Origin of the sequence: Lacrimispora sphenoides JCM 1415 (assembly GCF_900105615.1) — a bacterium.
In the GTDB taxonomy this organism is placed as follows: Bacteria; Bacillota; Clostridia; order Lachnospirales; family Lachnospiraceae; genus Lacrimispora; species Lacrimispora sphenoides.
On sequence record NZ_LT630003.1, the window covers coordinates 3422501 to 3480171 of the forward strand.

Here is a 57671-nt window from a genome sequence, read left to right on the forward strand (position 1 = left end):
GGCAATCTGCATGACAGATTAATTTTAACAATGGATAATTCAAGGAATGTAGCTTCACAAAGACCGGGCAGAATTAAATCCAATATCCAAAGAAATAGATTCACTTGGCTCGATCCAGGTAATCTGATCAGCAAAAGCTCTAGAATCATTTCATCCGACTGTATCTACATAGGAATGGAATAACCAGAAACCAGAGCCGGCATCTTTGATTGTAAAGTTTAATAGCGTTGATGTCTATAGACCCCAGCCAAAGAAGCGATTCGAAATCAGCCAATTACTTGCATACAGGGTTATAGTAGCAGGTATTTTTTTAATGTTAGGGGAAGAAAATGAAAGAAAAAAATAAAAAAGGATTCTTTAGCCTTTTCCAGAATGTAAGGCGCTCTGCGGAAACATCAGAAAAAATCAGTGCAGCTTCTGTCGTTTCATCCGAAGAATCCCATAATGAAGATCTTAATGAGACAGTATCAGATCCAACCGCACAAAAAAGTTCTGCCGCAACAACCGTATATCCCGAAATCGAATATGAAGCTCCCTCCACTTCTTTAATATGGGAGCCTTCCTATGATCCGCTTATTGTACGGATAGATGAAGAAGCATTATACAGTGAGTGCGCTCAGTTTTCCAGTAAAATGCAATCATTATCCAATGTTTTCAGACGGACATCCGAATCTACACAGGAGCAGGTTCCCCAGCCAAAAGCGGCTCAGGCCTATCTTTACGTTTCAAAGGACCGCATGGCTGCATGGTTTTATGTGATCCCTCCATTTAACGACGGTCAGGATATAAAGGAAGAAGATTTAAAATCAATCCTCAATCAGGAGCATGTATCTATCGGAATTATGGAGGAGTCCCTGAAGTCAATTGTTGAAAACCAGATCTATGGTCAGGCCGTGCTGGTTGCAAAGGGAATTCTGGCACGCAACGGAATTGATGGTTCTATTAAAGACCATTATAAACGGGATCTTAAGATTGAATTTATAGAAGATGAAAACGGATCTGTGGATTATAAAAATTTAAATAATATTCAGTCCGTTAAAGAAGGAGAAGTAATCAGCAGTATTGCTCTTGCTGTACCAGGGGAAAATGGTATGACCATAACCGGACAGCCCTATCCCTGCACAATTAAAGGAACTGATGTTCACGTACCTGTTGGCCGCAATACTAAGCTTACGGAGGACCGGACTCAGCTCGTTTCCCAGAAAACAGGCCATGTAACATTTGTTAATGGTAAATTCCAGGTAGATCCTATCCTTAAAATAAATGGTAATATTGATAATAGTACAGGGAACCTGGATTATGATGGAGATATATTGATTACTGGAGATGTAAGAAATGGATTCTCGGTAAAAGCTACCGGAAGAATTGACATCCGAGGCTCCGTGGAAGGTGCTCAGATAACTGCCCTGGGATCCATTACGATTGCAAGCGGCATGTCAGGAAACGGCCGTGGTACTTTAACCTCTGACTCTGATGTTAAATGCCGTTATTTGGAACATTGCACGGTCACTGCCAAAGGAAATGTTTATGCGGAAAGCATTATCAACTCTAAAATAGAAAGCGGTCAGGATATCATTGTTACCTCCGGCATGGGCGTCATTATCGGCGGTACTCTTTTGGCTGCAAACACCATCAATGCACGTGTGATTGGTTCTAAAGTACGGCGGCTCGTTACCGAATTAATCATTGCAAATGTTCCAAGAAACGTAGAGGAATCCGCCCGGCTTGCCAGAGAGCTGGAGCAGCTTCACCATAATATGTCGGAAGTAAGAAAAAATATCACCTATCTTGAAACCACTCAAAGGCAGGATAGACAGCAGCTGCTTGATGATCTGAAACAGGCTTCCACTTATTTAAATCTCAGGGAACAGGAGATTACAAACCGCTTGGAAGAAATAACAGCAATCGATAAGGAGCAGTCCGGAATCATTCAATGCCAGCAGCTGCTGCCAGTGGTTCGCATACGGATCGGTTCTTCCAGTCTGCTGGTTCAGGAGGAATACTCAAGGAGTATTGTTTATAAAAACAGCGAAGGGGAAATTACGATCGGAAGTAATTAATTTAGAAGGAGGGAAGCTATAATGAAAAAAACAATTATGATTGTCGATGATTCAATTGTAACACGCAGCGAGATAGAGCAATTACTTAAAGGAACAGATTTTGACGTCATCTATCAGTGTAGAAGCGGAGAAGAGGCTCTGGAAGCCTATGAAAGAGAAAAGCCCGATATTGTGACCATGGATATCATAATGCCTGGAATCGATGGTATCGAAGCTTCCAAACGCCTGTTGGAGCATCATCCGGAAGCAGGAATTATGATCATCAGTTCTCTTGCTTATGATGAAACACAGCAGATGGTTCAAAAATTAGGATCCAACCTTCCTTTTGTTTTCAAGCCAATTAAAAAGTCATACTTTATTGAGGCCCTGTTAAAAGTAAGTGATGCGATTTCCCATAAGTAAGGTCTTCACAACGATAGATCTTATATAACTAAAATGACATGTTATCTATTATTACATAGAAAAAGCCTGATGGAAGGTCTTTAGAAACAGACTTTCCATCAGGCTTTTTCTTTTTATATATTAAAAACTGAACCAGACGTTGAATCTGCAGTATCAAACTGATTGGAAATACTAAAGGAAGCCATTTGCATACGAAGCTTCATCAGTTCAATTAAATAAAGATAATCAGATTTAGCAGGTACAAGACTGCTGCTTTCTCCGTCCAAAGATAGATTGGACAGATAATCATAAGTACTTGATATGTCCGATGGGTATCCTGATACGTCTGAATATCCTGATACTTCTGAATCCCCCATATAATTCTTAACTTTCTTTACGTACTCCTGCGTTTCCTTAAAAGGAGGGATTCCTCCATATTTGCTTACATTGTTGCTTCCGGCATTATAGGCCGCCAGGGTGAGATCCACATTCCCTTTATACCGTTCCAGATTTTCTTTTAAATATTTAGCTCCCCCCATGATATTGCTTCTTGCATCATAAGGATCGTCCACTCCCAGAGATCTGGCTGTGGCAGGCATTAACTGCATTACTCCGGCAGCTCCCTTCTTAGAAGTTGCAGATGGGTTAAAATTCGATTCTGCCTTAGCAACCGCCTTTAACAACTTTTCGGAAACACCGTATTTTTTAGAAGCCTCTTTGAATATGGCTTCAAGGTTTTCCGGAGCCTTTGCAACTGATTTTAAAATCTGTTTAAAATTCCCCTTGGCAGATGAAGCTGCCGTATATCCCGCCTGTCCTGCCTTTGCACTGGTAAGAGCAGACAGTTTTAACTGGTCTATTGTTGCCAAAATATAATCCTCCCGTCAATTTCCGAATTTTACGGAACCCATCTTCCTGAAGCATCCACCCAATAATTACCGACATTCGTGCTGCTTACCATGCTGCCATCCGGATTTAAATAATACCAGATCCCTGGCTGGGGCTGTATCCAGCCTGTCAGCATTTCTCCTCCGCCCGGATTTAAATAATACCATTTCCCATTGACAAACTGCCAGCCCATGAGTAATTTTCCATCCTTGGGGTTTAAATAATACCATCTTTGGCCTGACAGGAGCCAGCCTGTCTGGTAAGTTCCATTTCCGTCAAAATAATACCAGTCATTTAATATCTGCTTCCAGCAATTCCTGGCGATTCCACCATCCTCCTGCTTGTAGGTATTTCCCTTCCATGCACCTGATGTATCTCCGTCATATTCCATAATGGTATCATCGGAAGTGACATAATCCCCTTCCTTCATATATTTCCGGTCATCGGCAGTATAGCCGACTGCCCGGACTTCATAGTAATAAACAGCATCCTTATCCATGTATTCAGAAAGATCCACCGTATTGGTTTCAACAGAAATACGCTTCTTCAGTTTATCATCTGCATACAGGGCAACCTGATAACCAGTAGCAAATTCAACTTTTTCCCACACAGCCTTTGTCATTTTGCTATCGCTCCAGCCGGCCCTTGCAGTTCTTCCTAAAATAACTACAGGAACATAATCCACCTTTATTTCCAGGGTATTGTTATCCAATGCTTTGGCGGAAACAAACTTTGCCCCTGTGATCTTGCACTCTGACCGGTTGTAGGTATTTGCAAATATTGAGGTGTCTGATGTTAAAAACACACTGACCCGTTCATTCTTTGCTGCCTTCCATTTGCTGATATCCCGTTTCCAGACAACTTCCTTAACTGATACTCCTGCATTCGTTGTAGAAATTCCAGGCATCAGTATTTCTTCACTCCCATACTGGCTGTCAAACTTAAGATTTACGCTACGAATCACAACAGAATCGGCAGCAAAGGACATGACAGCCGGCAAGCATGTAAATGCTGCCACCAAAGCAGCAAGGAACATAGAATGCAGTTTTCTTTTCTTATCTCTCATCATTGTACCCATACTCCATCTTCATTTACCGGAAATCCATTGATTACCGTATTTACAGCCATCGTGCCATCCTGATTAAAATACCGCCACAGTCCATCGATCTTCTGCCAACCGGTTACCATGACTCCATCTTCCCCGGTAAAATAAGTACGCCCATTCCGGGTGATTAAGCCCTTTAGCATAGCACCCTCTAAGTTACCCTGTACAGTATTTAAATAATACCATCTTCCTGCCTGGTTGATCCAGTCCTTCTGCATGGCACCCTGGCTGTTAAAATAATAATAATAGCCATCAATGACCTGCCAGTTTGTAGCGGCTGCTCCCATGGGAGCCTCGTAGCCATTGTCCGGATAAAAATAATACCATGTATTGGCAATCTTATTCCAGCCGGTCACCATGGCTCCTTTGGAATTCATATAATAGATATCAGAATCCAGGATAAACCAGCCGGTTACCATCTTTCCATCCTGGTCAAAGCGGTACCATACATCATCAAGTACCATCCAGGAATTAGCCTGGACTGTTCCATCGGCATACCGGTAGTACCATACTCCGGACTGCTGATCCCAGCCCTCTTTTATCCCAGAGCCATTTGTTGTACCCGCAGTTGTGTCAGAGTCTTTTCCAGTTCCATCGGATACATCCCGGTCCCTGATAACCAGTTCGTCTGACTCCACCCAGCTGCTCTTCTTTCCATTCTTAAGCTCATCCTGTTTGAAGGGAACCGAACGGATTTTGTAAGAATAGGTTCCTTCCTCTGTCATATACGGATAGAAATTATAGGAGGTAGCCTTTACCTGTTCCTTTTTTAAAATTATTTTTTTACCACAGTAAAGCCATAATTCATAAGCACCCGATGTGTTATCTCCTTTGGACCAGACAGCCTGGCCAAGCCTTGTGTCCTTCCAGCCCACGTCTTCCGGTTCCGCGAACAGGCCTTTAACAGGCTTCGTCCTTAAGGTGACAACCATGTCACTGCCATTTCGCTTTGCACTGACATAGGAACCTCCCGTGATTTTCATCTTGGCAGCCTCATAAGAAGATTTAAAATAAGCATCGTACTCATCAGAAGGAGTAAGTGTAACATTCATCCTGGGTTCTTCCCCCACCGATATATCCTTTGAGGTTGAGGTTACCCACTTTGCCTCTCTGACAGTGTACTTTTTATCGCCGGAAGTTACATAGCACTCCCCGCTTGTTTGATTAATTTTTATATCTGGCAAGCGGTCACCTGCTTCAATATTAAGTACCACCTTAATGCTGATTGAATTGATTGCCTCTGTTGCCATCGCTTTTTCAGGGAAGAGACACAGGCAAAAAGCGACTAAAATTGCTATTGCCAATCCCCTCTTTTGTTGTCTCATGAAATCGCTCCTTTTTAATAAGTCCTTACACTACAGTTTATATTTTTTTCGTAAAGTTACATATAGCAATACTATGGTTTCTTTTCCTTTGCTTTCTCCATCAGCAGGTACCTTTCCAGCACGCTCTCCTGATGGGACGTCATGCCATGGAAATGCCCGCCGTACCTGTTGGAATGTTTTCATTTTCATCAGGCAGCTCTTTTTTCAAAGGACACAGTAAATTCCTATTGCACAACGCGCAATTACTGTGTTTTCCTTTTTTTCAGCTGTTCCAGAAAAGCGAACTTCCTGACCATGGACTCCTGATAAGATGTCATATCAAAGAAACGGCTGCCATACCGGTAGCGTGGCGGTTCGTTCTCGCCTGACAATTTCTTTACCCATAAAATACAGCCCTTGAGCCTGGTACAGTCGCTGTCCGTTTCAAACAGAAAGGAAAAGATCTGCTCTACACTTAATTCAACTGCTGATTCAAGCCCGACCCCTCCTGCACTTAAATCTTTAATTTTAGCATCTATGTGTGTGACTTTTCCGTCTGAATCCGCCGTCTCCAGGGTAACCGGAAACGAAACTCTGACCTTAAGGTCACGACGCCTTTGTTCTATACCGATCAATTCGTCGATCATGCATGGAACCTTATAGATCGCATTACCGATCTCCCCAATTTCCTCACCACTGATTTTTACCCTGCCTGATAAACGGCATTTGCATGTAACAAGTCCCTGAACACCGTCGTGAAATACGATCACGGATTCTGTGCTCACCTTATCCATATCTTCCTCATTAAAGATAAGCCCCATACTATCCATATGAGAATCAACTACCTTTACCTCTGCGATAAAGATACCAGTTAAAGAAAAGACACTTGCTTTTTCACACTCAGTAAACATAAACTACTCCACCGTTTCCTCTTTAATTATTTCCTCTTTCATTAAATCCTCTTTAACTAAATCTTCTTTTATTAAATCTTCTTTCATTAAATCCTCTTCCTCTATTTCCTTTATAGGCTCTGGTGCCGGTTTTTCTGCCGAACCTGGCACACAATTTAAGAAATAAAGGTAAATATCCACAATAGCCTGATATAACTCCTCCGGCACCTGGCTTCCAAGCTCAAGCTGGGTCAAAATGGTTGCAAGAGAATTATCCTCATAAACGGGGACACCGCTTTCATTGGCAGTTTCTATTATTTTTTCCGCCATATATCCCATACCGGAGGCCACGATAACAGGTGCAGAATTCTTTGCATCGTCATATTTTATCGCGACTGCTTTTTTATTTAATGTATTTTTAAATTCTGACATCAACTGAATTCTTCCTTTCATGGATTTTGGAAAATACCTCTACTGGAGAGGAGGGACCGCCCCCTGCCTGGAGATATAAGCTATCTGCCCGGAAATGATACCGCTCAAGGATATTTTTAATCTCCTTATAAATATTTCCCTCTGTTTTTTGCATCTTTTCCGGATAGAAAAGCTGTAAGGAGGCTGCATTATCCCCATAAAGAAGCAGAAGCTTAAACTGGCCCAATTCCCTGATATCAAATTTGACGAAAATTCTGGTCGTATGCTTTGCCCCCGCCTGAGTGCTGCTGCCCTCCTCATCAGGATCAATCCACATTTCGGAAAATAGTTTCCGCCCGTCAATTTCCAGGGGGAACGCCAGATGCAAAAGGGGCATATAAACACTTTCATTTAAAACCAGGGATTGAAGCATATTCTGAAACATCTGCTTATTCTCAAGGCCGGTGCCTCCGCTCACACCGGTCTTTAGGAAATCAACGAACTTATCCGCCCATTGGTTTTTCCCTGCCGCCTGCTCTAAATCGACCTGATCAAGCAGTTCACCGAACTGCTCTGTAGTCATGGCTCCAAAAAATTTACGAAAACCCTGGTAACCCGCCAGCTTGGAAAAAGACTGCAAAACCTCTTCCCTGTCCCCATTTTCATACCTGGCTATTAATACCGTTAAAAGTGATATCTTATCCCGTATCGTGCCCATATCGTGATTCATTGCGATATAACGGCCCAAAAAAGGAAGGATCTTCTCCTTTAAGAGTGCGCTGTTCTCTGAAGTTTGCCCTTCGGGAGCAGATAAGTCCAGTTCCTTTAGTAAAGCCTCTATCTGCTCTCTTGTCTGCTTAAAAACATATGCCTCCATATCCTTTACTGTATTAAATATATCATGAAGTATATGCTTACCGGAAGACATATCATTGAATTTTCTGATAAAATTCAAAATCTCTGCTTTTAAATCCACAGAAGTTGTTTCTGCCATCACATGACGCAGCTGGTCAAAAATGCCGCCGTTAAAGCGGACTGCTGATTCGGCCTGTTCCTTTAAAAAGGGCAGAATCTCTTCTCCCTGCATCTGAGCTGCTTCAAAAAAGGCTGCAATCTTCTGCGCTGCTTCTTCTCCCATGACTCCGCCCGTCAGCATTTCCTCACTCTGGAAAAAAATATCGGTCATAATTTTGGTAAGATCAGGTATGTTTTTTACCTGGTTCAGAAATGAACCGAAATTCGAACCGTACTGGAATGCCAGCTGTTGATCCCCGTTTCCCCCGGAATCAGACCGGTTATCCGCCCGCGTCGCCTTTGAGGGATCTATTGGGTTCTGTATCTGGATTCCCTGGCCAGCCTGGGGGTTGTTTTTAATCGTGGAATTATCATAACCGGAAAGGGGTGTTGTAACTTTCAAAATATCTGCCATACTATGCCTCCAATTAACTGGTATTTTATATTATTTTCGAAAGGTTATTTAATTTGCTATTATTTTTTATCCAACCATACCGATAAACAGATATATACTAAACTAAACAAGGCGGTGTAAATACTATGGATAACGGCATGGATAATATGCTTGATATGTACCTCTTTGAAACCAATTCCCTCCTGGAGCAATTAGACGAGCTCCTGATAGAAGCCGAAAAAGCAGGAGATTTTACAGTAGATGACGTAAATGAAATCTTCCGCATCATGCACACAATCAAAGGATCTTCTGCTATGATGGAATTTTCCTCCCTGATGCAGATAGCACATCGTATTGAAGATTTATTCTTTTTTATCCGTGAGAATGGTCTTGATTCCCTTGACAGTTCCCACAAAAGCACTCTTTTTGATTTAATGTTCCGCTCTACAGATATGCTTCGTGCTGAAGTATCAAAAGTAGAAAACAATGAACCACTTAGTGATAATGTCGACCATCTGACTCAAGAAATTAATAGCTTCCTGAAAAAAATCAGCGATGACAGCCCGACCGCTGCCGTGGAAAAAAATCATTCGGATAATTCCCGTCCCCAAGAAGCTCCTCAGCCAGCACCGGTCATTTCCACTCCCGTTTCTGCCACCAGCCTGGATGAGATCCGTTTGGACGTTGCAGAATGCCCGGAAGATCCGGCTGCCTTTTTCCTTCGTATCTTTTTTGATGAAGGCTGCGGAATGGAAAACCTTCGGGCTTTCATGCTTATCAGCGCATTAAAAGAATCCGGACTGGAGTTTAGCCATTATCCCACCGATGTGGAAACTAACAGCCAGAGCTGCGGATCCATAATTGAGAAAGGCTTTTTCCTGACGTTCCAATCCCGTGAGTCGGCTGATTCAGCCATATCACAGATCAATAATATGAACAACATCCGTTCCTATGAACTGATTGAAAATCCCCGCGCCAAGGCTGCTCCCAGTGAAGAAAAAAAGAAGGCTGCGGCAGTTTCCGCTCCATCTGCAGGTGAAAGCGCCCCGGCCCCAGGTTCTCCTGCCACTGGTAACGCTCATCAGATGCCGAACAAACAGAATCTGATCAGCGTAAATCTGGCAAAATTAGACAACTTAGTGGCAATCGTCGGTGAGATTGTCATTACGGAATCCATGGTGACTTCCTCGCCTGATATCCAGAATTTAAAGAACCTTGACAGCTTTTTAAAGGCCACAAGACAGCTTCGCAAGCTGACCGATGACTTACAGGATATTGTAATGTCCCTGCGCATGGTACCTGTTTCCGGCGTATTCCAGAAGATGAACCGTATCGTCCGGGATATGAAGCAAAAGCTGAAAAAAGACGTGCGCTTAACCATTATCGGTGAAAATACGGAAGTTGACAAGTCCATTGTAGACAGCATCGGAGATCCCATCATGCATATTGTCCGCAATTCTATGGACCATGGAATAGAAGAAACTGCCGAGGAACGTATTGCTGCCGGGAAAGATCCTCAGGGAGAACTGACTCTCTCAGCAAGCCATACCACCAACGAAGTTATCATTACCATCAGCGATGACGGAAAGGGTGTGAATCCGGAAGGAGTTCTTGCAAAAGCAAAGAGAAACGGCATTCTTACCAAACCGGAAAGCGAATACTCACAAAAAGAAATCTTAAACCTCCTTCTGGCTCCCGGCTTTTCTACCAATGAGGTTGTCACTGAATTTTCCGGACGTGGAGTTGGCATGGATGTGGTCAAGAAAAATGTGGAGAATATCGGTGGTACCATAAGCATTTCCAGTGAATTAGGCAAAGGAATGTGCACTACCTTAAAAATCCCTCTCACCATGGCCATTGTGGATGGTATGGAGATCTCAGTGGGAAAATCTGTCTTTACCATCCCTATTGCGAACATCCGCCAATCCTTTAAGGTGAAGAATGAAGAAGTGATCTACGACACGGAAGGCAATGAGATCGTAAGGTGCATGAACCAGTTCTACCCTATCTTCCGCATACACAGGCTTTACAACATTGAAACAGAAATTACAAGTATTGAAGACGGAATTCTGGTTTGGGTGGAATCCGGTGACAAATCTTACTGTCTCTTTGTCGATGAGCTCCTAGGGGAACAGCAGGTTGTTGTAAAGCCTCTTCCAGTATTCTTAAACAGCTTTAACGTTAAGGATTCAGGTATCAGCGGCTGTACCATACTTGGTGATGGCAGTATCAGCATCATATTAGATGTTTTAAACCTGTATGCCGCATCACAAAATCAGTATTATTAATTAGAATACCCTTTAGGTATACCTTTATGCCCAGAAAGCTTGGGCAAGCAAATTGAAATCGGAGGAATACAAATGCCAGCAGAAAATACAGCTACATCCGAAGCTTTTACTTCCGCTCGGACAGAAACCACGGAACGCTATTTAACCTTCCGCACAGAAAACCTTACTTTTGGTGTAAGCACCAATTATATCATTGAAATCATCACCAACCATACCATTACTGCCATGCCCGTGGTACCAAGATATGTAAAGGGGATCATCAATTTAAGAGGGCAGATCGTTCCCATCATGGATATCCGGTCAAGACTTGGCAAGCCGGACATAGAATATACCAACTCAAGCTGTATCATTGTTCTAAATGTGGATTCTGTATTTATTGGAATCATCGTGGATTCTGTGGAGCAGGTTCTTGATATTGATTATTCCAGAATCTCACCGGTTCCGGCCAATAACCGGGAAGAACTGGTCAGCGGTATGATATCCGTTTCAGATAACCACATTGTCCTTCTTCTGGACTGCGAGACCTTAGTCAATAACTCATAAAGGACGGCTACTCTATGTTAACAATTTCGCAGCATGATTTCATACGGCTGGTGGATTTCATGAAAAAAAATTACGGAATCGATCTGTCTAAAAAGATGCAGCTCATTATGGGAAGATTGTCAAACACCATCATTTCCATGGGATACACTTCCTTCACAGATTATGTGGATCACATTCTTTCATCAAAGAATCAGGCTGATCTGGAAATAATGCTCAACAAGCTTACAACCAACTACACTTACTTTATGCGGGAAGAGGCACATTTTAATTTTTTTCGTGATACCGTTCTTCCTAATCTAATAAGCACAAAAAAGAATAAAGTTTTAAGCATTTGGAGCGCCGGATGTTCATCCGGCGAAGAACCTTATACCATCTCCATGATTATCAAGGATACTTTGGGGTCCCAGGCCGCCCTCTGGGATACCAGGGTCCTTGCCACAGATATTTCTCAGAATGCTTTAAGGGCAGCAAAGGAAGCGGTATATGATGAGGAATCCTTAAAGAACTTATCTCCTGCATGGAGATCCAAATACTTTGTCAAATCCCCGGAGCAGGGATTATATTCCGTAGCTCCGGCAATAAAATCAAATGTTATTTTCCAGACCTTTAATCTTATGGACCCCATTCGGTTCCGGTTAAAATTTGATATTATTTTTTGCAGAAATGTCATGATTTATTTTGATCAGAATACAAAAGACGGGCTGATTCAGCGATTCTATGATGCAACAGCCCCAGGCGGATACTTATTTATCGGGCACTCCGAAACAATCAACAAAGAAAAAACGCCTTACCGGTATTTAATGCCGGCTACTTACCGAAAAGAATGATCTGCGTAATATAAAATCTATTTACTGTCTCTCCATTTCAGTAGATGGATTTTATATTACACGGATTTTGGATTGCAGTTCGACTGCAGTGTGGGCTCTGCCAATAAAGCGTGGGCAGATAAGAAGAAATAACAGGAGGAATAAATTATGGCCAAAAAAATCCGAGTTTTCATAGTAGATGATTCCCTGCTGTTTCGCAAGGTATTAATTGATAATCTCTCTCAAAATCCCAATATAGAAGTGATCGGATATGCGGTCGATGCATTTGACGCAGAACGAAAGATTCCTTTACTTAAACCAGACGTAGTGACGCTTGATGTAGAAATGCCCATGATCAATGGTATTGAATTTGTCAAAAAACTTCTTCCTAAACATCCTGTTCCAGTCATTTTAGTCTCTTCTCTTAATTTAAACGTGTTTGAAGCCCTTTCCGCAGGCGCCGTGGACTTTGTAAGAAAACCTGACATGTCCAGCAGTAATACTGCCAGCACATTCTTAAATACCTTGATCAGCAAAATTTTTATTGCTTCCCGTGCAGTCATTAAAGTCCCGGTTTCTCCCCCTGCTCTCATAGAACCAGGGAATTCTGCCATGGGAAAAACGGCCTTCTCCTTGAATGCCTCTAATACCATAATTGCCATAGGCGCTTCCACAGGCGGAACTGAAGCCACTCTCCAGGTGCTGAAAGACCTTCCTGCAGACACGCCTGGAATTGTGGTCACACAACATATGCCGGAGGGCTTTACCAAAATGTATGCAGACCGTTTAAACCGGCTTTGCGCCATGAATGTGAAAGAAGCCCAAAGCGGGGATGCCATTGAAAGGGGTCAAGTGCTGATTGCTCCCGGTGACCTGCAGATGAAGGTAGTTAAAATGGGAAGCCGTTACACGGTAAGCTGCTATCCCGGTGAAAAAGTAAGCGGACACCGTCCTTCCGTGGACGTTCTATTCCAGTCCATTGCCGACACGGCCGGAGCCTCCTCCGTGGGGATCATCATGACCGGCATGGGACGTGACGGGGCCGAAGGACTTCTTAATATGAAAAAAAAGGGGGCTTTTACCATTGGGCAGGATGCAGAAAGCTGCGTTGTTTACGGAATGCCAATGGTAGCCTACAACATAGGAGCTGTTACCAGGCAGGTGCCCTGTGCAAACATAGCAGGCGTCCTGATGAAGCACTTAAGTTCTCTTTAATTGAGAAAATCTGTTCCTGAAGTTAATATTTTCTTAAAACTGACGATATTATAGGTGTAATAAAAAAACAGCCTTTGATGAGCCACCAGGCAAATCGAACTTCCTTATAAAATTCTTAGAAAGGAGTAAATAAATGCGTATTTCACAGAACTATTACGGTACGCTGTATAATACCTCCATGATACGGCAAAGCCAGGATATTACCACTTCTGAATCCGGCAAGAACAATTACGATGAAATCACGATCCGTTCTGCTCCCAAGGAAGAAATGGATTCTAAATTCATTTCAAGCCTTAAAAATGCTCTTATGAAAGAAGTTAAGCAGACCACATCAGAAGAAAAACTGAACCTTTTAAGACAGAAGATTGAAGACGGAACTTATCAGGTGGATGCCAACAAGATCGCCGAAAGAATTCTTTTATACAAAGGAGCCGATTTCCATGAATAATTTTATGGCAGTAATTGAGGATATGATCCAGCTTTTTCAGGATCTGGTTCAGGTGGAACAGGTAAAACTGGAAGCCGCTAAGAAGAACCGGGTCACTTATGTGGAAGATTGCATGAACAAGGAACAGGCCGCCATTTTAAAATTAAGAGGCCTTGATAAAAAGCGTGAGGATTGCCAGGAGCAGCTTGGCATGAAGGGTGATACCTTTCAGCAGATTCTTTCAAAAGTCTCAAAGGACGAGGAACGTGATCAGCTAAAAGAACTCTTTGACAGGCTCTCCAATCAGGTTAGGCTGTTTCAGGAAATAAGTGACGGTGCACGTACCATGATTGAAATCAATCTTCACATGATAGACAAAGCCATTACAAGTTCTCAAGGGAAAATGGCTCCAGACAATGCAAAATGGGAGGGATTATTATGACACGCTCTACTTTCTCCGGCTTTACCATTGCCCAACTGGCCATGACTGCCAGTCAGCGGGCTATTGATGTGACCGGACAGAATATAGCAAATATTAACACAAAGGGCTATACCAGACAGAGGGTGGATCTTGCAAGTTTTAATACAAGAGGTGCCGATTATATGAGCACAGGACCTGGTGCTAAAATAGGTTACGGTGTTGAAATTACCGGCATTTCCCAGATTAGAGATCCATTTTTAGATGTTCAATTCCGAAATCAAATTGCCAAGGTGGGGACGGCAGATGCAAGACAGACTACATTGGATCAATTAGCCGATATTTTTGATGAGACTGATAAGGACGCGTTAAAAAAGGCTCTTAGTGATTTAAGTTCCAGCCTTGATCAGCTGTCCGCCAATGCAAATAACAGCGAGTTTGACAGCATTGTCCGTTCCAGGGCACAGGTCATTGTAAATTATATCCATCAAAAGGCTGCTGATCTTAAAAGCGTTCGGGAAGAAACCATCAATGGCCTGGAAAATACAGATATACCCGCCATCAACGGTCTTCTTTCTGACATCGGAGAGTTAAATGACGCTATCTGGAAGAGCCAGGTACAAGGTAACCCAGCTCTTGAGCTTTTAGATAAGAGAAATGAAAAATTGGATGAGCTTGCCGGCTACCTTCCTATCACTGTAACTTACAAGGATGTGGTTGTCGCATCAGGAGCTAAATTTGAGTATCCAGTAGTAAATTTCAGAGGCAGCGATGGAGTTACATATCCTCTTACGGCAGGAGAACATGGGGAAAAAGTCGCATCAATTTCTATGACACGAAATAAAGGATACAACGGGGAGCCTGACGGTACGGTTTCCATATCATTGATTCCTGCCAGCAATTTCGCAAGCAGTTCGGATGTAAGCTCCCTGAAAACGGATATTACCAATTATCTGAAAGATGGAACTTTAAAAGGAACTGTAGATGTATTGAATAAATCGGGAGAAATGGACAACCCTTCTTCAGATTACAGAGGAATTGGATATTACGAAAAATCCTTTGAAGCTTTTGTCCAGACTTTTGCCAATACCTTTAATGAATTGAATGGCAATATGCAACCTTATACCGGTGTAACTCAGCTGCCGACTATAGGCACAGCATCAAAGGACTCTGGTGGAAAAGCAGTATTCAGCATGGATTACTCAAAAGCGACTGGAAACTTCTTAAGAGGAGAAAGAATTACGGTCAATGGCGAGACTTATACATTTGGCGACGGTTCAGGAGAAATACCCATTGGAGCAACACTTGAAGATAGTTTAAACAATCTGGCTGGTAAGTTGAATGGCGACCCATCTCTCCTATCTATGATGGTGGATGGCAACATCGAAGCCGGCACTTGGTCCTATGCTTCCGGAAAGCTGGAATGGCGTAGTACTAATGCCGTATCAACGGACGTGGATAGCATCAAAACCTCCGATGATAAGGATATATCCATTCTCTATAAAGCAAATCCTGTCAATGTTAGAAACTTTGATTTGTTCCAGACCTCTGATGGAAGCAACCGTTTTACTGCCAGCAACATTAAAATATCCGATGACTGGATGAACAACACCATTCATATCATCTCTTCCCATAAAGAGGATGCTGGTTCCACTGCCAATGACAACATTATAAAGATGCTGAAATCCCTGACCGATGAACGGGTTTTTAAATATGAATACACCTACATGGACACCAACGGGGTCGCTCAGACCGGATCTATTACCCACTATACCGGAAACTTTTCCCAGTGTTATTCTAATCTGGAAAACACCCAGGGTATTGACAGTTCCGCTAACCAAGCAATCCTTAATAACCACATATCTGTGCTTCAGCAGACTGCAGACAGCAAAGATGCTGTATCAGGTGTCTCTTTAGACGAGGAAGGCATCAGCCTGATGCAATACCAAAGATCCTTTTCAGCTGCCGCCCGTCTTATGACAACCCTTGACGAAGCACTGAATACATTAATAAACAATACCGGCATTGTAGGAAGATAGGAGGTTTCCAATGAGAATTTCAACCAATGCGATTATTCGGAACTATAAGAGCAATCTTGCAGCTTCCATAGCCAACCTAAATGTATCAAGAAACCATGTTATGACTCAACGAAGCTTTAACAACGTCTCGGAGAATCCTGCATCTGCAGCCCGTGCATCCCAGCTTCACCGCAAATACTACAAGAATCTGGATAACTTAAACACTTTATCAGATGTTCAGTCCCGTCAGGATGGACAGGAAGATGCACTCATGCAGATATCCAATGCTATGAAAACCATTAGTGCGGAATATAACATACAGGCTATGAGCGGTGACAAGCAGACACCGGAAACGAGGCAAACCTTTGCAACTGCCATCCGTCAGTTCCAAAAATCCATGGCCTTAAGCCTTAACTCCACCTATGAGGACACATTTTTATTTGCAGGAGCAGACGGAAAGAATCCGCCTTTTGCTCTCTCTGAAGACGGAAAAACCCTTACTTACCGTGGTATTAATGTGGATGCTGCCGCCGGCAGTCAAAATTATAAAGATCTTACTAATTTGTCCAAAGAAACCCTTTATGTTGACTTAGGGCTGGGCCTTTCTCTCGATGGCGCTGACCGTGTCGTACCTTCTAGCGCATTTAACCTTTCTCTTCCCGGTATAAAGGCCATTGGATATGGACAAGATGCGGATGGGATGAGCAATAATGTCATTGTTTTAGCCGGTCAGCTGGCTGATGCCCTGGAGGCAGATACTTTTGATGCTGACAATTATGGAAAGCTTATGAACAAATTTAAAGACCTAGGAACCAACGTATTAAATGAAGTCACTAATCTGGGTGTTAAATCTGAGTTTTTAAATACCACAAAAGACCGTCTTGAAAATAACGATATTTCTCTACAGGAACAAATGTTAAAGGTGGAAGGAATAGACCCTGCTGAAGCCATTACCGATTATATGTGGAATCAGTATGCATACAATGCTGCCCTAAAGGTAGGAACCAGCATCTTATCTCCATCTTTTATTGATTTCATGAAGTAAAGTTGATTGGAGGTGTGTTATAATGGAACCATTGCTTAGAATTACGACCATACCGATTAAATACGAACTGAAAATCCAGAGAGCAAAACTGGAATATTCCAGTTCTAAGTCTGACCTGATAACCGACAGAAACAAGGGCGGCCTGACTATAAAAAACCGCCCCACTAAATTGTATCTGGATACGTACGATGCACGTAATTCAGTCTGTCCCACTACAATGGAAAGTGTGCGGCAATCCGCTGCCATGGGTAAAACAGCCGCCATGGAGGCTACTGCTGCATACGCAGAAGAAGGTGCTATGTTGTTAGACCCTAACATTTTAAATCCCCTTGACTTAATATTCAGCCAACGTGCCCAAATGCCTACAGGAGAATTCGGATTACAATTCCTTCCTTCTACAGGTCCTAATATTGAATGGTCAGATCCTGACTTTTCTATGCAATACGAAATGGATCGGATGAGTTTTGACATAAAAGTTGCAAATGGGCATTTTGAATTTATACCCGGAAATGTTGAGCTGTCAATCACACAAATGCCTGATGTGAATATTGAATATATCGGAAAGCCCCTTTATGTTCCGCCTAGCGCTGCTGATTTATTCGAGCATTCTTCGGTAGATCTTATCGCTTAACCCTGCACTCTGGAGGTATTTATGGAAATTAGTACACAATATTTTGGAAAGATTTCCTGCTCAGAAAAAGAATTTATACATTTTTCTGATGGGCTGTTTGGTTTTGCTGACTTGAAAAATTATGTTCCTCTGGCCTTTCAGGAGAATAGCGATGCTTTAATTTGTCTGCAGTCCATAGATGATTTAAGCGTTTCGTTTATTCTTATGAATCCATTCCAGTTTTATGAAAAATACGAACCGGAATTATCTCAGGAGGATCAGAAACTTCTTAAAGCATCAGATGGCGAAGATAAGGTTTCTTATTATGTTATCAGCGTAATTCATGATCCAATGGAGAGCAGCACGGTAAACTTAAAGGCTCCCATTGCGGTAAATACAGAAACCCGGGAAGCCAGACAGGTGATTTTAGATAATCCTCTTTACCGTTTCCGTCATCCGCTTAAGGATTTTATAAAAAAGGGGGATTCGCATGCTGATTCTTCAAAGAAAAAATAATCAGTCCCTATCGATTGGTGACAACATAACTGTTTCAATCGTTGAAATCGGAAATGATTGGGTAAAGTTAGCCATTGATGCACCAAAAGAAATTTCAATTCTTCGCACAGAGCTATTGGAAGCCGCCTCAGCTAATCAAGAGGCCGCTTCCTCCTGCCTAAACGAAGATTCTATTTCCAAGATCAAGGATTTGATGAGCCAGTCAAAAAACAGCGGTAATACCTGATGTTATTTAGGTATTTCCGCTGTTTTTTCTCTTATATCTTCTTCTCCTGTATTTTCTTCCATTTCTTCTTTTTCTTCTTTTTCTTCTTTTTCTCTCACTTTTACTTTCTGATATCTTTTCCACATGAGTAGAAATACAGTCTTTTTAGAGATCCGGAACTTATCTCCTAATTTGTTGCCAATCAGCCTTACGAAATATCTCCCAAGACGGATAAGCCAAAAATAAGGGAGAAGTATGCTGGTGTTCTCCAAAGCAGGATATATGGTCTCCATATATTCACGGTCCGGAAACAGCCACGCTATCAGTCTTAGGATTTCTTCTCTTTTCCTGTCTCTGGAATAACAGTCGGCAACCGTTTTAATCAAAGGCAGGAACTGGGCACTGATTTCACGTCCTTCCGTTCCTTTACTGAAGATGTAGGATTCCATAGCATCGTATATTTCCACATTTTCGATTCCAGTTCCAGTGCCAAACCAGCGCAGGATGAGATATTCCAGACGTTCCGCAAACTCATCAATTTTAAGTTCCTTTAAACGTTCGTATATATAGGGCCATGAGAAGAATTCCCCCTGGTTTTTATAAAATACCCAGAAATCCATGATCTGGCTTAAGCTGATATCCCCTCTTGCATAAGAATCCGTCAATTTGCACATAAGGAATAAATATATCTCACTGGCATTCATCTCCTGAATATAATTGGTGCCCTTTTTATTTGGCAAGGAATGAAGCAGTTTGATATAAAACTTTTGCATTAATCTGCTGAAAAACATAGTTTGGTTGAAACACAAAACCTTATTCCCTGGAACCCGATAGTACAGCTCTCCACGAATTTCAGTATAACGTTCTTCAAAATCCGCATTCCAAAGAAGTGTTCTGACAACCTGGGCATACTTTTTTTCCGTTCCAATCTCTATAAATTCTCTGCAGCACATTTCTTCAATGGGATAGCATTTAACAAAATCAGAGTAGTTTAGAAAAAAGCAGTTTATGCCGTTCCTTTCAAGAAGAGCCTGTACCTGCCTTTCTGTTGAACGTAAACGTTCAACCCGATGAACGGATTCTAAATATTTCCCAAAAAAACGCTGACGGATAGACTGAGGTATCTCTTCATTTAATCCCATAATTCCGTAATAAACAACATGAGCCACACGATGATAATCAGCAAGCCGGAACATCTTTTCCCAATTTAAGTTCCTCAGCGGTGCCGGCGATTCCTTCTGATTCATCACTGCAGACAGCAATGTCATTAAATACCGTTCTTCGTATCCTTTACTCATTCACGATTCCACCTTTAATCAATATACGGTTTCCTGCAGACAGCATATCATTTATCGCTGAAAAACAACATCACCTCTTATATTATATATCGGTTTTTTTACGGCAATCTTAACTTTATCAGACAGCAGTTCGATAAATAAAATAGAAATGAATAATACTACTATAGAAAAGGTGAATGTGTTGAATACCATCCAATATATCCTGTTTCAAACTCTGTTTCTGACTGTAATTCCTCTTATGGCCTCCTCTTCCTTCAATCAGCCGATCCTGGGAGGAAGTGGAACTGAGGTTGTTTCAGATTATTATCAAAATGAAGGCCTTGAAGAGGCCGCAGCTGATTTTCCTCAAGAGGGAAGATATGACCTCATGCTGGACAGCGTTTGCGGCCCTCTTACCCACTATAACCAGAATGATGCAAGGTGGGGCGGCTTTCTATATGGAGGAAAGGATTCTCTTGCCACCTATGGCTGTGGCCCTACTGTTATGGCTATGATTGTCACAAGCCTTACCGGTAATCAGGTTCTTCCACCTGATATGGCTGCCTGGGCTGCAGCAAATAAATCCTGGGCGCCCGGTCAGGGTTCTTATCACCGTCTGATTTTAGACAGCGCCCTGGCTTATGGCCTGAATGCCGAACCAGTTAAGGATTATACGGTCCAGGGGCTGGAAAATGCATTAAATTCCGGACATGTGATTGTAGCCCTTATGAAAAAGGGGCATTTTACCCAGAATGGGCATTTTATTATCCTTACCCACTTTACGGAAGAGGGTCTGATAAAAATTGCTGATGCCAATCAATACGATAATTGTCAATTAGACTGGGATCCCTCTCTTATATTGAAGGAATTAAACTATCATGCTTCAAATGGAGGGCCTCTTTGGATGATCGGCCCTCCAAATTAAGTAAATCAGGGTTCCTTTTTCTTTATTGATAGTAAGAGTCCTTTCCTGATAGCCGTATGCTTATATACCGGTCCGCTTCAATGGTCCGCTTCAGTGCAAGCTGAATGTTCTTTCCCTTCTCCGCTAGCACCCCAGCTATAGGACTGTCAGGATTCCCGCTTCCCTTACCGTTAAGCCACTCTCTTACCTGGCCACCGTTTTCCGGTGGCAGAGCGGATATCAGACATTCTACATTCCTGGTACATACATCTGCTTTATTCATTTCCTCCTGGCGCATTCCCAAAAGCAGTTGAACCGATTCCCTGTCATTTCGAGACAGGGCGTCTCCCATCTCTCGTGTAATGTGCTCAATTTCAACAATTGACATATATTTCTTTTGCATCTCTTTAAGAATTTCAACCAGCATGGAATCTTCCATATTCATCCTCCCTCATTCATAAAACTGAATAGTAAATAGCCGGAGAGAAAATCTTCCCTCCGGCATCACTTTTTAACTGCTTAACTTCTGCGCTTCTTTAAAGGCATCTCTCAATTCAACAATCAAGGGTCTGACTTCTGCAATCACCTTTGGATTTCTTCCTGCACTAATCCGGCTGAACTCATAAAGAAAGAAATCATACAGCCGTTTTAACTCGGAGCTTATTTCATATTTATGATTCAGCGTATTTTTTAAATAATTGACAATTTCAACGGATCGCTGCATGGACTGGTCAAATAGAGTGTAATCTTCTTTCTCCAGGGCAAGCTCCGCTTTAGTCAGACGTTTTAACAATTCATCATACAGGAGTCCAAGCATCTCACCAGGAGTCATGGTATTCACCGCCTGAGCTTTGTAATTCTGATAACCATAGGCATTCATATTCTGCACCGCCATTCTTTATTAACCACCGAATGCGCCTTGCAGCCAGCTACTCTGAGAGTTCATTTGGGAAATCAATGTCTCCAAAGAAGTAAACTGCTTGATATACCGATCTGTCTCCGTCTTAAGCTGGGACTGGAGGCGCACAATAGTACTATCGATTGAATCCATTGATTTCTTAAGAGAATTGGAAAGAATACTGGTTGGTGCATAAATAGAACCTGCTTTTTCAACCAGGATTCCTTTTGTCGCACCTGTTGTGGCAGCATATTTTTCCGTAATCCCGGTTAAACGAGTCATAAGGCCGCCCTTATCTCCTGTAAGAGTATCTTCGCCCTGAGTGAATAGCTTCTGCAAGTCATCTCCAGATTTCTCAAGGGCTGCACGGAATTTTACCTCATCAAATACAAGCGATCCGTTATCCTCATAATTGCTGCTTGTTGAAATTCCATAGGACTCTAAAAGGGCTTTCTTCTCAGAACCGCCTTCAAAGATAAAGCGCATACTGTCAGTCAGACCTCTTAAGTCAGAATCATTGAACAACAATCCTTCCTTAGCCTTTGCTTCCCACTGTTCTATCTGCTTTTCCGTCATTCCCGCTTTTTGTTCATCTGTCAAAGGCTCATATTGACGGTTCGGTTTTGTGGAAACCTGTTCATTGACCATTTTGATGATATCATTGTAGTCTTTGATCATATCGGAAACGGCTTTTGCTATTTTATCGGAATCTGTTTTTGCATTAAAGGTAACAGCCTCGTCACGGTTGTCTGCGCCTGTTGTATTAAAGGTCCCGTTTACTGTGACATTTAACCCATCCAGATCAAATGTGTTGCTTCCTCTGGTCAGTTTGACTGGAGCCGATGAATCATCATATTTAACGTACACGATGGCATCCTGACCATAAACAGGACCCTGATTTGCCATAGCTCCAAAAAGCTTCGCATTATCCGTACCTTCAATATTAAACTCGATTGTTCCGGATGCCCCTTCTCCCTTCGATACAATGGAAAATTTGTCGGCATTTCTCATATAACTCATCGTCACACCGGCATCGGAATCATTAATTTTTTTCATGATTTCATTTAAGGTACTTTTGTTAGTAAGCCCTTCAATCTTGTGTCCATTGATTACAATATTTAAAGGAGTATCATCAGCTGGCACAGCACTTGAAGAAATTAATCCAGATTCTCCAATCGCTACATTTAAATTCAGACGATTTGATTCTCCATTTACTACTTTTAAGGCTCCATCCTTTCCTGTTACTCCAGCATCAGCATAGGCAATTGCCAAGTCAGATGATGAATCCAGATAATTATTAAGATAATCGGGATCATCGGGATCTCCGCCAGGCTTTACGGTATAAAATTCCAGCTTTCCATTGTTGGCCGCAGTCGCTTCCACATGAATTCTTCCTGTTCCAAATTCTTTTTCCAACTTTTCCTGGATATCTTTGGCCATATCATTTAAATTGCCTTTGGACTCTAGCGTTATGGATTTTGTTACCCCATTATATGTAAAGCTCATACTTTTCCCATTGATCCTGTCTTCAAATGACAGATCCTTAAAAATAGTCTGATTATCTTTTAAATCCGTCGACATTCCTGAAGCATCTATGACTGTCTTACCCTGTTTTCCCAACTCAACAAGCTCTTCACCGCTATTTATGCCAATAGCTTCCAATGCTCCCTTGCTTCCACCTGCAAGGCGAACTTCATTACCTGCTGGATCATCGGATTTAAAATTAAGCGTAAAGGAACCATCTGCAGGGTCTACTTCACCGCTTGCATTCAGAACATCTGCCAAAGTCCTGCCCTCTCCTATGGAAACCTCTGCCAAGGCTCTGTTGATGGATTCTACTGTATTGTCTCCATTGGAATAATCGTACGGCTTGCCAGCCTTATCTGTACCGCTTTTAAATGAAACACTATAAGTTTTATTACCAACCTGAAAGGTTAAGTACTGACCTTCCAAAGTATTGACTGTTTTCATCTCATCCAAATCAATCTTTCCTGTCTCTAACACTCCATCAGAAACAGCTCCACCGGAAACTGTAGAGGCCTTTTTAGCTAGCTGCTCCACTCCTAAAATGGATACGGAATTTGCAGTAGACGAACTTCCTGTTACCTGGACGTACTTGCTGTTTGTCCCTACTGCCGTAACATTGCTCTGTGCCCAAAAGCTAGGGCTTGAAAGATTAGTGGCGGGATTTGTATATGAAGTATATTTTTTTGAAAACTCAACCAGCTTGGAACTGATGGAGCGGTAAGCGTCCTGTTTCCACAGCAGGGTCTGTTTGCTCTTTTGCTGCTTCGCAATCTTCGCTCTTGTGGCGGCGGTCATACCTTCAATCAGACTATCCCGGTCTAAGCCGCTGGCAAGGCCGCCATAACCACGGACAGAAGAAGATAAACTATTACTAGTCACATTATTGTATACTGATGCCATATTGAAGCTCCTTTCTAACGATACACATCTTCATGATTCTCTAAAATCCAGCTTTTTTCTTGTTTTTACTATACTTATTTATCGACATATTGTATACTAAAGATAATAGTTTTATTTCAATTTACGATTGGAGGAATAGAAGTTGTCAACAGTCATTGCAATTACAAATCAAAAAGGCGGCGTAGGCAAAACAACCACTTCCTGTGCTCTTGCCTGCGGTCTTGCCATGAATAATAAAAGAGTTTTGGCGGTGGATCTTGACCCTCAGGGCAACTTAGGCTTCAGCCTTGGACTACAGATCGAATCCGGCGCAACCATTTACGAAGTTTTAAAAGGGACCGCTTCCCTGCAGGAGGCCATCCAGTCTACAAAGCGCTGCGATGTAATCGCCTCCAATATCCTGTTAAGCGGAGCTGAACTGGAGTTTACTGGAAAACAGCGGGAATGTATTCTTAAAAATATTCTCTCTACTGTAGCCGGATATTACGATTACATCATTATCGATACTCCTCCTGCATTAAATATTCTTACTGTTAATGCTTATGCGGCTGCTGACTATCTGATCATCCCCATGGTTCCTGAAATTCTAAGCCTTTTGGGTGTCTCCCAGATTAAAGATACCATCAACACCGTCCGTTCCTCCGTCAATCCGGATCTGGTGGTCCTTGGAATATTGCTTAACAAATATAATCCCAGAACTCTCCTTTCCAAAGAAGTAAAGGAAATGGCTCAGAAAATCGCACTACAGATCAACTCTACGGTATTTAATACCCATATTCGATCCAGTGTCTGCGTGGCGGAAGCCCCTGCCCAGGGAGAAAATCTTCTGGATTATGCTCCAAGATCCAATCCGGCCCAGGACTACAAGGAATTGATTTCCGAGGTTCTGGAATTGATTAAACAACGTAAAAAATAATTACCCGAAGGGAGTTTTAATTATGGCCAGAAAAAGCAGTAAAACAGCTCATGTAATGAATCTGTTAGCAGGAGAAGAGGCTGAATCCTCTAAAGAAGAGGCTGCCAGAGAAAATCTTGCAGCCCGGCAAACCTCCGATTCTACGGAAAAAATCAGGGAACTTACGGATTCAAATCAGCCGACTTCTCCTCCAACTCCTATTTCCATTATAGACATGTCTTCTTCAGCCCCGGACCCGGTGGCAGAATTGATCAGGGAACAGTTAGAGGAGGCAGAAGGGATGGAAGATGCTCCTGAACCGGAGACTCCTTCCCTTGAACAGGAAACAGAACCTGATGTTCCGGAAATATCGATTCCATCATTTCAATATCTGAATGTTATGGAACACATCGTAAAGAATGCGGTATCAGAATACATGAATAAATTCGATGTTTGCAACTGTGACCGGTGCACTGCAGATGTCACGGCCCTGGCACTGTCCCATCTGCCTCCCAAATACATAGTCGCAGAGAATTCCACCGCATCTCCTCTTTTAAACTTTTATTCCACCCGATTTTCTCAGCAAGTAGTTGTAGAATTGACCAAAGCCTGTTCTGCTGTAAAAGAAAACCCACACCATTAGGTGTGGGCTTCTTTTATTATGTTCTCTGTTTCCCGGTCTACGTTGCTTACAACCCCTTCCCATATCTCATTTACCGTTTCTACACAATCCATGTAGGTTTGTGCCAGAAGAGAAGAAGGGATACCTAATTCATTTGATAGAGATTTTACAGCTTTCCAGTCTGCATTTTCATAGCTAAGAATGAGTTTATAAAGCGATCCGCATATTCCTTCCTGCTTAAGCAGCGCATCCTTGATCTCCTGGGCCACAGGTACTTCTTCAAGAATTTCTTCCAATGGCGCATCAATCATGTACTGCAAGGTCGAGAACATTCCCATCATATAAACCTCTGATCGGATAATGGGCAGGTCCTTGATGTGGTCAGAAAGGACCATAGCATAATTAGCCCGAAGAAAGGACAGCTTCAGCATGGCCTCACGGGACTCATCACTTTCAAAATCATTGTTAAAGCTTAAAAGGTATACCCATTGCTTTAACTGACTGATTCCCATGGTAACCAGAGCCTGGCGGATGGAAGACACTCGTCTGCGCAGAGCAAAATAAGCAGAATTTACAATTTTAAGTAGAGCGTAACTTAATGCCGCGTCATGGCTTATAACCGTTTCGATCTGTTCAATATCCGGTTCATCTTTCGATACTTCCACAACAAGCTGGAAGAAGTTCCCTTCCAGGAATTCCATTCGTTTTACTTTCTTTGCCATAGCTTCCGCGACATAACTGCCTTCTGCATAGTCGGCGCCGACTTCCATGGCAAGCTCATAATCCTCTTTGGTATTAACACCGGTTGCGATACATTTCTTATCAAAGCCTTTCATGGTGTTGATAAGATTATTTAAGGAAACCCGTTCTCTTCCTTCGTGCTTATTGCTGATATCCACTTTTATGTAGGTAACATAATCCAGCATGGTAAAATACTTGGGAGAAAACTGGAAATCATTGATTGCAAATATATAACCTTCCGTGCGGTATCTTTTGATGATAGCGGGCGATAAGGGATGGATCATCACATGATCTTCAATTTGAATAATTAATTTTTCCTTATCAAAAATTTTCGGCATATTCCGGAACAATAAAGAAGGAGTAAATGTTACAAATGTAAGTTTATCCTGGAAAATCCTTTCCGTGTTCTGCATAAGAAAACCTGCTATGGTATCTGCCGCCGCCACATCGGTACTATTATAGAGGGCGTCATAATCCTTTTGAAACAGCACCTCGTAGCCAATGATCCTGTCCTCCTTAAGTGCCTTAATAGGCTGCCGGGTGACATATCTATCCATTGTTTTACCTCCTTTGAAGCAAATGGTCAATCACTTCCACCAGATGTCCGATTTCCGGTTTGGACAACTGCTCATCTGCGCCCAGCTTCTTTCCTTTGATCATTAATTCCTGATTGATCATTGATGAAAAAATAACAATCGGAATGTGTTGTAACGCTTTATCGTCCTTCACCAGCTTTGTCAGATGGTGACCATCCATTTCCGGCATTTCGATATCTGTAATAATCAGGCTTAATTTATTAGCAAAGTCCGAATCATCCCGAATCTGATTTAAGTAGTCCCATGCTTCCTGTCCGTTGTTTTTAAAAGTCAGGTTATGGTAGCCTGCCTTCCTAAGCGAAGCTTCTATCATCCTGGTTAACAATATGGAATCTTCTGCAATCAGAATGGGGCTTCCATCTTTTTCCCTGTCTTCAAATTTGTTAATCTCATTCAACTGAATCCCTGTTTCCGGAGCAATTTCCGCTACGATTTTTTCGAAATCCAGGATTGTAACCAAATCCTTTCCGCACTGGGCAATGCCTGTCGCCACTCCTTCCTCCCCCCGGCTGATGGTATTGTCCGGCTTCTGTATATCCTTCCATGAAATGCGGCTTATTCCCACTACGCTGTGAACCCGGAACGCAATATGCAGCTTATTAAAGTTAGTAATAATGAATAAATCTTTTGGCTGCTGTTCTGTTTTGCTTCCTGTCAGATAGTGGGGAAGGTCAATTACAGTGAGAAGGATATCTCTGGGCTTGAATATTCCCTCCACAGAAGGGTGAGCATGGGGAATGGGCTTTACTTTATCTGACATCATGATTTCACGTACTTTTGCCACGTTGATGCCATACAATTCACCATAAATGGTAAATTCCATTATTTCGATCTCATTGGTACCTGACTCTAACAAAATCTCTGTTTCTGCCATACTTCTTCTCCTTTATCTCAATATAATCCGGCAAAAACATCTGCCTAATAAAATATCGGCATAATTCCTCCGGTTCATAATGTTTACAAATCAATTTCCGCTCTACCGTAAGTCCTTATTCTGACTCCTCCCGTACTGACATCAAAGGTCATGGTCCGTGCGTAGTTTTCTCCCACATCCTCAGCCACAAGACGGATCCCCTCTGAGCGAAGAATCTGTTTCACGCTGATAATATTACGGGCGCCGATATTACCAAGAGTACTGTTTCCCTGTAATTCAAACATCTTGGCTCCTCCGGCAATCTTAGCAATCAATCTGGGCTTTCTCGCTCCCATGATCTCTATCTTGCGCAGCGTTTCAGCCAGTCCGGTATCTGCGTACTTAAATATATTCCCATCACCTGAACCGAATACCTCCGGAAGCATTATATGTACCAAAGCTCCCAGCTTAATCATTGGGTCATACAAACTAATCCCAATGCAGGAACCAAGGGCATAGGTAATTAAAATTCCCTCCTGCCTGGCAAACTTCATGTCTGCGATTCCAACCGTCAGATTTTTATCCATTGATTATCCCCAGCTTTTCCATTAAAAAGTTCAATGATTGAATCTCCGGCATCATAAGTAGATCACTATGGAGCACCTTGCCCCCTATGATAAACTGACCGCTGATCATCATCATTTTATCCGTCTGATAGCCAAACTCCACCATTGGCACGCTTAATATTCCGCCCAGCATATTGATCGCTGTATCAGGAACAGACAAACTAATGGAGACGTCACTGAGGGAGGAAATGGCATTGACGTAAGAAGATATGATAATATTTCCCACCTCTTCAAGTGCTGAGGTTTCCAAAACATTTAACTGGTAATAGTCTTCAATTTCCTCCTGCATAAGACTGGATAAGACCTGGTTGATAAAATCCAGCTTCAGGACAAACAGCATTAGTCCGTTGATTTCTCCAGACATCTTAACCAATATAGCCGCCACAATTTCTTCCGGGTCTCCCAAGAATTTAATGGCATCGTTATAATCGAGAATCTGTACATCCGGAAGAGTCATGCGCACGGTCTTTCCCAGCATGGAGGAAAGTGCAGTAGCGGAATTGCCTGTGCCTATGCTGCCTATCTCCCGGATTAAGTCAAGCCCTAATCCGCTCATTTCATCGTAACGTGTTATCTTCATGATATCACCCTCCTTCCTTACCGGCTATTCTCAACTTTGCCGAAGTGTATTTATGGTTGTTTCAATCTCATCAGAAGTCTGCACCATTTTTAGAGAGTAAGAATAAGCTCTCTGGGCCTCCATCATTCTTGTCATTTCCTGGGCAAAATCCGTGCCTGACACCTCCTCGGCACCTTTTATCACTTTTGCATTTTCAAGCAGAATGGGAGCTCCGTTTTTATCTGTTACCGTGTATTCATTATTTCCTATATCGGAAATTCCGTCTCTTCTTGCAAAGGTATAAACACCTATGGCTTTTGGATCATGCTCATCTTCTTCCAGCTCTTCTTCCTCTTCCTCAATTTCCTCTTCTGATCCGGGATAAACAGCCGGCTTGACAGGATAGGTGATTTCTTGCTGGTCCATGTTTAAAACTCTCTTTCCTGAAGAATTAACCAGATAATAATTGTCTCCCATCATGGAAAGCTGAAAGTGTCCGTCCCTGGAATAGGTAATGGCCCCTGTAACCGGGTCTTTTAACATGAAAAAGCCTTCTCCCTCTATGGCGTGGTCGTTCTCAAGTCCCGTTTCCTTATAAGGCATAGCAGTCATATCGGACTTTAAAAGGTCTACCCTGGTTCCGCTGCCTGTCTGCGCCGCACTGCCGCCCTGAGAACTCCTTGTCTGGGCATATATCAGATCTGAAAACACACTGTATTGAGGTTTAAAGCCTGTTGTATTTACATTAGCAATATTATTGGATACCACATTAAGCTTTGTCTGCTGATTTAAAGCTCCCAAAGCTCCAATATAAAAAGACTGGTTCATCTACTCTTCCCCCTTATACTCTGCCTATCTCAGTGGATACCTTGCCCATGAGCTGGTCATATATCCGAAGTACCTGGGCAGCACTTTGAGTTGCCCTTTGGCTGGTGATCATCTGAGTCATCTCATCAATAGGGTCAATATTGGACCGTTCCAGTGACTTCCACTGGATTCCTCCATCCACTCCATTCCCGGCTGCTGTCGTGGTAAAGATACCGTTATCTCCCTTTACAAGCTGGGAGTAATCATCAAAGTCCACAACACGGATTTTTCCTAAGAGGACTGGTTCCTGTTCCTCTGTATTCCCGTCGTCCTCTCCGTTTTTCAGTCCTTTTATTGGCATTTCATAAATATTACCTAACGGATCCACTGTAATATGGTCTGAAGGAAGCTCAATGGGGGTTCCATCTTCCCCAAGCACCCTGCCCCGGGAAGGTGAGGTAAGGTATCCTTCTTCATCAATCGTAAAAGAACCGTTTCTGGTATAAACCTGATTTCCTGTGGCATCCTGTATGGCAAAGAATCCTGGTTTTGTCAAAGCAAAATCCAGGTTTCCTCCAGTTTCCTCCACAGCTCCCTGATTATGGCTGGTCACTGTGCTCCTGGAAGCACGTATCATTGATACGGACCCAATCTGAACAGGATTGCTTTTGTCACGATTTCCGCTCCGGTAAAGCATTTCATCCCGAAACGTGGTGCTGACCATGCGGTCAGGCTTAAACCCCGGTGTTGCACTATTGACCATATTATTTCCGATTACATTTAAGTTCCTGGTCTGATACAGCATTCCTGATGCCAGATTGTAGAATCCTTGAAACATTTCTTTTCTCCCTTCCTACTACTCATTTATGAAATTAGTCAGATTCAATCTGAGCTTTTGAAGCGCATTGGAATGAATCTGGGAGATCCTTGGCTCACTGACTTTCATGATCTGTGCAATCTCCCTCATATTTAATTCGTCCATATAGTACAATGAAATAACCTTTTGTTCATTTTCTTTTAAATCATTTATGGCAGAAACCAAAATTTCCTTAAATTCCTTCTGGAGATAATGATTCTCAGGCTGGTCATGTTCGTTCATTGACGGAAGCTGCATTGACTTTTTCTCTTCACTTCCCGCCTCCAGGACCATGTCCAGGGAAATGATGCTGTAAACATTAGTCTTGCCTAAAGTTTCCTGGTATTTTTCCATGGTGATGTCCATGTAATCCGCCGTTTCCTGTGAAGTAGGAAAACGCCCCAGACGGTTACACAATTCTACGACCGCATTGTCCATGATCTTAGCATTTTTTCTTACGCTTCTGGGAATCCAGTCCTGCTTTCTCGCCATATCAATAACCATTCCGCGAATCCGCTTGGAGATATAAGTTTCAAACTTAACATTTAATTCCGGATCAAACTTTTCGATTCCATTCATAATCGTTAATACGCCTTCATTGACAATATCCTCCACCTGTGCAAAGCTTAAATATACGTCTCGCATCTGGAGTGATATGTTCCTGACCATATTTATATACCGCATCACAAGTTCATGCTTGACCCTGATGTCTTTTGTTCGCTTGTATTTAATTAATAAATCTTCATTGGTATATTGGCTTAAATCCTGTTCCATTCCGACTAACACTGCCTTTCTGTAACAAAATCCGGTCAAAGGGTAATATTCCCGATTGCCTGAATCTGAATATTATTTGCAATCTCATTAAAGGAAAGGACATATGCATTGGGATAAAACTGCTCGATCAATCGGTAGAAATAAAGCCTTACAACCTGGCTTGTAAGAATCACCGGCTTCTGCTCTAAATCCGCAAATTTCTTCATTTGTTCTCCCACCTGTCCGATCACAGACTGCATCACATCCGGGCTGAGGGCAAGATAGATGCCCTGTTCTCCTTTTGCCATACTGCCTATAATATTTTTCTCCAGCTCTGCATCCAGGGTGAGTACCTTCATCTGTCCTCCTTCGCAGAACATTCTGGTTATGGTCCTCTTTAAAGCAATTCTGATGTTTTCTGTAATCACATCCATATCCCTGGTGGTTGGAAGAGAATCTGCTATGGTTGCCAGAATCGTTTCCATGTCTTTGACTGGAACCCCTTCCTTCAAAAGGTTAATGAGAATTTTCTGAATGCTGCCATATGTAAACTGGTTCGGGAATAGTTCGTCCACCAGCTCCGGAGAGTGTTTCTTCACGTTTTCCAGCAACTGCATAACTTCCTGCCGTCCTAACAGCTCATAAGCGTGCTGCCTGATGGTCTCTGATAAATGAGTCAGCATAACAGAAAGTGGATCAATAACGGTATAGCCGTAAATTTCCGCCATTTCCTTGTTTTCAGGCCTGATCCATTTACTGGGAATGCCATAAGCCGGCTCCACCGTTTCAATTCCGTCTACTTCACCTGAAATAGAGGGGGGTTCCAATGCCAGATAATAATCTACCAGTATTTCTCCCCTGGATACCTCTTCACCCCTGATCTTTATGACATACTGATTTGTATTTAAACTGGAACTGTCCCTAAGCCTGACAGAGGGAATGACAAGTCCCATGTCCTGAGCATACTGTCTTCTGAAAATAACGATCCGGTTAATCATCTTTCCACCGCTGCTCTCATCGATCAGCGGAATCAGACTATAGCCAAATTCCATCTCAATAGGTTCTACGTTAATAAGAGCGTAAACATTGTTCACATCCCGGTAGTAGGACTCTTCGTCGGAACCCCCCTGTGCTGCTTCTTCAGGCGCGGCCATGGCTAACGCCGTTTCCGGAAGGCCGGAGGCTGACTGACGAACCTTATTCCCTAACTGATAACCGGCTATAATAAGCACAGCTGCCATAACAGCCAACTGAATCTTAGGCATTCCAGGTACCAGCATTAATACGATCATTACAAAACCAGTAAGCATAATAGCCCTGGGCTGGGCCATAAACTGACCCGATATGTCGTCATTTAATGTGCCTTCCGATACGGCTCTGGTTACCACCATTCCGGTGGCCGTAGCGATCAGAAGAGCCGGAACCTGGGAAACAAGTCCATCTCCTACCGTGGCGATAGAATAAATGGACATCACCTGTCCAAACTCCAGATTTGATTGCACCATGCCGATAATGGCACCGCCAATAAAGTTAATGGCAGTGGTGATCAGGGACATGATAGCATCTCCCTTTACAAACTTCGTGGCACCATCCATGGCTCCATAAAAATCTGCTTCTTTCTGAACCTTATACCGTCTCAGCTTTGCTTCCTGCTCATTGATCAGACCGGAGCTTAAATCAGCGTCAATGGCCATCTGTTTACCGGGCATGGCGTCTAAGGTAAACCTGGCCGCAACTTCTGATACACGTTCCGTTCCCTTTGTAATAACCAGGAAGTTTACCAGAACGATAATGAGGAATATGATGAAACCAACAACAACATTTCCCTGTAAAACGAAATCACCGAAGGCTTTGATCACCTGTCCCGAGGATCCCTGATTAGACAAAATATTTCTCGTGGAAGACACATTCAATCCCAGACGAAGCAGGGTAGTCACCAAAAGCAGGGCTGGAAAGATTGAAAATTCTAAAGGTTCTTTTATGTTCATGGTTATCAGTAAGATAATCATGGAAAGGGAAATATTTATAATAATCATTACGTCCACAAAAAACGGAGGCAATGGAATAATCAATAGAAGTACGATCAAAATGACAAATACTACTACAGAATTTTTCAGTAATGTCTTCATTCTTTTACACCATTTCTTTCAGTTTCTCTGCTGTTTTTTATTCTATGATCTTGTTATTCATGCGGTATACATATACCAGGATTTCAGCGACCATACCATAGTATTCCGAAGGAATTTCGCTCCCTACCTGGGTGGCGGCAAAAATGCCTCTTGCCAAAGGTTTATTTTCAATCACATATACCCCATGTTCCTCGCCTATAGCCACAATTCTCAAGGCCAGTTCATCCTGACCCTTGGCCACAAGAACGGGAGCATTATCCTTCTCTATGTCATAGCGCAGAGCCACCGCAAAATGGGTGGGGTTACGTATGATCACGTCCGCTTCAGGGACCGACTGCATCATCCTGGAACGGGCCCTCTCTCTTTGGAGGCTTCGGATACGCCCCTTAATTTCAGGATTTCCTTCGGTCTGCTTGAATTCCTCTTTTAGTTCCTGCTTTGACATTCTGATCTGGCGTTCATAATCCCACCGCTGATAAAAAAAATCAAAACCAGCAACGGCCAGGAAGATAAGAGAAACCCTGAAGACCATATCCATAATGGCACTCAGCACATACACAGAAGAATCTTTTAAGTCCATATCAATGGTTCTTGCTATTGGCGTTAAATCACCTTTAATGATTTGATACAGAATGATTCCAAGTATGGTAATCTTCAGCAAATTTTTCAATAGTTCTATCAGACTTTTTAGAGATATAATATTTTTTATCCCCTGTATAGGATTTAACCGGCTAAACTTAGGGGCTAAATTACTTTTTGTAATCAAAAATCTTGTTTGTACCCCGGTTCCCAGTACAGCCAGTACAATACCTGCCAAAAGAATAGGGAGAGCTGCTTTTAAAACCGCCCACGCTGTATCTGCAAAAATACCGGCGGAATAATCAGACAAATTCTCCACCCCGGGAGCCAGGCTTAAATATTTAATCATATAATCCCGTATGGTCCGATACATAAAAGGAAATAACATTTTCAGCAGCACGAAGGTTCCAAGTAAGGAAGCTATCATAATTACATCCTTACTGATGGCAACATGACCCTTTTTTCGTTCATCCCGCCGTTTTTTCGGTGAGGCCTTTTCGGTTTTTGAAGGATCTTGCATTGCCGTTCATCACATCCTTTGCATTTATAAAAGTCTGATTATATCCTGAACTGTTAAAAGCATCTGGCTTATCACACCGCCTACATAATCCGTCATAGGAGAAAACAGAAAAATCAGCATAATGAGACCAATTGCGATCTTAGCCTGTATGTTCACAACAAACACATTAATTTGAGGTATTATTTTCATTAAGACCCCGACTGCAATCTCAGTTAAAAATTCAATGGCAATTAAAGGAAATGCGAACTTTACAGCCATAGTAATACACTGAATGAAAATTTCCAGTATTGCCCTCGCCGCACGGCTTCCCAACACGGCCTGCCCGTAAGGAACTATTTCTGCTGACTTTATAAGAAGCCGAAACAGTGCCAGATGGCCATCCACAGCGAAGAACAACAGAATAAAATACGCCTGATAAAGCGTTCCCGTAAGAGCAATCTGAGCGTTGGTCTGAGGATCATAGATCATTGCCATGGATAATCCCATCTGAAAATCCATAATTGTCCCCGCAAAAGTTATGACCATAAGAAATAATTCCATGACAAAGCCAATGGCAAACCCTACAGCAAATTCTTTTAAAAGAAGCACTGCAAATTCAATGGAATTCACAGGCTCGGGCACCTGGGCCGAGGAAAAAGAATAAATAAGCAGCGTAAATACCATGATCATGCCGCCCTTGACCTGTGCCGGAACATTTCTTCTGCCCCAAATAGGGTTCAAAAGAATAAAACCTGACATTCTCATAAAAATAAGGGAAAACAGCATCATCTGTCCTATTTCCGGCATCTAAATCTTCCTTTCCTCTTCTCTGACCATGTCTTTTGGACATCACGGAACACCCGGAAGGTGTGTCCTGCTCCTCTCATCTGAGCATGGTATTAAAAATATTGATGGTAAAATCACTGAGTGTAGTCATCATATGATCACCCATCATCAAAAGCATCAGGCCAATTACAATCAGCTTCGGAACAAAGGTAATGGTTTGTTCATGGATCTGGGTTGCTGCCTGTATTATGGAAATAATGATACCGATGACCATGCTGACGATCAGCACGGGACCAGCCATTTTAACCACCAATCCGAACAACTCATACATTAGGCTGTTCACTGCTACATCCGTCATATTTTACCTCCTGATGAATCAAGCGGATATGCTTGCATATCCAGTTGATGCCCGATCAAGCGGGGCACGCTGTTTGCTAATTCTAGGTTGAAAGTCCTGTCAGTAATGGAAGCTGTTAACCAAATTAGAAAACAGCAACTCCCAGCCATTAACTGTTACAAACAACAATAATTTAAATGGAAGGGAAATCATCGCCGGCGGCAGCATGACCATACCCATGGACATCAAAGTGCTGGACACAATGATATCAACCAGTAAAAACGGCAGATAAATCATAAATCCCGCCGTAAAGGCCCGCTCCAGCTCTGAGGTCATAAAAGATGGAATCACTACTGTCATAGGAAGTTCCTCAATGTTTTCCGGCTTATCGGTCTTGGACAAATCTATAAACACATTCAAAGTGTCCGTCTTCGTCTGTTTGAGCATAAACCGTTTCATGGGAACCGTCGCCCGGTTAAGTGCCTCCTGCTGGTTTATCTCTTCCCTGACGTAAGGTTGGTAAGCATTGGTGTTCACATCCTTTAACACCGGGTCCATAATAAACAGTGTCAGAAATAATGCAATTCCGACCAGCACCATATTGGGAGGACTCTGCTGAACTCCCAAGGCATTTCTGGTAAAAGATAAGACAATGATAATCCTTGTAAAGGAAGTCATCATCACCAGGATCGATGGCAGCAGGGAAATGATGGTCAAAATGAGGAAAAGCTCCAGAGTCGGCACCCGGCCGCCATTAATATTAATCAAGGCATCTGTATTCATGGTTCCTCCTTACACATCATCCCTGTGTCTGTCTGTATATTTTTTTAATAACTTTTTAAAGCTTTCATACCCTTCTGCACCTGTAAATTGGGTCTGGGCAGACCCACCCTCCGGTATGTCTTCCTCCGAAAGTTCAGAAAGAAGGGTTATCTGAGAAGAAGCTATGCCGATAAGATAATAGTGATTCCCTACACGTACGATCGCTACTGCTTTATCCTGCCCCAGGGGAAGCCTGTCCAACATCTGCATACAGGTTCCTCCCCGCTTTAGCCCGACTCCTTTTCCAAGGCTTCTGGTAAATACATAACTCAAATACAGAATTACAACGGTAAGGAGCAGCGCAGAAAACAGACTAATCACGCTATTCAAATGCAGCCACTTCCTCTCTATTCTCCATTCTTTTTAGTAATCTCTGTAATACGGATGCCAAAGTTATCATCTACAACCACAACATCGCCTTTCGCAATGCAGCGGCCATTTACATATAAATCAACTTGTTCACCTGCCAGCTTGTCAAGGATAACAAGGGACCCTTTGGTAAATTCAAGAATCTCCTTTACCAGCTTTCTGGTTCTGCCAATTTCAACAGACACCTCAAGGGGCACTCCCATAATCAGTTCCCGGTTTTCCTCCTGCTCCTCAAACCGAACGTCTCCGTCTTTTAAACTATTTTGAGGAATAGGTTTCACATTTATGGTCTTAGGTTCCGGAGACCCTGTTTTTCTCATATTTTGCTGTTCGCTTTGCAGTTGTGATATCATCTGCTGCATTTGACTCATCATCTGCTGCTGCGTCTGTATTTGATCCATCATCTGCTGTACTGCCATCTGGTTATCTCCTGTCATCTGCGGTATTTCCTGACTTCCCCCAGCCGTCTCTCTGTCAGCAGGCTGTTCAGCATTTATTGGCTCTTCGCCTCCAAAGCTGCCTGACAACAACTTTTCAATCTCTTCCTGAGATAAGATTCCGCCTGAAGCCGGTTCCCTTAATTCCGTTTTCGTCTCTATGACTGGTTCCGGAATTTGTACTGGCTCCGGAATTTGCTCTGGTTTCGTAATTTGTACTGGTTCCGGAATAGGTTCCAGCATTTCCTGAGGTAAAAATCCTCTAACCAGTTCTTTTGCAAGATCAGGAGACATTACGTTAATAAATTCACTTTCCAACTGGTCCGCAATTTTTAAAGTAAAACCGACAACCACCATGTATTCATCATTGTCATAATACTTTTCCTTGAAATCATCCACATCTCCGATCTCAAAAGAACTGGGTGTCGATATATTAACTACCTTGCCTAAAAACTCGGAAAGTGCCGTTGCAGAAGCCCCCATCATCTGATTCATAACTTCACAGATGGCGCTGATGTTCAGTTCATTTAATTCAAACTCTTCCTCTGGTGTTTCCATGCCCATGAGCATATCTACAATCACTTTTACATCATGCCTCTTCAAAAGCATAATGTTGCTTCCGCTAAGTCCTGCAATATATGTAATCTCCACCCCTACTGCCGGCTCCAGGTTAGAAATTTCAAATTCTTCCTTTGACAAAACCTTTACCACCGGTGTGGTAATGTCAACTCTGGCATTGAGCATGGTAGATACTGCAGTGGCCGAGGCACCAAGGCTTATATTCAGTATTTCACCTATGGCATCAATTTCAAATGCGCTAAAATTCTTTGAATCCATACAACTTTTCTCCCTTTATACTCATTAGCCCTCTATGCCAAGTCACGCGTTACTTTCCAATTTCCAATGCCTTGGAGGCCATCATCTTTATGGCATTAAATGCTGTTATGTTGGCCTCATAGGACCGGTATGCAGACATACTGTCTACTGTTTCTTTTAGCAAATCCACATTTGGCATCTGCACATAGCCGTTTTCATCCGCATCCGGATGATCCGGATTGTAAACGGACTTATAGGGACTGGTGTCTTGCACGATCTGTGAAACCCTGACGCCGCCTGTGCTCTGCTGCCTGCTTATGCCGGCTGCATTCATCATAATTCTTCGGAAGTTATTTTCATTCCTGGATTCAAGTACTACCATTTTTCTCTGGTATGGCCCGCCTGCTTCCGTCCTCGTTGTATCAATATTAGCAATGTTCTCCGATGCAATATCCAGTCGAAGCCGCTGGGCGGTCATTGCCGACGCACTAATATTCATGGAACTTAAAAATGACATTTGACCCCTCCTCTACGGTAAAACTAACCGATAATGCCTGTAACAGTTTTAAGAATTCTGTCCGGTTTAAAGGGCTTTACAATAAAATCCTTGGCTCCTGATTTGATCGCTTCGATTACCATGCTCTCCTGTCCCATGGCAGAGCACATAACAACCGCTGCATCCGGGGATTTCGCTTTTATTAATTTTAATGCTTCCAGACCATCCATGTTAGGCATTGTAATGTCCATAATTACAAGATCCGGAGTGATTTCAGAAAACATCTGTACAGCCTGAGCTCCGTCAGACGCCTCGTATAAATCGGTGTATCCGTTTTTAGACAACGTATCCTTAATCATCATTCTCATAAATGCCGCATCATCTACTAATAATATTTTCGCCATTCTTTTGCATCTCCTTTATTATCTTTAATTCTTTATATAATCCCTGACTCAGTTTTCACCAGCCTGGTAATTTCCTTCTTCTACAAGACTATCAATCCGAACTGCAGTATTCCTTTTGTGAACACCCAGCTGTCCCTTAAACCACGGCTGGTCTTCCACATACAGCTTGATGTCGGATTCCTTAGGCGTACCTAAATTGATGACGTCTCCCACATGAAGATTATAAACATCGTCCAGAGTAATGACAGACTCTCCTACTTTAGCACGAACCATTAAGTCAGTGGCCCTGATGTTGTTTAGGATTTCAAGTTTAGTATCCTGACTGTTTTCTTCATCTCCCATAGCACTGGCTCTTCGCTTATCTATAATACTGAATGTATTCATCAGGAGATTTCCTGGGATACAGAGACTTAGTCTCCCAGAGCAACCTTCCATTTCCACATCTATAACGATGATTACTATGGTTTCATCCACACCGATTTCCTGAAACATGCTTGGGTTTTCTTCCAACCTCTCCAGCTCAAAGTTAAGATTAATGTAACTTGACCAGGAATCCTTTAATGGCGCTATCACATATTGGATTACTCTGCGGTATAAAGCCATCTCTATTTCCGTATAGGCATAGGACAGCCCAACATTGGTTTCCTTCCCCAAGCCCCCCAGCATGCGGTCGATTAAGCTAAGCATTAATGGCATGCTTGCATTGATTAATAGAGGCGGGTTCTTGGAATGATCCGGCAAAGTCACATTGACAAGGGTAAGGACATCATTATCACTGAGGGCGTTACTGAATTCATAATACCGCTGTTCCTCTACCGTAACGACTGACAGTTCACTGGAAGTTCGAAACAGACTATTTATCTGGGAACCTGCGATCCTGGAATAATTGTCGAATATACTGCCTAAAACTTTAAGCTTGTCCTTAGTAAATTTTTTCGGACTGTAAAAATCATATTTCCTATATTTTAATTCATCTTCTTTTCTTTCAATCTCCTGGCTCAGCTCATTTGTTCCCTGAAGGGAATTGAGCAGTGCATCAATTTGATTTTGGGATAATACTTCAGCCATTTGTTTCACTCCCGCTTCATTTTTTAATTGCCCGGCACGTTCTGATAATCCTGATATATCTGGTTGTAATATTCTTCCAGGGATTTTTCTACCGTATCATTCTTGGTTATCAATATTTCCACGCGGCGGTTCTGCGCCCTCCCATCTTCCGTATCAAAAGGCGCAACGGGACGGAACTGACCATAGCTGGTACCCACCAGTTTTTCCGGTGAAACAGCATGTCTGCTTTGGAGAAAAATAACAACCTCTGCGGAACGCTGTGCAGAAAGCATCCTGTCATTGCGGATATTGTTTGGCCTGTCTGGATCTCCCTGAGAGGTGTGACCCAATACCTGTACTTCTTTTATGGAAGAGTCCACCTGCGTCATAGCAGAGGCAAACTGCTCAAGGACGTCCTTTCCCTCCTGACGGAGCACAGAACTGTCCCCATCAAAAAACACTTTGTCGCGGAATGAAATAAACGTAAAACCGTCTCCGCGGGTAATTTCTACGGAATCCTGCATTCCTCTCTCTTGAACCACATGTTTCAGAGCCGTATACAATGCGTCAAAATCCGTGACCTCTTCTTTTGCCGGGTCCCCACGGAATTCCCCCTCGCTATCGTTGATATTGGACTCAATGCTTTCAAGAGCACTGGGATTAAAGCTCTGAACTAATTTCTTCCATTTGCTCTGATCCATGGACGACATGGAATACAGAAGAACGAAAAAACACAGCAGCAAAGTAACCATGTCCCCATATGTATCCATCCAGCTTCCAGATTCCTCCGGCTGCTTATTTCTCTTAATCATACAACCACCTGTTTTTCACTTTCCTACCCATGTTCTTTTGGCATCAAGGCATGCCCCCCGGGCGTTCCTCTTTCGCAATCTAATTAGTCGGTATTTACGCTTCCTTCACTAACGGGCTTTTTCATTGTGATTTTTCCCTGCTGCTTCTGAGACAGGTAAGATAACAGCTTTTCCTCCAGGTACTTAGGATTATCTCCTGCCTGAATGGACAAAACACCTTCAATAATAATCTGCTTATATAAGACTTCTTCCTCATTCCGGATACGAAGCTTCTTGCCCATAGGATTGAACAGTAAATGAGCCAGAATACAGCCGTAAAATGTGGTAATCAAAGCCACAGACATATCAGCACCAAGGCTGTTTGATCCGTTTCCAGACATATCCATACTTTTTAACATGTTAACCAATCCTACCAGCGTACCAATCATACCGAAGGCCGGAGCCACTCCTGATCCCCTGTCATAGATGCTGACATCCTGCTCATGACGGTCTATCATAGCTGCCACTTCGCTTTCCAGCATCTCCCTGATTTTCTCCGCATCCATGGCATCTACAATTAGCATCACGCTTTGTTTCAGAAAAGGATCCTTGATGGTAGCAGCCTGCTCTTCCAGAACTAAAAGTCCCTTTTTTCTAGCCGTTTTCGCCATATCCACCAGGGTATGAATAACGGCTTCCGAATTATACCGGTTGGAGCTGATCATAATTCCGATGTGTTTTGGAATCTGTGCCAGGGTCTTAAACGGAAAGCTGGCTATCAATGCTGCCACAGTGCCTCCCACAACGATGATAACACTGGGCATGTCCAAGAAATTCACCAGCTTATCTGCACCGATTCCGTAGATAATCAATACGATTCCCAGCACCCAGCCAACGATCAATGATACATCCATAAGTAACCTCCTATATTCCAGGCAGTACCTGGATTAAACGTTCTTTTTCTGCGCACGCGCATATATTTGAGCGTGGAATTCAATCACCCGGTCAATGATCTCATCAACACTTTCTTTTACCACATAATGTTTTCCATTAACCATTATTACATTTGACTCCGGTATGGTTTCAATCCGCTCAATCTGATTGCAATTGATTACAAATTCCTCATCATTCAGCCTTGTAAGACAAATCATGGCTCAACTCCTCTCATATAGGGAAGCGGCAGTCACCGCCTCCCTGAATCTACGTAAGTTTATTACCGCTTAATATTAACCAGTTCTTCAAGCATCTGATCTGTAACTGTAATGATTTTAGAGTTGGCCTGGAATCCTCTCTGTGTAGTGATCATATCTGTCATCTCAGTCGCAAGGTCCACCTTTGCCATTTCCAGATAATTTCCCATGATTCGGCCCTGGACGCCACCGGCTTCATAAATGCTTATGTTGCCAGCGTTACTGCCTGGGACATAATAATAGCCTGTTGTTTTTTCCAGACCGTTGACATTCTGAACACCTGCTAAGGCAATCTTACCGATGATAACTGTAGCGCCATTCTCGGAACTACCGACTAAGGTACCGTCCTGCTGGACTGCATAGTTGGTCAGCCTGGCAAGCTCATCATTTGCACCAGCATTGCCCACCTCCGTACTGGTAGAATCTTTCTGAGCTGTTTCAAGAGTCTTTTCGGCATTTGTTACTCCATTTTCGGCTGTTTTCACCATTGCTTCAGCCTTCTTTACAGCCTGGTTGGCGGTGTCCCGTTTGCCCTCAAGAGAATCAGGTTCAATTTTGCTTAAAGCCGCCTGAAGTTCATCCAACGCTTTTCTTGCCGCATCCAATGCTTCCTTATCTGTTGTTGTACCGCTGGCATTATAAGTAGCAAGAGCTGCTTCATAGGCATCCCAAACGCCAGGCATCTTTGAAGCATTATCCGCCAGTGCCTTTGGTGCGCGTAGTTCCGCCTGGCCTTCAATCAGTTTATATACTGCTTTTTCATAAACCGTTCTTGCCGTGTCATAAGCATTCTTCAGATCATCAGAATGTGCCGGATCATTTTTACCATCAAGCCATTCCGCATAAGCCTTTTCCATGGCTGTCTTAGCATCATCACGATTTGTCGTTAATGTTTTAATATCCAGCGATGTACTCTTATCCCCATACGCCTTATCTGCCGCAATATATTCTTCTCTTGCTTTTCCCAAATCCAAATTCAATTTGCTTAAGTTTGCTCGTGCTTCCTCAAGAGCTTTTCTTGCCTCATTTACCTTCTCCGCTGCAGTCTTATTACCTATCGTTGCCATATCTGATTCCATGGGAATCCTCAGTGGTTTTAATGATGTGGTATCAAAACTATCGCTGCTGGATAAATCGCTGCTGCTATTTGAAAATCCATATACATAATTTCCTGAATCATCAACCAGATAACCCTGATTATCCACAGTAAATTGCCCTACTCTGGAAAGAGACAGACCTTTGGAGGAAATGACATCTGAATCCTCAAGGGAAAAACCCTCTCCGTCTCCAACCATTGGACCTACAATATAAAATCCTGTACCGTCAATATAGCAGTCAAGCCCTCTGGAAGAAGGCGACGGGCTTCCCATTGAGAAATCATATGTGATGCTTCCGGTAGTTACACCATATCCTACCTGATTGGCGTTGGTTCCTCCATAGCCGCCGGCAGCTGTACTGCCTTTTGAGCTAGATGACGTGTTCATGTACATAGTATCTTTAAAGGACATAGTGCCCGCCTTAAATCCCCATGTATTCACGTTAGCTATATTATTACCGATAACATCCATTTTGGCCTGGTGAGTCCTAAGACCTGCCACACCGGCAAACATTGATTTGACCATAGTTTTTATTCTCCTTTGTTTTTTACGCCTTCCTCCTGCTGTCAATCGGACACACAGGAAAAGCCTCCATAAATGGTCCAGCTATAATAGGACGGCGCTATCAATATTGGTGAAAATATTTTCTTTCATTTCATTTCCTGACATGGTTGTTACCACAGTATTATTGGGCACATTGACAATAAATGCTCCCCTGTCACTGATAATCACCACGTCTTTTGCACCTTTTATACGGGCTTTTTCCACTGCAGACTGCAAATCCTGTAAAAATGAATCCGACATTTCAATTCCGCGCTGATTTACCCTCTCTGCAGCATGGCGGGAAAACTGGAGTTCCTCCTTTTTGTCAATCCTGCTTTGAAGGATCTCATTAAAGCTGCCTGCCGGTTTTGATATTGCGGCCGCATTCCGCAGCTTTAACTGCCTTAATTCCTCATGCTGATTTATTTTGCCTAGCATTAATCATCACCTTCCGCATTCTAATCAGTACTGGCATCGGTTTTATTATCTTTATCCGGATCCTCGGCTCCATCGACATTATTACCCGCATCAGGCTCCTTGGCTCCATCAGTATTATTATCTGTGTCTGGATCCTTAACTCCATCTTCCTTTTCTGTCTCATCTGTTTCTTCCGGAGGTTTATGCCCTTTTTCATAAATAGACATAATACTGGAAACCGGATAGCCTGTCTTATTATCGTCATCGATGTAAAGAGTCGGAACTCCGCCAAAAATATCGACTCTCGTCACAGTTCCCGTGATTTTTTTAATTGATCCGTTCTTCTCCTGGACTCCAACCATAACTTCTTTTCCCATCATGGATGTTCCATAATTGATTGTATTGACCTGGGCAAAATCTCCCATTGCAGTGGAGAAGTTATTCATAGCCTGCATCATGGCGATCTGAGTCATCTGAGTCATCATCTCCGAGTTATCCATTGGGTTTGACATGTCCTGATTTTGAAGCTGTGCTGCCAAAAGCCTGAAAAATCCCTCCGTTGTCATTTCACTGTTACTGGTGGATTTTGCCCTAGCCTTAAAATCTTCCAGGGAACCATACAAATTTACTCCATTTACAGTCGACATTATTTCTCTCCTTATCTGTAACCAACGCCGCTTTCTTCGGCGCTTTCCGTCTCAAAAATTCCAAGCCTCAGCTTTTGTATAAAATCCCCGCTGTTTTCTTCCCTCTGGCTTTCCTGATGCTGTCCACGCTGTTCCTGTCTGCTGCCATGTTCCTGCTGCTGGTTTAAATAATCGGGTTCCTGCTTGTCTACCAGAACCTGGAAGGGCCGTTCTAAATTAGATTCCAGAATGGATCCTAAATCGCCTGCTGACTGGGATAAAAGCTTTAAAGTTCTGCTTTCCGTACAAAGAAGGGAAACGCTGATCTGATTATCCTCATAGGAAATTCTGATCCGGATTTTTCCAAGGTTATGAGGTTCTAATTGGATATCCAATTCCCCATTTCCTTCGCGAATCTGTTTTAAAATCTGTTCCGATAGCTTTGCTTCCAATTCTTTTGAATGATCTGCTCTTACAGACATATGGACTTCCTCAGGCTTTTCAATAGAACTATTCCAGAAACGTACAGGCTCAAAAGACTTTTCCGGAAGGTTTTTCTGGATTTTGTCCTGATCTTCTTCTCCAGGGCTTGGCTTTTCTTGTGAACCGCTCTTAAGAAGATTTACCGTCTGTTTCTCTTCTACTGAATCTGAAACGGTCTCTGCTTCCTTCATTAGCGGCTGTAACGGTAGATTATCCTTTTTCTCTTTCGATCTTACAGCTGCTTCCGGATTCTCTCCGGCAATATCCTGAATTACAGGATTCTTCTCACCTGTTTTTTGCATTATTGCTTCCGGAAAATGGGGTTCCGGCATTTCCTTTGAACCATTCGTCAAGGTTTCCAGATTATCATCTGCAAGGCCTTCTGTTCCCATGCTGTTTTCTGCCAGCTGGTGAAAACGGAACCGATCTAAAGCACGGAACGAATCCATTGTCTGAATTTTTACGGTTTCTTCCGGTACTAAAACGGTTTCTTCAGCCGCTCCTATGGTTTCCATAATTTGATCCGCCGGTTTCTGTCCTGTTATTTGGAACTTTTCCTCCGGCTCCTGGACTCTAGCCATTCCAGCTGCTGCAGCCAAAGCTGCGGCCTCTGACGACACTTCTGCCGCAGACAGCTTATCATCTGAGGACTCCCCTGATTCCTGACTTTTTCCATCCTTCTTTTGATTGCCGCTTTTTAGCATGGCCTTAAACTCGGATAGGCCGTCAGCTGCCTTTTCTCCCTTTTTCCTACTGCCAGTCAGCTGTCTGGATAACAAATCCACACTGCTGTTTTTTACTTCTGTCATCTTCTCACTCCTTTCTTTTCATGCCCTTAAGCATTTGATTTTATGGTAGCTGCCGTAAGTTTTTACGGCAGGATTACCTGCTTCCATGTACTGAGGTTGTGTTGGAAACGAACTCCTCAATGAACAGTTCTTCGCTTCGCAAAACCTCTTTGTTATACTGCAAAAGCTTCTTTTCCTTCAGCTTTTCAATGGAAACCACCTCTTTTCTGGCCTCCACCACTTCCTCCCGCTTTTGTTCCTCTTTTCTTTGCAGTTTCTGAAGAACTCCTTGTTCGGTAAGAATTTTCTTCTGCATGAAGGTAATGTAGGTTTCATATTCCCTCATCATATTAACGGCGATACCCTTACCTATCTCTGCCTTAAATCGGGTACAGGCATCATTTCTTCGGTCCGACAATTCCTCAACCTTCTGTTCCTGCCTTACCACCTTATCCACAATCTGAGCGTGTTCGTTCTTTAAATTATCCAGGACCTGGTCCTTATAATTCAATACTGTATTAAGCGGAAAATTAAACTTCTTCATGCTCCCCTTCCCCTTTCAACATCTATGATAAAATCATCTTCATTTTCTTTAAGACCTCTTCATAGCTGGCTTGTTCCTGTATCCCCTGACATAAGAACTGATTGATTTTATCTATTTTAGATATAGCCATATCAAGCTTTGGATTGGTGCCGCTCTTATAAGCACCAATCGAGATAAGATCCTCATTTTTCTCATATAGGCTTAACATATCCCGGATCTGGGAAGCTAATTTCCGGTGTTCCTCTGAAACGATGTTGGTCATCAGACGCGAAATACTTGCACTTACGTCAATTGCCGGGAAATGGTTGGCATTGGCCAGCTTTCGGCTCAGTACGATATGACCGTCCACAATACCCCTCACCGTATCGGCTATGGGCTCATTGGTATCATCACCCTCCACCAAGACCGTGTAGATTCCTGTAATGGAACCTTGTCCAAAGTTACCGCTCCGTTCCAGCAGCTTTGGAAACTCCGCATAAATAGAGGGAGTATAGCCTCTTGCCACCGGAGGCTCTCCGATTGCAAGTCCTATCTCTCTCTGTGCCATAGCAAATCGGGTCAGGGAGTCCATCATAAGCAATACATCCTTGCCCTGATTCTTAAAGTATTCAGCTATGGTAGTGGCAACCAATGGACACTTCATACGAAGCATGGCCGGTTGGTCTGAGGTGGCCACCACCAGTACGGAACGTTTCATTCCTTCCGGTCCTAAGTCTTTTTCTATAAATTCACGGACTTCTCTTCCGCGCTCCCCTACCAGAGCCACTACGTTAATATCTGCCTTTACATTCCTGGCAATCATGCCCAGTAAGGTACTTTTACCCACTCCACTGCCTGCAAATATTCCGATACGCTGGCCTTTTCCAATCGTATTTAAGCCATCAATGGCCTTGACCCCAAATTCCAGCTTGTCCGTAATGGGCGGACGGGTCATGGGGTTGATATAAGGATTTTCAACGTAATAGTACCGGGGAGATTCAAAAGGTCCTTTTCCATCCATTGGTTCTCCCTTTGCATCGATGATTCGACCTCTTAAAAAATCTCCTACCGGTACCTTCAACCTGCGTTTTGTATTCCGAACAAAGCTGCCCGCTGCAATTCCATTCATATTTTCATAGGCCATAAGCTGTATTTTGTCATCCTTAAAGCCCACCACTTCCACCGGTATCTGTTCCTGCCGGTCTTCATTGTAAATATAGGCTATGTCTCCGATACTGGCCCTTCCTCCGGAGGCTTCCATGGACATCCCCACAATGTTTTCAATCTTCCCGATATGGTCGATTGTCTCAGTCTTCGTAATGAGATCCGTCAATTCCTTAAACATGCAGGCTCCTCCTGTTACAGTCTGGCGTTATTAAGTATTCCTTTTATATTTTCCAGCTGCGTATTCACGCTGACATCAATAATCTCCTCCGGAAGCTCAATGATACAGGCTCCGTCCTCCTCATGATCCATAGCAATGATCTTGATATTCCCGGAAATGTGGGACAATTCACTTAACAGTCCCACATCTCCCTGTATCATCATTCCTGCATCCCTTTGGGATACATAAATTTTCATCCACTGGGTTTTCTTAAGCTTTCCCGCAGCAGCCACGATCATGCGTTTAATAATCTCTCCGCTGGAGCGCAGACTGGTCTGAATCACCTTTTCTGCAATCGTAAGAGTGACCTTTTTTAAATCGTCAATATATTTGTCCAGTAACTTTTCTTTTTCTTCCGTAACGCTTTCAATTGCGTTTTTCATCGCTTCCAGGAATTCTTCCTCGCGCGCATCTAAGACCTCTTTATGGGCTTCGTAGGCTTTACGGAAACCGTCCTCATATCCCGCGTCATATCCGGCCTGACGGCCTTCTTCCATTGCCTGAACGCGGAGTTTTTCCCCGTCCGTCCTGGCCTGGTTTAGGAGATCTTCTGCATCCGTCCTGGCCTGGTCCAGAATCACCTGTGTCTTCCTTATAGCATCTTCGTACAATTCAGCAGTTTGAAGATACCTGTCATATTCTTGGTCCGCAGACTCCTCCTGCCCACATTCCGTCTCCGGATTTTCGCTTTCTTTTACCCTGATATCTTCAAATTCCCTGGTAAATCCGTATTCCAGAACGCGATCCGCCATCTGCACAGACTTTATAATATTAGACAATGACATCATCCTTTCCGCCCTTATTGATGATCAGCTCGCCTTCCTCTTCCAGACGCCTAATGATACCGACAATCCGCTGCTGAGCCTCTTCCACATCTTTTAAGCGTACATTAACTGTAACTTCCATATCGGACTGGATGCTTTCCTTCATACGAGTTGACATATTGGAGAAAATAACAGTTGTAATCTGCTCGTTTGCATTCTTAAGGGCATAAACCATGTCACGCATATCGCACTCTCTGATGAAACGCTGGATAGAGCGGTTGTCCATGGTAATGATATCCTCGAATACGAACATCTTCTTGCGGATGGTATCCGCCAGTTCTGCATCCTTTCTTCCCAATTCGTCGAAGATGAGCTTTTCGTTGCTCCGGTCAATGTGGTTCATAACGTTTGCTATGTAATCAACACCGCCCACACTGGTGTAGTCGGTAGTAAGGATGCCGGAGAACCGTTTCTTGATCTCCTCTTCCACAATTTTAATTCCTTCAGGAGACGCACTCTCCATTCTGGCAATAGACTCAACGACCTGCATCCGTTTTTCAGGGGCAAGCTCTGAAATAATCTGGGCTGCCATCTCCTCATTTGTATAAGAAAGTACCAGTGCAATGATCTGGGCTCTTTCATGCTGCAGGACAGAAAGCAAGTTTTTTACATCGCTCTTCCGAATAAATCCAAATGATCTGGATTTCAGAGACTGTGTAACCTTTTGAAGCAGGCTGTTGGCAGTACTTTCACCAAATGCTTTTTCCAGAACAGTTCTTGCATACTCCAGGCCACCGTCAGTCACTACCTTTTGAGTCAGACAGGTCTTGTAGAACTCATCTAAAATGGCTTCCGTCTGCTCTGCTTCCACATGACCAAGTTTTGCCACTTCAAGAGTTAATTTCTCAATCTCGTCCTCACTTAAGTACTTGTATACTTTAGAAGCCTTATCCACTCCCAGTGAAACAACCACTGTCGCCGCTTTTTGTTCGGGGGTTAGATCAACCATTGTTACCGCCTCCATTCAACCATGTTTTCAGCAGCTGAGCTGATATCTCAGGGTTCTGCTCAGCAAAATCGCGGACGCACTGGCGCAGTTCTGCTCCCCTGTCTTCTTCAGGCTCCAGAATCTCCTGTTCTTCTTCTTCCTCCTCCGGCAGTTCCACCATATCCGGCAGCTCCGGAACATCTTCCTGGCTTATCTCCATGGCCTCCATAAGAGCGTCTTTCTTCCGTCTATGTCTTATCGCCAAAATGATAATCAGAGCGATAAGAAGTACTCCCGCCAGAGCTGCAATCAGAATCCACTGATTAACCAAAATGCCGCCGGTGCTTGCTTCCACAGGAGTTTCAGGTGCCTTAGGCACCTCTACAGTATAGAAGGGCGCCGCCACGGCGGTTATTTTTTCCGCACGATCTGCCTGAGGGATTCCAGCCGCATTTCCAGCCAGATCCCGTATGTCGTCAATCGTCATACTTCCGAATCCTGTCCCATTTACCACTACGGATACAGTCAGGTTTTCCAAAGCTCCCGGATTGACTTGACCCTGTTCTTTTATCTGGTTTAAAAGATATTTTCTGGTCAGGCTGCTGGAACCATATGCATTCTCTTCAGCCGTTCCTCCCGCATTATACTGTGGGATGTCCGCATTGGCCTCTGAACCGGCCACACCGGAAGCATTCTGCCCACTTCCTGAATACTCCTTGAATATGGATTCCTCAGAAGTAAGACCTGTCTTATCCTTTTCATCTATCTTTTCAGGCGTATTGTAAACAATGCTCTCCCGAATCAGCTTATCCATATTAACCGTGCCCTTTACGGATACCCGGACATTGCCGTTTCCGTATACAGGACCAAGGACATTTAATACCTTTGCTGAAATCTGGTCTTCGATCAGCCTTGTGATCTCTTCTCCGGCCTTGCCGGTGTTGATGTCCTCATCATCGGAACCAGTGGTAACTTCCCGTCCGTTTCCGTCAAATACAGAGACATTGTCAATGACCATTCCAGGGATACTTCTGGATATAAGAAGCTGGATGGACTTTGCCTGCTCCTCTGTCGGAGATCCTCCATCTTTCATAACCACAACAGCCTGGGCGCTGGGCTCCTGTGTCTTATCATCAGACAGTGCATATTTGGAGGGTTCTCCCAAAGCAATGGTTACATATGCCTCCTGCACGCCATCAAAGACCTTAATTGTGGAACCGATTCTGGTTTCCAGATCATAAAGTTCAAACCTGCGCCGGTCTGAATCTGTAGTCATCAAGTTTACATTATTTCTGAACACATCATATGTAAAACCGCTTTTCGGATACCCTTCCGAAACAAGCTTTGCCCTGGTAGTATCCAACTGGGGCGTAGGTACCAGAATGTCACCGTTTTGATACTGATAATCGATTCCGTCTTCCTGTAATTTTCCAATGATCTGTTTGGCTTCTTCGCTGCTGACACTTGGGAACATTACCTCGTATGGCTTCTCCCGCATGGACAGCGCGATCACTATCGCTCCCACCACAACCGCCACGCCAACTGCGCCGATGATTATGGCTTTTTTTACTTTATCATTAAGCTTTTCTAAAAGTTCCTTTATCTTCTCCATTATACCTGTCCGCCCTGTTATCTACTTAAACGCCAATTCTTATAATCTCATTGTAGGATTCCAGTGCCTTGTTCCTAAGAGATGATAAGAGTTCTACAGATAACTGGGCTTTTGCCGCCGCCGCAGGCACGGTATGTGCATCGTCAATCTGGCCTGTTGACAGCAAGTATTCTTGTACCGTCAAATCTTCATCCGTGGTTTTTACGTTCTGTATGGCTTCTTTAAATATATCCCGAAACACCGAACTTCCATCCTGTCCGGCTGTCACTTTCTTTTCGCTTCCTATATTCCCAATGGACTCCATGGGGACGATAGGCCTTATAAACATCTGTTCCATCTCATTAACCTCCCGTTTTAGCCTTTAATAACCGTGCGAAGCCTGCTTACTTCACTATTCAACGCATTCAGCTGATACTGATACTGAAGAGTTGTCCTAGCCAGTTCCACATTCTCTACATCCATGTTGACATTGTTCCCGTCCATTCTTGCTGATTCATCTTTAGTTTCATGGATAAAGTGTCTGGAATTGCCTATGATTCTGCCTATATCCTTTGATGTGCCCTCTCTGCTGGCCATTAAGCGTTTACGGAATTCATCCTCAAAAGTAACATAACGGGCCTTATAACCTGGGGTCTCGCCATTGGCGATATTATCCAGCGTTACCGACTGTTTGGACCACAGGTAATCCAAAGTCTTTTCCGCCATGGAAATGTTATTTCCAAATATCCCATTCATCCTATTGCTCCTCACTTTCATTCCCCTTGAAGAATCATGGGAATTGTATTTCACCACAAGAAAATTACCTTCTCCAGTTAAATTCAACAGGATTTTCCTTTTTTTTTAATTTTTCTGTAATTTTTCTTACTATATTCTACATTTATTTACAGAATTTGTCAAGAAAGTTGTCAGGAAATTTTCTATAAATCTTAAGATAATGATGAAAATAAATAAATCCTGATTTCGGCAATTTGAGTGCTGTCTCAAAAATGGTAGACAGGACGAGCTAAAATCAGGATATTAAATAAAATTCTTCTTATTATATACCATTGTTTTATAAGGTAACATTTGAATAAATAGCTGTTTTCTATGTTGATTTATTGTTAATCGGATCAACAATCAAATCAACTTCAACTTAAGGTTCTGCCAGATAATTGGCTGCTTCATCCTTTCAGTTCTGCCGCATCTCATATACTTCCCGTATTCCCCTGAAGGAAAGCGCACCTTCCGGTTCCCCTATGGCATCACACAACCTCTCACCTACATCACAGTAACCTTGAACCAACGCATCCGGAACTTCATCAAGTGCAAACATCCAATTTATCACATCGGTAAAGAAGTCCTGGCGCTGTCCTAACACGGAGGCTCGGCTAAACAATGTCAAATCCCAGTCATTCTTCGTTATGATTTTCTCTGTATACTTATGAGTAAAAATATCAATAACACCAGATATCTTTGTTTCAATCGAAGCCTGTGAATTTAGGAGTACAGCTACCGTGTCCTTTATCGCATTCATGTAGACTATCAATAAGAAACTTTCATTTCTTGAAGTAAGATATCCTGCTTTGTTGAGCAAAAAGTCGCACGTGAATTCAAAAAGCAAACGATCGGAATCTATGCGCAAGGGCATAAATTGGTAAGATGATGACTTAGGAGACACATAATACCTATGCAATATCTCAGGGAAAATCCCAGCGCGCTTTGCATGACGAAAGGTCTCTATTGCAAAAATAGTATCTCCACCGTAACAAACCTGCCTGGATAAATCAAAATTACATTGCTTTATAAGAGGAATATGGTACAACTTTGCCCATATCGTTCGCATAAATTGATGGTAACTTGCAAAATATCCGCCAAAGCTCTCCCCTTCTAAAATAAGGGTATTGTTAGTTTTTCGAGCACTCATAACAGTATTAGTGGAAGCTTTAATAAATTCACTTCCACATGAAGCAATTTCAAGGTCATTCATATCAATTTCAAATAACATTTTTTCCAGAAACGTGGGCATATACTCGTCATCAGAATCAAGAACTGTAAAATATCCTCCATTATAATTATCAAGTATTGAAGGGAGAGCATCAAAGAAATACCATATATTATTCCTTTCCAATCTCTCAAGCCTGATTCGGCCATCTATTTGAGCATATTTTTCAATAATACTACCTGTTTTATCTATAGAACCATTATCCACACAATAACATATCCACTTTTCATGCGTTTGGTTAAGTATACTGTTTAATGCGCGTTCAATTGTAGTTTCTGCATTAAAAGCTTGTATATAAATAATGACCTGCTCCATAATCCGTATAGCTCCTTATTACAATAATTGTTCTGCTGCCGGGTAACGTTTTGCTTTATCATCAGTCCCTGCATCCCCACTGCAATAATTGCAGGCAGACAGATATCTTGCATTTGCAATCTTCTGGAACTTATCACGTTTTTCCTGGCGGCTTAAGTTATCACTTAATAAATCAACATAATCATCTGGAACATCAGGTATCAGCCCCAGTTCCATCCCCCTCTGAGAGCGCGAACACCAATGGACTTTACCGTTATGAGTGCGCCAGTTTCCGCGAAGAATAGAGGTGACCGAGCAACTATGAAATACTCGGTTTAGTTCTTCTGGCATTCTGTTTTTTGCTTCCCAGCCACCAAAATCTACCCAGCCACCAAATGATTGATCATCTCCATAATACTTTTCAATCTTACAGGTTATTCCCTCATCCATAAGGGCTTTAACAGTCTTTATCTCCCTTTCCGGATTAATTCCATAAAGCGACAACTGTACCACAATTTTTTCTTTATAGCGTTTAATAGTATTTAATATATTTTGAGAAACAGGCACTGTTGTATTGGTAAAAAGCATCAATTTATCAAAACATTCTTCATAGCCCATTGCAACTTCAATAAGTTCGGAAAGCCTGGGGTGCAAAAAAGGCTCCCCACCTCCCGTTAAATGCAGTGTTTTAATCCTATCTGCTACATCAAATGCTGCATCTAATATTTTCTGTGCTTCCTCAACAGTCATATCAGGAAACGGTTTGTTTTGCGGTACATATTCACAACATAATTTGCATTTCAAATTGCATCGTGTAAGAATAACAAGGGAAAACTTTTCCAAAATGAACATAATAAATTCCTTTCTTACTTTATGAATCAATGTGTAACTGTTCGGCAGGCAAATACCGTTTGCTATCCGAACATAGTCCATTGCAATATCTGCATGCATCAAAATAGCTCATCTGGAAGAAATGAATAATCTTCTTACGTTTTTCTTTATCCGATAATTCCTCATCAAACAAGTCAACAACTTCTTCCGAAGGAGTTTGAACCCCCTTCAGCCCATTTAATTGATCAGTTACCATACACGGTGTTAATTTTCCATCTCGTATTCTGATTGCAAGACCAATCTTTGCGTTAATGGCACACTTTTTAAATAACTTTTCTGCTTCTTCAGGAGTATTCTTTAATGATAAATCACCATAATCAATCCAGCCTCCAAAATGCAGTTCTTTTTCGTTTTGAGGGCGCAGAATAAAATCTATTCCATATTCTTTAAGTTTTTGTTTAGCAGCTGTAGCATTAGGGGAAATACTCCCATAATCATCAATCAACACATCTGCCTGATCTTTAAATTGCTTCAAAACAGCACATAGCTCATCACTTGGAACAAGTGTCCCATTTGTTAAAATACGCACCCGCCCAAACTGATCTTTATACCTCAGAAGCCTCCGCATTATATCCGATAAATCATTTCTAGTAAGTGGTTCACCACCAGAAACGTCAACTTTCTCAGTAAAAGTAACCAGCCGGAAGTATTGATCCAAGCTTTTATATATTTCGTCAAGTGTTGGATGGTATCGTTTCTCAAAGTAGGCAGTACGTTCTGCACACAGCTTACACTTTAAAGTACAGCGATGAGTAGTGATCAAACACACTTTTAAAAGATTTAATTCTTCATTAATTTCATCATATTCCATTGAGCCATCATAAAAATGGCGTATTTCCTTTGCATTATTCAACTTTTTCATACTGTGAAACTCCTTTATTTAGACTGCATACAACACCGTTTCCCAAAAATAATGAGCATAGTGGCGTAAGACAAATTTATAGTCAGGATTATAACTATGAATTAATTCTGTTAACTCATAGAGATCTTCAGGCTTATGGTAAACGCAAATGGCAAGCTTGGGTTTAGCTGTCTGAATCACATTTTTCGCTCCGAGCAATGCATTTTTCTCAGCTCCTTCAATATCCATCTTGATAAAAGTAGGGACCTCCGACGTGTTTGCAAAGAAATGATCCAGCGAGGTCACATCCACAGAAACCACATTATCTCCTGTTATATCAGCATCTTCTATTATCGTTCCTCCAGAAGCCTGTGCGCCATTGGATGAGGCAAACTTCAGCTTTGTCTGCTTACTGTGCAGTCCCCGTGGAATAACTTCAATATTAGAGTTGCATTCATATTGACTCAAGTTTTTCCGAGCCTTTTCCCTGGATAAAATATCCGGTTCAAAACCATAGTAATAATTGAACTTTCCATTTGTCTGACGAATAAATTCTTCAGCTGTGTCCCCTGTAAAAAAACCACCATCCACAAAAACTTCATGCTCACTCAACTGTATGATACCTTTTTCAAAATATTGGGGAGAATCAGATTTTTTTATAGAAGTACCAAAAAGGTATGATTTCATCCTGGCAATAATAATCTGCTTGGATATCTCATCTGTAAAAAAATCATACATTCTCTCATAACCGTCAATGTATGGCTGTAATTGGTCTAAGCTAAACTGCTGTAAATCCAGCTGTTGGTGATCCAACTGTTTTAACAAAAGTAATTGGTCTTCTCCAAAGCCTAAATCAAGTAATTGCTGGCGAATGATAAAGCAAGCTTTATCATTGGTAATAATGACTACGGCTGTAGGATACATCTTTATTAACTCGTCAGCAGTAATGATTGGAGTATGGCCTGCAGGGGTAACCCCCTTCACAAAATTATCACAAAAGCAAGTAATCTCTATTCCTCTGGAGACCAGTCGTTCATATACAAAATCTCCAATCCAGGCTGCCCCAAACAGCACAAGCGGCCGGCCCGCAACCTTTTGTTCAAATTCTCGGAATGCTTGATCCGCTGTCTGCAGATTACCATTCCATTGCCGTTGTATTATATCGTATTCTTTTCTGAAGCTTTCCATTAAATATACCTCTCTACCCATTTTATTTCAAAATCAAGAATATGTGGACTTGCTAAAAACTCACCTTTATGCTCTGCCAGCTCGCTTTTCATCTCCAAAAGATGCGCTGCACAACCGTTAAGCTTGTTTATAAAAATCTTATTTACCATTGAAATCTGAAACGACCAATCAAAATACCACCAATAATTCGACTGCTGCGGAAAATGTTTACATAGCCATACGGTACGTTCACGATATGCATTACGATACGACTCCAAATATTCTGCAGTAATCAATCCATCTTTTGTGGTGATACATGAATTATTCCCCCTATGGCGATAAACACGGTATTTCGGCAAACCATATGATACTACGGTTCCGGCATTTCCCAAGACTTTATACATCAGAGATATATCATCATACCGTCCAACTTCGTCAAAGTACAGTCCTTGGTATACCTTTCGGGAAATCAATTTAGTAGGAAACCCTGTATTGTAGCGTTTTCGCCACATCAGGGCAATGATCGCCTGCTCAGCATTCATCACAAGAATGTCATTGAACACACCAACCGGAATAACCTCTCCATCCTCATCCTTCATTGCACCACATATAGAAACATCGGAATTATATACAATAGCGAGAGTATAGAGAAACTCCAATAGGTCTGGTTCGCAGGTATCATCATCATCGACAAAGGTAATGTAGTCGCCTGTTGCAATCTTCAATCCCGCATTGCGCCCCGATCCGATATTACCACGTTCTCTATGTATCACACTGATCCTGGCATCTTTTCGGGCATACTCATCGACAATTACGCCAGATCGATCTGTCGAACCATTGTCTACGATAATAAACTCAAAATCCGTAAATGTTTGGGCAAGAATGCTTTCGATCATCCGCCTGACCAACATTTCTCGATTGTATGTCAACATTATTACACTAATTTTCGGTATCCTCATAAATCCTACACTTTCTATTACGCAATGCTATTATTCCAGCAGTATTTCAATGCGTCTTTTCCTTTGAACTCTCATGCATAGCACTTGTAGCTATTCAACTATCCATTACGATTTTTATCTTTCTAACACTTATTAAAAAATATCTCCTACCTTTGAGAGAGACTCACGCTCCACCTCTGACAACATAGCATAAACCTGTTTTTCTAATGCAGGATAGGGGACTTTTTCCGATACCTTTATTAAGAAAACCTTATTTTTA

Annotated in this window: 63 protein-coding genes (1 of these 63 cut by a window edge); 16 read left to right on the forward strand and 47 right to left on the reverse strand. The window is 42.5% G+C overall.

Annotated features, from left to right (window positions below):
* Window positions 1-329: 329 nt before the first annotated feature.
* Together BMX69_RS15495 and BMX69_RS15500 are read left to right on the forward strand one after the other, a co-directional pair.
* Window positions 330-2060, forward strand: a complete 1731-nt coding sequence (locus BMX69_RS15495) for a DUF342 domain-containing protein (RefSeq protein WP_100042839.1) — start codon at window positions 330-332, stop codon at window positions 2058-2060.
* 21 nt (window positions 2061-2081) lie between these two features.
* A complete protein-coding gene (locus BMX69_RS15500) occupies window positions 2082-2462 on the forward strand; it encodes a response regulator transcription factor (protein ID WP_025229759.1) in 381 nt (126 codons plus the stop codon).
* Window positions 2463-2575: 113 nt separating this feature from the next.
* Here BMX69_RS15500 and BMX69_RS15505 read toward each other — a convergent pair whose 3' ends face one another.
* The 6 genes from BMX69_RS15505 to BMX69_RS15530 form a co-directional block, all read right to left on the reverse strand.
* Window positions 2576-3310, reverse strand: coding sequence for a lytic transglycosylase domain-containing protein (locus tag BMX69_RS15505; protein WP_330387444.1), 735 nt, complete (start codon window positions 3308-3310; stop codon window positions 2576-2578).
* A gap of 29 nt (window positions 3311-3339) precedes the next feature.
* Window positions 3340-4398, reverse strand: coding sequence for an N-acetylmuramoyl-L-alanine amidase family protein (locus tag BMX69_RS15510; RefSeq protein WP_160117917.1), 1059 nt, complete (start codon window positions 4396-4398; stop codon window positions 3340-3342).
* On the reverse strand, window positions 4395-5759 hold the full coding sequence (locus BMX69_RS15515; protein WP_054790158.1) for an N-acetylmuramoyl-L-alanine amidase family protein: 1365 nt from the start codon (window positions 5757-5759) through the stop codon (window positions 4395-4397). Before BMX69_RS15515 ends, BMX69_RS15510 begins: the two co-directional genes overlap by 4 nt.
* Before the next feature lie 242 nt (window positions 5760-6001).
* Entirely contained in the window at window positions 6002-6649 is a 648-nt protein-coding gene (locus BMX69_RS15520; protein ID WP_054790156.1) for a PilZ domain-containing protein, read from the reverse strand.
* Window positions 6650-6652: 3 nt separating this feature from the next.
* Window positions 6653-7060 (reverse strand): EscU/YscU/HrcU family type III secretion system export apparatus switch protein, encoded by a 408-nt coding sequence (locus BMX69_RS15525; RefSeq protein WP_100042841.1) that lies wholly within the window; start codon window positions 7058-7060, stop codon window positions 6653-6655.
* Window positions 7047-8468: a hypothetical protein gene (locus tag BMX69_RS15530; protein ID WP_100042842.1), complete on the reverse strand. Its 1422-nt coding sequence runs from the start codon at window positions 8466-8468 to the stop codon at window positions 7047-7049. The genes BMX69_RS15525 and BMX69_RS15530 overlap by 14 nt, the downstream gene beginning before the upstream one ends.
* A 125-nt stretch (window positions 8469-8593) precedes the next feature.
* Here BMX69_RS15530 and BMX69_RS15535 point away from each other — a divergent pair, with 125 nt between their 5' ends.
* From BMX69_RS15535 to csrA, 11 genes are all read left to right on the forward strand, one after another.
* The gene (locus tag BMX69_RS15535) at window positions 8594-10735 is read left to right on the forward strand and encodes a chemotaxis protein CheA (RefSeq protein ID WP_174715225.1); all 2142 of its coding nucleotides are present in this window, start codon (window positions 8594-8596) and stop codon (window positions 10733-10735) included.
* 72 nt (window positions 10736-10807) lie between these two features.
* Window positions 10808-11278: a chemotaxis protein CheW gene (locus BMX69_RS15540; RefSeq protein ID WP_054790151.1), complete on the forward strand. Its 471-nt coding sequence runs from the start codon at window positions 10808-10810 to the stop codon at window positions 11276-11278.
* A gap of 14 nt (window positions 11279-11292) precedes the next feature.
* Window positions 11293-12105 (forward strand): CheR family methyltransferase, encoded by an 813-nt coding sequence (locus tag BMX69_RS15545; RefSeq protein ID WP_100042843.1) that lies wholly within the window; start codon window positions 11293-11295, stop codon window positions 12103-12105.
* Window positions 12106-12252: 147 nt separating this feature from the next.
* Window positions 12253-13299 carry a protein-glutamate methylesterase/protein-glutamine glutaminase gene (locus tag BMX69_RS15550; RefSeq protein WP_054790150.1) on the forward strand — a complete coding sequence of 349 codons (1047 nt, stop codon included), beginning with the start codon at window positions 12253-12255 and terminating at the stop codon, window positions 13297-13299.
* Window positions 13300-13432: 133 nt separating this feature from the next.
* Window positions 13433-13747, forward strand: coding sequence for a flagellar biosynthesis anti-sigma factor FlgM (locus tag BMX69_RS15555; protein WP_054790149.1), 315 nt, complete (start codon window positions 13433-13435; stop codon window positions 13745-13747).
* The gene (gene flgN, locus BMX69_RS15560) at window positions 13740-14168 is read left to right on the forward strand and encodes a flagellar export chaperone FlgN (protein ID WP_157724423.1); all 429 of its coding nucleotides are present in this window, start codon (window positions 13740-13742) and stop codon (window positions 14166-14168) included. The genes BMX69_RS15555 and flgN overlap by 8 nt, the downstream gene beginning before the upstream one ends.
* Entirely contained in the window at window positions 14165-16183 is a 2019-nt protein-coding gene (gene flgK / locus BMX69_RS15565) for a flagellar hook-associated protein FlgK (protein WP_160117918.1), read from the forward strand. Before flgN ends, flgK begins: the two co-directional genes overlap by 4 nt.
* 10 nt (window positions 16184-16193) lie before the next feature.
* Entirely contained in the window at window positions 16194-17207 is a 1014-nt protein-coding gene (locus BMX69_RS15570; protein ID WP_100042846.1) for a hypothetical protein, read from the forward strand.
* 22 nt (window positions 17208-17229) lie between these two features.
* Window positions 17230-17838: a DUF6470 family protein gene (locus BMX69_RS15575; protein WP_054790142.1), complete on the forward strand. Its 609-nt coding sequence runs from the start codon at window positions 17230-17232 to the stop codon at window positions 17836-17838.
* Window positions 17839-17859: 21 nt separating this feature from the next.
* The gene (gene fliW / locus BMX69_RS15580) at window positions 17860-18333 is read left to right on the forward strand and encodes a flagellar assembly protein FliW (RefSeq protein WP_100042847.1); all 474 of its coding nucleotides are present in this window, start codon (window positions 17860-17862) and stop codon (window positions 18331-18333) included.
* On the forward strand, window positions 18308-18559 hold the full coding sequence (csrA, locus tag BMX69_RS15585) for a carbon storage regulator CsrA (protein ID WP_100042848.1): 252 nt from the start codon (window positions 18308-18310) through the stop codon (window positions 18557-18559). The genes fliW and csrA overlap by 26 nt, the downstream gene beginning before the upstream one ends.
* Window positions 18560-18561: 2 nt before the next feature.
* Here csrA and BMX69_RS15590 read toward each other — a convergent pair whose 3' ends face one another.
* Window positions 18562-19836 carry a nucleotidyltransferase domain-containing protein gene (locus BMX69_RS15590; RefSeq protein WP_100042849.1) on the reverse strand — a complete coding sequence of 425 codons (1275 nt, stop codon included), beginning with the start codon at window positions 19834-19836 and terminating at the stop codon, window positions 18562-18564.
* A 148-nt stretch (window positions 19837-19984) separates the two neighbouring features.
* Between BMX69_RS15590 and BMX69_RS15595 the strand changes: the two genes are divergently transcribed.
* Window positions 19985-20740: a C39 family peptidase gene (locus BMX69_RS15595; protein WP_100042850.1), complete on the forward strand. Its 756-nt coding sequence runs from the start codon at window positions 19985-19987 to the stop codon at window positions 20738-20740.
* A 22-nt stretch (window positions 20741-20762) separates the two neighbouring features.
* Here the strand turns inward: BMX69_RS15595 and BMX69_RS15600 are convergent, their stop codons facing one another.
* The 3 genes from BMX69_RS15600 to fliD all read right to left on the reverse strand — a co-directional run bounded on the left by BMX69_RS15600 (window position 20763) and on the right by fliD (window position 24044).
* Window positions 20763-21158 (reverse strand): hypothetical protein, encoded by a 396-nt coding sequence (locus BMX69_RS15600; RefSeq protein WP_054790137.1) that lies wholly within the window; start codon window positions 21156-21158, stop codon window positions 20763-20765.
* A gap of 72 nt (window positions 21159-21230) precedes the next feature.
* A complete protein-coding gene (fliS, locus tag BMX69_RS15605; protein ID WP_330387445.1) occupies window positions 21231-21614 on the reverse strand; it encodes a flagellar export chaperone FliS in 384 nt (127 codons plus the stop codon).
* 6 nt (window positions 21615-21620) lie between these two features.
* Complete coding sequence (fliD, locus tag BMX69_RS15610) at window positions 21621-24044, reverse strand: flagellar filament capping protein FliD (RefSeq protein WP_100042851.1); 2424 nt, start codon at window positions 24042-24044, stop codon at window positions 21621-21623.
* 142 nt (window positions 24045-24186) lie between these two features.
* On the opposite strand from fliD, the gene BMX69_RS15615 reads away from it, so the two are divergent.
* Entirely contained in the window at window positions 24187-24960 is a 774-nt protein-coding gene (locus BMX69_RS15615; protein ID WP_054790133.1) for a ParA family protein, read from the forward strand.
* A 22-nt stretch (window positions 24961-24982) separates the two neighbouring features.
* Window positions 24983-25582: a late competence development ComFB family protein gene (locus BMX69_RS24165; protein WP_115639901.1), complete on the forward strand. Its 600-nt coding sequence runs from the start codon at window positions 24983-24985 to the stop codon at window positions 25580-25582.
* Here the strand turns inward: BMX69_RS24165 and BMX69_RS15625 are convergent.
* The 37 genes from BMX69_RS15625 to BMX69_RS15805 form a co-directional block, all read right to left on the reverse strand.
* Complete coding sequence (locus BMX69_RS15625; protein WP_054790130.1) at window positions 25579-26859, reverse strand: EAL and HDOD domain-containing protein; 1281 nt, start codon at window positions 26857-26859, stop codon at window positions 25579-25581. The genes BMX69_RS24165 and BMX69_RS15625 overlap by 4 nt on opposite strands.
* A gap of 4 nt (window positions 26860-26863) precedes the next feature.
* Complete coding sequence (locus BMX69_RS15630) at window positions 26864-27772, reverse strand: chemotaxis protein (RefSeq protein WP_054790129.1); 909 nt, start codon at window positions 27770-27772, stop codon at window positions 26864-26866.
* Between the two features lie 83 nt (window positions 27773-27855).
* Window positions 27856-28338 carry a chemotaxis protein CheD gene (locus BMX69_RS15635; RefSeq protein WP_038283827.1) on the reverse strand — a complete coding sequence of 161 codons (483 nt, stop codon included), beginning with the start codon at window positions 28336-28338 and terminating at the stop codon, window positions 27856-27858.
* Entirely contained in the window at window positions 28331-28957 is a 627-nt protein-coding gene (locus BMX69_RS15640) for a chemotaxis protein CheC (protein WP_054790128.1), read from the reverse strand. The genes BMX69_RS15635 and BMX69_RS15640 overlap by 8 nt, the downstream gene beginning before the upstream one ends.
* Before the next feature lie 30 nt (window positions 28958-28987).
* Window positions 28988-29764 (reverse strand): flagellar hook-basal body protein, encoded by a 777-nt coding sequence (locus tag BMX69_RS15645; RefSeq protein WP_054790127.1) that lies wholly within the window; start codon window positions 29762-29764, stop codon window positions 28988-28990.
* 13 nt (window positions 29765-29777) lie between these two features.
* Entirely contained in the window at window positions 29778-30581 is an 804-nt protein-coding gene (locus tag BMX69_RS15650; protein ID WP_054790126.1) for a flagellar hook-basal body protein, read from the reverse strand.
* 18 nt (window positions 30582-30599) lie between these two features.
* Window positions 30600-31385 carry a sigma-70 family RNA polymerase sigma factor gene (locus BMX69_RS15655; protein ID WP_330387446.1) on the reverse strand — a complete coding sequence of 262 codons (786 nt, stop codon included), beginning with the start codon at window positions 31383-31385 and terminating at the stop codon, window positions 30600-30602.
* A gap of 23 nt (window positions 31386-31408) precedes the next feature.
* A complete protein-coding gene (gene flhA / locus BMX69_RS15660; RefSeq protein WP_100042852.1) occupies window positions 31409-33481 on the reverse strand; it encodes a flagellar biosynthesis protein FlhA in 2073 nt (690 codons plus the stop codon).
* 37 nt (window positions 33482-33518) lie between these two features.
* Window positions 33519-34580, reverse strand: coding sequence for a flagellar biosynthesis protein FlhB (gene flhB, locus BMX69_RS15665; RefSeq protein WP_100042853.1), 1062 nt, complete (start codon window positions 34578-34580; stop codon window positions 33519-33521).
* Window positions 34581-34604: 24 nt separating this feature from the next.
* Window positions 34605-35366, reverse strand: a complete 762-nt coding sequence (gene fliR / locus BMX69_RS15670) for a flagellar biosynthetic protein FliR (RefSeq protein WP_100042854.1) — start codon at window positions 35364-35366, stop codon at window positions 34605-34607.
* Between the two features lie 76 nt (window positions 35367-35442).
* A complete protein-coding gene (locus BMX69_RS15675) occupies window positions 35443-35703 on the reverse strand; it encodes a flagellar biosynthetic protein FliQ (protein ID WP_054790125.1) in 261 nt (86 codons plus the stop codon).
* Window positions 35704-35802: 99 nt separating this feature from the next.
* On the reverse strand, window positions 35803-36465 hold the full coding sequence (gene fliP, locus BMX69_RS15680; protein WP_054790124.1) for a flagellar type III secretion system pore protein FliP: 663 nt from the start codon (window positions 36463-36465) through the stop codon (window positions 35803-35805).
* 9 nt (window positions 36466-36474) lie between these two features.
* The gene (locus tag BMX69_RS15685) at window positions 36475-36825 is read right to left on the reverse strand and encodes a flagellar biosynthetic protein FliO (protein WP_242941442.1); all 351 of its coding nucleotides are present in this window, start codon (window positions 36823-36825) and stop codon (window positions 36475-36477) included.
* Between the two features lie 26 nt (window positions 36826-36851).
* Window positions 36852-38147, reverse strand: coding sequence for a flagellar motor switch protein FliN (gene fliN / locus BMX69_RS15690; protein ID WP_054790122.1), 1296 nt, complete (start codon window positions 38145-38147; stop codon window positions 36852-36854).
* A 49-nt stretch (window positions 38148-38196) separates the two neighbouring features.
* Complete coding sequence (flgC, locus tag BMX69_RS15695) at window positions 38197-38643, reverse strand: flagellar basal body rod protein FlgC (protein WP_054790121.1); 447 nt, start codon at window positions 38641-38643, stop codon at window positions 38197-38199.
* Between the two features lie 23 nt (window positions 38644-38666).
* On the reverse strand, window positions 38667-39026 hold the full coding sequence (locus tag BMX69_RS15700; protein WP_054790120.1) for a response regulator: 360 nt from the start codon (window positions 39024-39026) through the stop codon (window positions 38667-38669).
* Between the two features lie 48 nt (window positions 39027-39074).
* Window positions 39075-40094: a flagellar motor switch protein FliM gene (locus BMX69_RS15705; RefSeq protein ID WP_100042856.1), complete on the reverse strand. Its 1020-nt coding sequence runs from the start codon at window positions 40092-40094 to the stop codon at window positions 39075-39077.
* A 23-nt stretch (window positions 40095-40117) separates the two neighbouring features.
* Window positions 40118-40885 (reverse strand): OmpA/MotB family protein, encoded by a 768-nt coding sequence (locus tag BMX69_RS15710; RefSeq protein WP_100042857.1) that lies wholly within the window; start codon window positions 40883-40885, stop codon window positions 40118-40120.
* A gap of 83 nt (window positions 40886-40968) precedes the next feature.
* Window positions 40969-41778 (reverse strand): motility protein A, encoded by an 810-nt coding sequence (locus BMX69_RS15715; RefSeq protein ID WP_100042858.1) that lies wholly within the window; start codon window positions 41776-41778, stop codon window positions 40969-40971.
* A gap of 33 nt (window positions 41779-41811) precedes the next feature.
* Complete coding sequence (locus BMX69_RS15720; RefSeq protein ID WP_054790119.1) at window positions 41812-42015, reverse strand: flagellar FlbD family protein; 204 nt, start codon at window positions 42013-42015, stop codon at window positions 41812-41814.
* A 62-nt stretch (window positions 42016-42077) separates the two neighbouring features.
* Entirely contained in the window at window positions 42078-43676 is a 1599-nt protein-coding gene (locus BMX69_RS15725; RefSeq protein WP_100042859.1) for a flagellar hook-basal body complex protein, read from the reverse strand.
* An 81-nt stretch (window positions 43677-43757) separates the two neighbouring features.
* Complete coding sequence (locus BMX69_RS15730) at window positions 43758-44132, reverse strand: TIGR02530 family flagellar biosynthesis protein (RefSeq protein WP_054790117.1); 375 nt, start codon at window positions 44130-44132, stop codon at window positions 43758-43760.
* Between the two features lie 20 nt (window positions 44133-44152).
* The gene (locus BMX69_RS15735) at window positions 44153-44758 is read right to left on the reverse strand and encodes a flagellar hook assembly protein FlgD (protein ID WP_054790116.1); all 606 of its coding nucleotides are present in this window, start codon (window positions 44756-44758) and stop codon (window positions 44153-44155) included.
* Window positions 44759-44769: 11 nt separating this feature from the next.
* The gene (locus BMX69_RS15740) at window positions 44770-46029 is read right to left on the reverse strand and encodes a flagellar hook-length control protein FliK (RefSeq protein ID WP_100042860.1); all 1260 of its coding nucleotides are present in this window, start codon (window positions 46027-46029) and stop codon (window positions 44770-44772) included.
* 73 nt (window positions 46030-46102) lie between these two features.
* Window positions 46103-46552, reverse strand: a complete 450-nt coding sequence (fliJ, locus tag BMX69_RS15745; protein WP_054790113.1) for a flagellar export protein FliJ — start codon at window positions 46550-46552, stop codon at window positions 46103-46105.
* A gap of 22 nt (window positions 46553-46574) precedes the next feature.
* Window positions 46575-47876, reverse strand: coding sequence for a flagellar protein export ATPase FliI (gene fliI, locus BMX69_RS15750; RefSeq protein WP_100042861.1), 1302 nt, complete (start codon window positions 47874-47876; stop codon window positions 46575-46577).
* A 14-nt stretch (window positions 47877-47890) separates the two neighbouring features.
* Window positions 47891-48694: a FliH/SctL family protein gene (locus tag BMX69_RS15755; protein WP_157724426.1), complete on the reverse strand. Its 804-nt coding sequence runs from the start codon at window positions 48692-48694 to the stop codon at window positions 47891-47893.
* The gene (fliG, locus tag BMX69_RS15760; RefSeq protein ID WP_242941275.1) at window positions 48687-49688 is read right to left on the reverse strand and encodes a flagellar motor switch protein FliG; all 1002 of its coding nucleotides are present in this window, start codon (window positions 49686-49688) and stop codon (window positions 48687-48689) included. Before fliG ends, BMX69_RS15755 begins: the two co-directional genes overlap by 8 nt.
* Window positions 49681-51279 (reverse strand): flagellar basal-body MS-ring/collar protein FliF, encoded by a 1599-nt coding sequence (gene fliF, locus BMX69_RS15765; protein WP_100042864.1) that lies wholly within the window; start codon window positions 51277-51279, stop codon window positions 49681-49683. The genes fliG and fliF overlap by 8 nt, the downstream gene beginning before the upstream one ends.
* A gap of 25 nt (window positions 51280-51304) precedes the next feature.
* Complete coding sequence (locus BMX69_RS15770; RefSeq protein WP_100042865.1) at window positions 51305-51616, reverse strand: flagellar hook-basal body complex protein FliE; 312 nt, start codon at window positions 51614-51616, stop codon at window positions 51305-51307.
* Window positions 51617-51633: 17 nt separating this feature from the next.
* Window positions 51634-52014: a flagellar basal body rod protein FlgB gene (gene flgB, locus BMX69_RS15775; RefSeq protein WP_100042866.1), complete on the reverse strand. Its 381-nt coding sequence runs from the start codon at window positions 52012-52014 to the stop codon at window positions 51634-51636.
* 433 nt (window positions 52015-52447) lie between these two features.
* Window positions 52448-53575 carry a glycosyltransferase family 2 protein gene (locus BMX69_RS15780; protein ID WP_054790108.1) on the reverse strand — a complete coding sequence of 376 codons (1128 nt, stop codon included), beginning with the start codon at window positions 53573-53575 and terminating at the stop codon, window positions 52448-52450.
* Window positions 53576-53593: 18 nt separating this feature from the next.
* The gene (locus tag BMX69_RS15785; RefSeq protein WP_100042867.1) at window positions 53594-54505 is read right to left on the reverse strand and encodes a radical SAM protein; all 912 of its coding nucleotides are present in this window, start codon (window positions 54503-54505) and stop codon (window positions 53594-53596) included.
* Window positions 54426-55307, reverse strand: coding sequence for a radical SAM protein (locus BMX69_RS15790; RefSeq protein WP_054790104.1), 882 nt, complete (start codon window positions 55305-55307; stop codon window positions 54426-54428). The genes BMX69_RS15785 and BMX69_RS15790 overlap by 80 nt, the downstream gene beginning before the upstream one ends.
* Window positions 55308-55325: 18 nt before the next feature.
* Window positions 55326-56474 (reverse strand): FkbM family methyltransferase, encoded by a 1149-nt coding sequence (locus BMX69_RS15795; RefSeq protein ID WP_157724428.1) that lies wholly within the window; start codon window positions 56472-56474, stop codon window positions 55326-55328.
* On the reverse strand, window positions 56474-57412 hold the full coding sequence (locus tag BMX69_RS15800; RefSeq protein WP_100042869.1) for a glycosyltransferase family 2 protein: 939 nt from the start codon (window positions 57410-57412) through the stop codon (window positions 56474-56476). The genes BMX69_RS15795 and BMX69_RS15800 overlap by 1 nt, the downstream gene beginning before the upstream one ends.
* Window positions 57413-57544: 132 nt before the next feature.
* On the reverse strand, window positions 57545-57671 hold the 3' portion of the coding sequence (locus BMX69_RS15805; RefSeq protein WP_100042870.1) for a glycosyltransferase. It continues 1205 nt past the right edge of the window; the window shows 127 of its 1332 coding nt (coding positions 1206-1332); its start codon lies off the right edge, out of view; it ends in the stop codon at window positions 57545-57547.

Excerpts from the sequence above, each read along its gene's own strand:
- BMX69_RS24165 (WP_115639901.1), top strand. The coding sequence starts at position 24,983 with ATGGCCAGAAAAAGCAGTAAAACAGCTCATGTAATGAATCTGTTAGCA.
- BMX69_RS15520 (WP_054790156.1), bottom strand. The coding sequence starts at position 6,649 with ATGTTTACTGAGTGTGAAAAAGCAAGTGTCTTTTCTTTAACTGGTATC.
- BMX69_RS15705 (WP_100042856.1), bottom strand. The coding sequence starts at position 40,094 with ATGGCTGAAGTATTATCCCAAAATCAAATTGATGCACTGCTCAATTCC.
- BMX69_RS15630 (WP_054790129.1), bottom strand. The coding sequence starts at position 27,772 with ATGGCAGAAACAGAGATTTTGTTAGAGTCAGGTACCAATGAGATCGAA.
- BMX69_RS15625 (WP_054790130.1), bottom strand. The coding sequence starts at position 26,859 with ATGGATAGATATGTCACCCGGCAGCCTATTAAGGCACTTAAGGAGGAC.
- fliD (WP_100042851.1), bottom strand. The coding sequence starts at position 24,044 with ATGGCATCAGTATACAATAATGTGACTAGTAATAGTTTATCTTCTTCT.
- csrA (WP_100042848.1), top strand. The coding sequence starts at position 18,308 with ATGCTGATTCTTCAAAGAAAAAATAATCAGTCCCTATCGATTGGTGAC.
- BMX69_RS15715 (WP_100042858.1), bottom strand. The coding sequence starts at position 41,778 with ATGGATGTATCATTGATCGTTGGCTGGGTGCTGGGAATCGTATTGATT.
- BMX69_RS15675 (WP_054790125.1), bottom strand. The coding sequence starts at position 35,703 with ATGACGGATGTAGCAGTGAACAGCCTAATGTATGAGTTGTTCGGATTG.
- flgC (WP_054790121.1), bottom strand. The coding sequence starts at position 38,643 with ATGTCATTTTTAAGTTCCATGAATATTAGTGCGTCGGCAATGACCGCC.
- BMX69_RS15515 (WP_054790158.1), bottom strand. The coding sequence starts at position 5,759 with ATGAGACAACAAAAGAGGGGATTGGCAATAGCAATTTTAGTCGCTTTT.
- BMX69_RS15720 (WP_054790119.1), bottom strand. The coding sequence starts at position 42,015 with ATGATTTGTCTTACAAGGCTGAATGATGAGGAATTTGTAATCAATTGC.
- BMX69_RS15735 (WP_054790116.1), bottom strand. The coding sequence starts at position 44,758 with ATGTCGACTGTAAATGGAGTAAATTTGTATGGTTCCCTGGAAGATTTT.
- BMX69_RS15790 (WP_054790104.1), bottom strand. The coding sequence starts at position 55,307 with ATGAAAAAGTTGAATAATGCAAAGGAAATACGCCATTTTTATGATGGC.
- BMX69_RS15590 (WP_100042849.1), bottom strand. The coding sequence starts at position 19,836 with ATGAGTAAAGGATACGAAGAACGGTATTTAATGACATTGCTGTCTGCA.
- BMX69_RS15640 (WP_054790128.1), bottom strand. The coding sequence starts at position 28,957 with ATGAAGATAACACGTTACGATGAAATGAGCGGATTAGGGCTTGACTTA.
- BMX69_RS15535 (WP_174715225.1), top strand. The coding sequence starts at position 8,594 with ATGGATAACGGCATGGATAATATGCTTGATATGTACCTCTTTGAAACC.
- BMX69_RS15795 (WP_157724428.1), bottom strand. The coding sequence starts at position 56,474 with ATGGAAAGCTTCAGAAAAGAATACGATATAATACAACGGCAATGGAAT.
- fliI (WP_100042861.1), bottom strand. The coding sequence starts at position 47,876 with ATGTTTAAGGAATTGACGGATCTCATTACGAAGACTGAGACAATCGAC.
- BMX69_RS15800 (WP_100042869.1), bottom strand. The coding sequence starts at position 57,412 with ATGAGGATACCGAAAATTAGTGTAATAATGTTGACATACAATCGAGAA.
- BMX69_RS15510 (WP_160117917.1), bottom strand. The coding sequence starts at position 4,398 with ATGATGAGAGATAAGAAAAGAAAACTGCATTCTATGTTCCTTGCTGCT.
- flhA (WP_100042852.1), bottom strand. The coding sequence starts at position 33,481 with ATGAAGACATTACTGAAAAATTCTGTAGTAGTATTTGTCATTTTGATC.
- fliJ (WP_054790113.1), bottom strand. The coding sequence starts at position 46,552 with ATGAAGAAGTTTAATTTTCCGCTTAATACAGTATTGAATTATAAGGAC.
- BMX69_RS15575 (WP_054790142.1), top strand. The coding sequence starts at position 17,230 with ATGGAACCATTGCTTAGAATTACGACCATACCGATTAAATACGAACTG.
- BMX69_RS15645 (WP_054790127.1), bottom strand. The coding sequence starts at position 29,764 with ATGAACCAGTCTTTTTATATTGGAGCTTTGGGAGCTTTAAATCAGCAG.
- BMX69_RS15540 (WP_054790151.1), top strand. The coding sequence starts at position 10,808 with ATGCCAGCAGAAAATACAGCTACATCCGAAGCTTTTACTTCCGCTCGG.
- fliG (WP_242941275.1), bottom strand. The coding sequence starts at position 49,688 with ATGGTTGATCTAACCCCCGAACAAAAAGCGGCGACAGTGGTTGTTTCA.
- BMX69_RS15650 (WP_054790126.1), bottom strand. The coding sequence starts at position 30,581 with ATGTTTCAAGGATTCTACAATCTGGCATCAGGAATGCTGTATCAGACC.
- fliN (WP_054790122.1), bottom strand. The coding sequence starts at position 38,147 with ATGGATTCAAAGAATTTTAGCGCATTTGAAATTGATGCCATAGGTGAA.
- BMX69_RS15600 (WP_054790137.1), bottom strand. The coding sequence starts at position 21,158 with ATGGAAGATTCCATGCTGGTTGAAATTCTTAAAGAGATGCAAAAGAAA.
- BMX69_RS15770 (WP_100042865.1), bottom strand. The coding sequence starts at position 51,616 with ATGGAACAGATGTTTATAAGGCCTATCGTCCCCATGGAGTCCATTGGG.
- fliS (WP_330387445.1), bottom strand. The coding sequence starts at position 21,614 with ATGGCGGTGCAGAATATGAATGCCTATGGTTATCAGAATTACAAAGCT.
- BMX69_RS15545 (WP_100042843.1), top strand. The coding sequence starts at position 11,293 with ATGTTAACAATTTCGCAGCATGATTTCATACGGCTGGTGGATTTCATG.
- flhB (WP_100042853.1), bottom strand. The coding sequence starts at position 34,580 with ATGCAAGATCCTTCAAAAACCGAAAAGGCCTCACCGAAAAAACGGCGG.
- flgB (WP_100042866.1), bottom strand. The coding sequence starts at position 52,014 with ATGAATGGGATATTTGGAAATAACATTTCCATGGCGGAAAAGACTTTG.
- BMX69_RS15530 (WP_100042842.1), bottom strand. The coding sequence starts at position 8,468 with ATGGCAGATATTTTGAAAGTTACAACACCCCTTTCCGGTTATGATAAT.
- BMX69_RS15730 (WP_054790117.1), bottom strand. The coding sequence starts at position 44,132 with ATGCTAGGCAAAATAAATCAGCATGAGGAATTAAGGCAGTTAAAGCTG.
- flgN (WP_157724423.1), top strand. The coding sequence starts at position 13,740 with ATGAATAATTTTATGGCAGTAATTGAGGATATGATCCAGCTTTTTCAG.
- BMX69_RS15525 (WP_100042841.1), bottom strand. The coding sequence starts at position 7,060 with ATGTCAGAATTTAAAAATACATTAAATAAAAAAGCAGTCGCGATAAAA.
- BMX69_RS15785 (WP_100042867.1), bottom strand. The coding sequence starts at position 54,505 with ATGCATGCAGATATTGCAATGGACTATGTTCGGATAGCAAACGGTATT.
- BMX69_RS15700 (WP_054790120.1), bottom strand. The coding sequence starts at position 39,026 with ATGGCGAAAATATTATTAGTAGATGATGCGGCATTTATGAGAATGATG.
- fliF (WP_100042864.1), bottom strand. The coding sequence starts at position 51,279 with ATGGAGAAGATAAAGGAACTTTTAGAAAAGCTTAATGATAAAGTAAAA.
- fliW (WP_100042847.1), top strand. The coding sequence starts at position 17,860 with ATGGAAATTAGTACACAATATTTTGGAAAGATTTCCTGCTCAGAAAAA.
- flgK (WP_160117918.1), top strand. The coding sequence starts at position 14,165 with ATGACACGCTCTACTTTCTCCGGCTTTACCATTGCCCAACTGGCCATG.
- BMX69_RS15635 (WP_038283827.1), bottom strand. The coding sequence starts at position 28,338 with ATGGATAAAAATCTGACGGTTGGAATCGCAGACATGAAGTTTGCCAGG.
- BMX69_RS15500 (WP_025229759.1), top strand. The coding sequence starts at position 2,082 with ATGAAAAAAACAATTATGATTGTCGATGATTCAATTGTAACACGCAGC.
- fliP (WP_054790124.1), bottom strand. The coding sequence starts at position 36,465 with ATGAATACAGATGCCTTGATTAATATTAATGGCGGCCGGGTGCCGACT.
- BMX69_RS15495 (WP_100042839.1), top strand. The coding sequence starts at position 330 with ATGAAAGAAAAAAATAAAAAAGGATTCTTTAGCCTTTTCCAGAATGTA.
- BMX69_RS15550 (WP_054790150.1), top strand. The coding sequence starts at position 12,253 with ATGGCCAAAAAAATCCGAGTTTTCATAGTAGATGATTCCCTGCTGTTT.
- BMX69_RS15570 (WP_100042846.1), top strand. The coding sequence starts at position 16,194 with ATGAGAATTTCAACCAATGCGATTATTCGGAACTATAAGAGCAATCTT.
- BMX69_RS15780 (WP_054790108.1), bottom strand. The coding sequence starts at position 53,575 with ATGGAGCAGGTCATTATTTATATACAAGCTTTTAATGCAGAAACTACA.
- BMX69_RS15555 (WP_054790149.1), top strand. The coding sequence starts at position 13,433 with ATGCGTATTTCACAGAACTATTACGGTACGCTGTATAATACCTCCATG.
- BMX69_RS15740 (WP_100042860.1), bottom strand. The coding sequence starts at position 46,029 with ATGACAGAAGTAAAAAACAGCAGTGTGGATTTGTTATCCAGACAGCTG.
- fliR (WP_100042854.1), bottom strand. The coding sequence starts at position 35,366 with ATGCCGGAAATAGGACAGATGATGCTGTTTTCCCTTATTTTTATGAGA.
- BMX69_RS15710 (WP_100042857.1), bottom strand. The coding sequence starts at position 40,885 with ATGATTAAGAGAAATAAGCAGCCGGAGGAATCTGGAAGCTGGATGGAT.
- BMX69_RS15595 (WP_100042850.1), top strand. The coding sequence starts at position 19,985 with ATGAATAATACTACTATAGAAAAGGTGAATGTGTTGAATACCATCCAA.
- BMX69_RS15725 (WP_100042859.1), bottom strand. The coding sequence starts at position 43,676 with ATGGTCAAATCAATGTTTGCCGGTGTGGCAGGTCTTAGGACTCACCAG.